Genomic DNA, 51,192 nt, shown 5'->3' on the forward strand with positions numbered 1-51,192 from the left:
CACCGCCGGTTTGCCGTTGACGCTGACCCAGCCGGCCTCGATCCATTCATCGGCTTCGCGGCGCGAGGCCAGGCCGAGCGCGGTCATGCGCTTGGACAGGCGCTCGCCATCCTGCTCGGGTCGGGCAGGGGCGGCGGCCGCAGCAGCTTCCACCATCTGCCGGGCCAGCTGCGGATTGGCCACGCTGCGCAGCGGCCGTGCGGCGGGATCGCGCTGGACGGGCGGGCGGTCCGGGCGCTGCTGCGGGTGGCCGGTGTCCGGATTGCGGCTGGCGCGCTCAAGGATCTGGCGCGCACGCTCGGCATTGCCGACGCTGCGCAGCGGCGAGGCCGGGGCCTCGATGCCCGGGCGGCCCGGGCGTGCAGCGCGCGGATCGCGGCGATCGCCATGGCGTGGATCATCGCGGCGGGGTTCTCGGCGGGCGTCGTGACGTGGATCCTGGCGCGGATCCTGACGTGGATCGCGGCTGGCACGGGCCTGGCGCGGGTCACGCGAATCGCGAGGATCGCGAGCGTCGCGCGGACCGGGTCGGCTTCCTTGACGGCGCTCGTCCTGCCAGCGCGGTGTCTCGGACGGGGCGGGGCGTTGGGCGAACTCCTCGGCCTGGCGGGCGCGCTGCTCCTGGGCCTCGGCCAGCGTCGGGCGCTGGCGCATGCCGCTGCTGCGCAGCGGCCGGTTGCGGGAGGAGGGCGTGTCGGCGCTGGCGCCGGGTTTCTTTTTCAGTGTGAGCGTGACCATGTCGTGTTTTGACAGCCAGACCTGAAGCCGGGCAGAAGGGAGCTGCCACAGGCCTGTGCTATCTTCAATCGCAGTATTGAACAACAGAGAGATGCCCCGTCAATCGGGGCGTTTTCTTGTCCGAGCCTCAGGAAAGGGTTGATTGCGTGGATATCGTGATGTTGTTGAAGGCGGCGGTGATGGGCATCGTCGAGGGCCTGACCGAGTTCCTGCCGATCTCGAGCACCGGCCATCTGATCCTGGCCGGGCAGCTGCTCGGCATGAACGCGCACATGAGCGAGGCCACCGTCAAGGTCTTCGACATCGCCATCCAGACCGGCGCGATCTTCGCGGTCATCCTGGTCTACTGGCAGCGGCTGTCGAGGACCGTGACCCACCTGGGCAGCAGCCGTGACGCGCGCCGCTTCGCGCTGAACGTGCTGATCGGCTTTCTGCCGGCGGTGGTGCTGGGCCTGCTGATCGGCAAGATGGTCAAGGCCCATCTGTTCACGCCCATCATCGTCGCTTCCGCCTTCATCGTCGGCGGTCTGATCATCCTGTGGGCCGAGCGTCGCCCAGCCAGCGCAGTGCGGGTGCACTCGGTCGACGACATGACGGCGCTGGATGCGCTGAAGGTCGGGCTGGTGCAGTGCGTCGCGATGATTCCCGGCACCAGCCGCTCGGGCTCGACCATCATCGGCGGCATGCTGATGGGCCTGTCGCGCCAGACCGCGACCGACTTCAGCTTCTTCCTCGGCATTCCGACGCTGATCGGCGCCGGTGCCTACAGCCTGCTGAAGGAGCGCGAGCACCTGTCGATGGCCGACGCGCCGATGTTCATCGTCGGTCTGGTGTTCTCCTTCCTGTCGGCCTGGCTGTGCGTGCGCTGGCTGCTGAAGTATGTCGCGACGCACGACTTCGTGCCCTTTGCCTGGTACCGGATCGGCTTCGGTCTGCTGATCCTGGTGACCTCCTACACGGGCGTGGTCAACTGGACCGAGTGAAGACCAGATCCCAGACGCCGTGGCCGAGCTTCAGGCCGCGGTTCTCGAACTTGGTCAGCGGCCGGTAGTCCGGCTTGGGCGCATAGCCCTCGGCGGTGTTGGCCAGCTGCGGCTCGGCCGACAGCACCTCCAGCATCTGCTCGGCATAGGGCTGCCAGTCGGTGGCGCAGTGCAGGTAGCCGCCCGGCGCCAGCCGGGTGACCAGGCGGGCGACGAACTCCGGCTGGATCAGCCGGCGCTTGTTGTGCTTCTTCTTGTGCCACGGGTCGGGAAAGAAGATGTGCACGCCGGCGAGCTGGCCCGGCGCGATCATGTGCTCGAGCACCTCGACCGCGTCGTGCTGGACGATGCGCAGGTTGCCCAGCGCGCGCTCGTCGATCAGCTTGAGCAGCGCGCCCACGCCGGGCGTGTGCACCTCGACGCCGAGAAAGTCGGTGTCCGGGCGGTTCGCGGCGATCTCTGCGGTCGCCCCGCCCATGCCGAAGCCGATCTCCAGCACCAGCGGCGCGCTGCGGCCCCAGACGGCCGCCGCGTCGAGCGGCTCGGCGCGGTAGGGCAGGCAGAAGCGCGGGCCGAGCTCCTCGAGCGCGCGGATCTGGCCGGTGCCCATGCGGCCGGCACGCACCACGAAGCTGCGGATCGCACGGCGCGGTGCGCCTTCGGTGGAGGTCTCGTCGGCATCCGTGCCGATGGGGTCGAGGGGGGGCTGGGAGTCGTTCATGGAATGCGAAGCGCCGCATGCGACAGTGCAGCGCGTGAATATTTCAAGATGAAACCCCGGAAACAGGGGCTTTCAACACTGGACAGGAAGAAACCGGCGATATTGACCTGTCGGGGGTCATTCGGGCCGGCTAGGCTCAGAGGATGCGCGATTCTGCACCAAGCCCGGACCGGCCCGGGCACGATGACGCTGCCGCCGGACTTCTCGACCGCCGTCGCTGCCTGGTCCGTCTGGCCGCCCTGGCGCTGGCCGGCGGCGCTGTCCCGGCGCACGCGGCCCGGCGCCGCCCGGGCCGGGACAGCGCCGCCGCCAGCCTGCCGGCACCGGTCGACCAGCTGCCCGCTGCGCTGCGGCAGGCGCTCGAGGCCAGCGGTCTGCCGCTGGAGAGCTTCGGCTTGCATGCACAGCCGCTCGATGGTGGCGAGGCACTGCTGTCCTGGCAGGCTGCGCGGCCCTTCGTGCTGGCCTCGACCTCGAAGCTGCTGACCTCGATGGCGGCGCTTGACCTGCTCGGTCCGGCCTACTGCTGGCGCACCCGCGCCTACCTGAGCGGCCCGCTGACCCAGGGCCGGCTGCTGGGCGATCTGGTGATCCGCGGCGGCGGCGATGCGACGCTGACCAGCGCCGATCTGCTGCAGTGGTTCCGAGAGATCCAGGCCCAGGGTCTGCGCGAGGTCTGGGGCGACATCGTCATCAATCGCGAGGCCTTCCGGCTGCGGCCCGAGGACTTGGCGACGACGCCGGAGCCGACGCCGGAGCGACCGCACCATGTTCGCCCGGATGCGCTGGCGCTCGACGCCGGCGTGGTGCGGGTGGCGCTGCGCAGCGACGCCGGTGGACGGACCGACATCGAGGTCACCCCGCCGCTGCACGACGTGCGGCTGGTCAACAGCCTGGGGCGGGGCGGTGGCTGCGCGGCCAGCGCGGTGCTGCGCGACGACGGCTCGCAGCTGCAGCCCCAGCTGCAGGTCAGCGGCCAGTGGTCGCCACGCTGTGGCGCGCAGCAGATCCGCTTCGCGCCGGTGGGCGTGCGCGATCTGGGTGCTCGTGCCATCGAGGGTCTGTGGCTGCAGGCGGGCGGCGTGCTGCGTGGACGGGTGGTCGAACATGACGGCGGCACCCCGACGCCCTGGCGCGTGACCGAGGCGGGTGGCGGCGCAGCGCCGTTTGCCGAGCATCTGTCGGCACCGCTGTCGGTGCAGCTGCGCGAGATGAACAAGCGCAGCGACAACCTGATCGCGCGTCATCTGATGCTGAGCTTGGCGCCGGACTTCCCCGATCGTTCGGCTACCGCCGAGGCAGCGCGGCTGCGCATGCGTGAATGGCTGCGCCGGCGCGGGGGGCTGCGCGACGAGGCGGTCGTTGGACTGGACACCGGCTCCGGCCTGTCGCGGCTGGAGCGCGCCACGCCACAGGCCTTCGTGCACCTGCTGCAGCGCGCAGCGCGCGGGCCGCACTGGAAGCTGCTGCAGCGCACGCTGCCGGTGGCCGGCGTGGACGGCACGCTGGAGGGCCGACTGCGCGGCAGCGCCGCCCAGGGCCGCGCCTGGCTGAAGACCGGCACCCTGCTCGACACCCGTGGCCTGGCCGGCTGCGTGCAGACCCGGGGTGGGCGCATGATCGCGGTCACGCTGCTTGCCCATCATCCGGACCAGAACCTGATCGCGGGCGCGGTGCCTGCGCTGGATGCCTGTGTCGACTGGATCGCGCATCTGGCATAATCGCCACCCAGCCGATGTGCACCCGGGCGGGTGTAGTTCAATGGTAGAACGGCAGCTTCCCAAGCTTCATACGAGGGTTCGATTCCCTTCACCCGCTCCAGTCCTTGCCGGCATGACCGCCAGCGCCGCCTTTGCAGCCCCTGCAGCCTTCATGGCTTCAGGGGCTGTGTCATTTTGCGAAGCATGAAGACTGTCCTGTCCCCTCCGCGCCGTGTCCTGCTGGGTGCGCTGTTCCTGACGCTGGTCCCGCTGGCCCAGCCGGTCGGGGCCCATGACTTCAAGGCCGGATCGGTTGTCGTCGACCATCCATACGCGGCACCGACGCCCGCGGGCGCGCGCAGCGGCGCGGTCTATTTCCGCATGCTGACGAACGAAGGCCGCCAGCCCGACCGCCTGCTGAGCGCCCGCAGCCCGGTGGCCGAGCGCATCGAGATCCACGAGAGCACGATGGAGGGCGACGTGATGCGCATGCGCGCGCTGCCGGCGCTGGAGCTCGCGCCCGGCGCGGCGGTGCCGCTGCGCCATGGCGGGCGTCATCACCTGATGCTGATGGCGCTGAAGCAGCCGCTGCGCGACGGCGACCGTTTCCCGGTCACGCTGGTGTTCGAGCGCGGCGGCAGCACCGAGGTGATGGTCGACGTGCACCCGGTGCGTGCGGCCCGCACGCCTGCGGGCGGCGCGGCGCATCACTGAACCGGGCGATCCGGCTCACTGGAAGGCGCGGTCGAGCCGGAAGCGGCTGACCGATCCGGTCAACCGGCGAGCTTCATCCTCGAGGCTGGCGGTGGCCTGGCTGGACTGCTCGGCCAGCGTGACATTGGCATCGCCGGCCTTGGCCAGCATCTCCACCGCCTCGCCGAGCTGGGCGATGCCCGAGGTCTGCGCGAAGGTGGTTTCCCAGATGTCCTTGACCAGGCGGTTCATCGTCTCGACCTGGGTGGCCATGTCGACGATGGCGCGCGCGGTGCCGGCGGCCAGATCGGTGCCGCTGCCGACTTGGCGGGTGCTGTCGGCCGCCAGCGTGCGGATCTCGCGTGCGGCCAGCGAGGAGCGCTGCGCCAGCATGCGCACCTCGGTGGCGACCACCGCAAATCCGCGGCCCTGATCCCCGGCCCGCGCGGCCTCCACCGCCGCGTTCAGCGCCAGCAGATTGGTCTGGAAGGCGATCGACTCGATCACGCCGACGATCTCGCTGACCCGTGCCGACGAGGCGGCGATGCCGCTCATCGTCTCGCTCATGCGCCCCATCGCTTCCTGGCCGCGTCGTGCGGCCGTCTCGACGCTCTCGACCAGACCGGCCGCCTGCTCGGCCGCCTGGGCGCTGTGGCTGATCATGCGCGTCACTTCGGCCAGATTGCCGCGCACATGGCCGAGCTCGTCCAGATGGCCGGCGGTGCGGCTCTTCAGGTCGAGGTTGCCGGCATGGATCTGCGCGCAGGCGCTGGCCATGCGCAGGCTGCCCTGGCGCAGTTCGGCCACCATGTCGCCGAGCTGGGTGCGCATGCGCTCGAGCGACTGCAGCAGCCGCGCGGTCTCGTCGCGGCCCTCGACCGCGACCTGGCGGCTCAGGTCACCGCCGGCCACCGCCTCGGCCAGATCGACCGCCTGGTCGAGCGGCCGGGTCACCGAGCGGGCCAGCTGCCAGCTGAGCAGTCCCAGGCCCAGCACCGACAGGCCGAGCAGCAGGAGCTGCAGACTGCGACCCCGCTCCACGGTGGCGTCGAACTCGGCCATCGACTGGCTGCTCAGCGCGTTGCCGCGAACCACGGTCACATCCACCGCGGCCCGGTGCTTCAGATAGAGCGCATGCACCACGCCGAGCTGCTGCCGGGCCGCATCCGGATCACCGGCGTCCAGGCGGGCCAGCATGAGCTGCGCGGCGCCGATGAGCTCGACCGCTGCCTGATGCTGGGTGCCGAGCAGATCCTGCTCGAGCCCGAAAGGCGGATTGGCCTGCCAGTGGCTGACCCGGGCCTGATATTCCTTGTCCAGCCGCGCCAGCTCGCTCTTGGCCTGCGCGGTGTCGAGCCGGCCTTCGAGCGCCTGCGACAGCAGCAGGCGCATCTCGATCAGGTACATCGGCGGGGGCAGGATGTCGGCGACCACGTCCTTGGCGACAAAGGCGCGCTGGCTGGCCTGCGAGAGCCGGGATTCACTCCACAGGCCGGTCAGCGCGCAGGCAGACACGGCGGTGATGCCGATCGCAGCCATCGCGATCTGGCGGGTCCGGACGGACATGCTGTTCAGGAAGGTCATCGGAGATCCGTGGCAAGGGTCTGCCCGGCATCGGCGACAAATCCTGTCAGGATGGATCCGTTTCCACCTTTGTCACGCCCTGTGCGCTGCCGGACGCCGTGCAGTGTCGTCGGACAACTGCAGCCGGAATCGGCAGATAAGAACGGAAATCATCGGGCTCTGACTCAGGCTTCAGCCAGACGGCTCAGCGCAGCGCGCGTCAGCAGCAGCACCTGGTCGTGGCCGGCGCTGGTCTCCAGCCAGATCGCTTCCAGCTGCGGGAAGGCGGCCTCGAAGTGCTCGCGCTCGTTGCCGATCTCCAGCACCAGCACCGCCTCGGGCGACATGCGCGAGGGCGCGTCCTTCAGCAGCTGGCGCACGAAGTCCATGCCGTCGCTGCCGCCGGCCAGCGCGATCTGCGGCTCGGCCAGGTACTCGGGCGGCAGCGCCGCCATCGACTGCGCGTTGACATAGGGCGGGTTGCACAGGATCAGGTCGTAGGGGCCGGCCAGCGCGGGCGCGCTCAGGCCATCGCTCTCGACCAGGCGGATGCGCCCGCCCAGGTCGTGGCGATCGACGTTGATCCGCGCCACCGCCAGCGCGTCGGTGGACAGGTCGGCCGCATCGACCTCGATGTCGGGGAAGGCCATCGCCGACAGCACCGCCAGGCTGCCGTTGCCGGTGCACAGGTCCAGCACGCGGCGGGTGTCGGGCGAGAGCCAGGCGTCGAGCTCGGCGCCCAGTTCGGCATCGGCCAGCAGCTCGGCGATGAAGGAGCGCGGCACGATGACGCGCTCGTCGACATGGAAGGGCACGCCCTGCAGCCAGGCCTCGCCGGTCAGGTAGGCGGCCGGGCGGCGGGTGTCGATGCGGCGCTGCACCAGCGCCTCGACCTGCGCGGCGGCCTCCGGGGCGACGGGCGCCTCGGCCACCTCGTCGAGCGCGTCCAGCGCATGGCCGAGCTGCCACAGCACCAGCCAGGCCGCCTCGTCGAAGGCGTTGGTCGTGCCGTGGCCGAAGCTCACGCCGGCGGCGTCGAGCCGCGCGGCCATCGCCTCGACGAGTTGCAGCGTGGTGGAGGAAGGGGAAACAGTCGAAGTCATGCGAGCAGGCGCTCCAGCGTGCGCCGGTAGATGTCCTTGAGCGGGCCGAGCGCGGAGAGTTCGCAGTTCTCGTCGATCTTGTGGATGGTGGCGTTGACCGGGCCGAACTCGACCACCTGCGGGCAGATGCGCGCGATGAAGCGGCCGTCGGAGGTGCCGCCGCTGGTGGAAAGCTCGGTCTGCAGGCCGGTGATGTCGTGGATCGCGCCGGCCAGCGCGTCGACCAGCGGGCCCGGCCGGGTCAGGAAGGGCCGCCCGCTCAGGCTCCAGTCGAGGTGATAGTCCAGGCCGTGGCGGTCGAGCACCTCGTGCACCCGCGCCTGCAGGCCCTCAGGCGTCGATTCGGTCGAGAAGCGGAAGTTGAAGTCCGCCACCAGCTCGCCCGGAATGACGTTGGTGGCGCCGGTGCCGGCGTTCAGGTTGGAGATCTGCCAGCTCGTCGGCGGGAAGTGGTCGTTGCCGCGGTCCCATTCGAGGCCGGCCAGCTCGGCCAGCGCCGGCATTGCCAGGTGGATCGGGTTCTTCGCCAGATGCGGATAGGCGATGTGGCCCTGCACGCCGCGCACCGTCAGCCGGCCCGACATCGAGCCGCGCCGGCCGTTCTTGACCATGTCGCCCAGGCGCTCGACCGAGGTCGGCTCGCCGACGATGCAGGCGTCGAGCCGCTCGCCGCGGGCCTCCAGCCAGTCGCAGACCTTGACGGTGCCGTCGCGCGCCGGGCCTTCCTCGTCGCTGGTGAGCAGGAAGGCGATGGCGCCGCGGTGGTCGGGGTGGGCGGCGACGAACTCGCGCACCGCCTCGACCATCGCCGCCAGCGAGGTCTTCATGTCGGCGCTGCCCCGGCCCCACAACCGGCCGTCGCGGTGCGTCGGCACGAAGGGGTCGGAGCTCCACAGCGCCACCGGGCCGGTGGGCACCACGTCGGTGTGGCCTGCGAAGACCAGCGTGGGGCCCTCGCCGCCGGTGCCCCGGCGCTTGGCCCAGAGGTTGCTGACGCGGAAGTCGTCCGGGCCGAAGGGCAGGTCGTGGCAGTCGAAGCCGAGCGGGCGCAGCTCGGCGGCGATCAGCGCCTGGCAGCCGGCGTCGTCGGGCGTGACCGAGCGGCGGGCGATGAGCTGCTCCAGCAGCGTGAGGGTGGGCAGGTGCATGGACGGCGGAGAAGCGGGAGAAGGCCGATCAGCGCTCAGCGCTGCTTGGCAGGGAAAGGGCGCGGGGTCAGACCGACGGCCGCACGGCCCGGCGGGGTGATGCCGCTCATCGGCATCGCACCGGTCGCCGTGCCGCGGCGGGGCTCGGGCACCACGTCGAGCTCGATCTCGGTGAAGGAGGGGCCGGCTTCGGCCTCGGGCTCCTCGTCGGCGGGCCGGCGTCCGGGCGCCATGTCGTTCTGCAGCCGCCACAGCAGGTTGGTCGGCGAGTCGGCATGGGCCACGCCCTCGTCCCGGGTGACCAGGCCCTCGGTGATCAGCCGGGCGATGTCCTGCTCGAAGGTCTGCGAGCCCTCGGCCATCAGCCGCTCCATCGCGTCCTTGACGCCTGAGAGGTTGCCTTGGTCGATCATCTCGGAGACCAGCTGGGTGTTGAGCAGCACCTCGACGGCCGGCGTGCGCCCGCCCTGGGTCGAGCGCAGCAGCCGCTGCGAGACGATCGCGCGCAGGCCGGCGGCCAGATCGGACTGCAGCGCCGGCCGCGCCTCGGGCGAGTAGAAGGACAGGATGCGGCCCAGCGCATGGTGGCTGTTGTTGGCGTGCATCGTCGACAGCACCAGGTGGCCGGAGAGCGCGTAGGAGAGTGCCGCGCTCATCGTCTCCCGGTCGCGGATCTCGCCGATGAAGATGCAGTCGGGCGCCTGGCGCATCGCGTTCTTCAGGCCGATCTGCAGCGACTGCACGTCGCGGCCGACCTCGCGCTGGTTCACCACCGACTTGTGGTTGGTGAACAGGAACTCGATCGGATCCTCGATGGTCAGGATGTGGCCGGCGACCTGGCGGTTGCGGTGCTGGATCATCGAGGCCATCGTGGTGCTCTTGCCGGTGCCGGTGGCGCCCACCATCAGCACCAGGCCGCGCTTGGCCAGCGCGAGCGTCGCCAGGATGTCGGGCAGGAAGAGCGTCTCCAGCGCCGGGATCTCGGTCGGCATGAAGCGGAACACGCCCGCGATGGTGCCGCGCTGCTTGAAGGCCGACAGCCGGAAGGTGCCCAGCCCGACGATCGGCACGCCGACATTGAGCTCGCCGGTCTCGTCGAGCTCCTCGAGCTGCGTGGCGCCGAGCAGCTCGGCCAGCAGCTGGCGTGGCTGGTTCGGACCCAGCGGCTCCTGCGTGAGCTGCAGGATCTGGCCGTGGATCTTGATCAGCACCGGCATGTTGGCCGACAGGAACACGTCGGAGGCGCGTTTCTCGGCCATCAGCCGCAGGATGCGCTCCATGTTGCGCGTGCCGTTCATCGTCTTCTTCCCCCTTCGTGTTCCGGTGCGGCGCGGTCGATCGCTCGGTCGATCGCTCGGGCGATCAGTCGCGCAGCAGGTCGTTGATGCTGGTCTTGGAGCGGGTCTGCGCGTCGACGCGCTTGACGATGATCGCGGCGTACATGCTGTAGTCGGCGCCGTTGGCGGCCTTCTTGGGCAGGTTGCCGCTGACCACCACCGAGCCCGAGGGCACGCGGCCGTAGGAGATCTCGCCGGTGGCGCGGTCGAAGATCGGGGTCGACTGGCCGAGGTACACGCCCATGCCCAGCACCGAGTGCTCCTCGACGATCACGCCTTCGACGACTTCGGAGCGCGCGCCGATGAAGCAGTTGTCCTCGATGATGGTCGGGTTGGCCTGCAGCGGCTCCAGCACGCCGCCGATGCCGACGCCGCCCGACAGGTGCACGTTCTTGCCGATCTGCGCGCACGAGCCGACGGTGGCCCAGGTGTCGACCATGGTGCCGGCGTCGACATAGGCGCCGATGTTGACGTAGGACGGCATCAGGATCGCGCCGGGCGCGACGAAGCTGCCGCGGCGGGCGACGGCCGGCGGCACCACGCGCACGCCGGTGGCGCGCAGCTGCTCCTCGGACAGGCCGCCGAACTTGGTCGGCACCTTGTCGAAGAAGGTCAGCGCGCCTTCGCCCATCGGCACGTTGTCGTTCAGGCGGAAGCTCAGCAGCACCGCCTTCTTCAGCCACTGGTGCACGGTCCACTGGCCGACGCCTTCACGGCTGGCCACGCGCAGGCGGCCGGCGTCGAGCTCGGCGATGGCGTGGGCCACGGCTTCGCGGATCTCGGCCGGGGCGGCGGCGACGGACAGGTTCGCGCGGTCTTCCCAGGCGGCTTCGATGACGGATTGCAGTTGGCTCAGGTCGGACATGGGGATCTCTCGGAAGGGAGTCGAAGGAAGGGGAGGGGCGCCGCAGCGCCCGGGTCGGAACGCAGGATCAGGATGCGGTGTTGGCGCGGATGAAGGCGGCGATGCGGTGCGCGGCCTCCAGGCACTCGTCGACGCCGGCCACCAGCGCCATGCGCACCCGGCCGGCGCCGGGGTTGATGCCGTGGGCCTCGCGCGCGAGGTAGCTGCCCGGCAGCACCGCGACATTGTATTGAGCCAGCAGCTCGCGGGTGAACGCGGTGTCGCTGCCGCCGCAGACCGCCTCGGGCACCCGGGCCCACAGGTAGAAGCTGGCGTCGGGCAGCGCCACGTCCATCACCTCGGCCAGCACCGGCGTGACCTGCGCGAACTTGCGCCGGTACATCTCGCGGTTCTCGACCACATGCGTCTCGTCGTCCCAGGCGGGAATGCTGGCCTGCTGCACCGTGGTGCTCATGGCGCTGCCGTGGTAGGTGCGGTAGAGCAGGAAAGCCTTCAGCAGCGCCGGGTCGCCAGCGACGAAGCCCGAGCGCAGGCCCGGCACGTTAGAGCGCTTGGACAGGCTGGTCAGCACCACCAGGCGCTCGAGGCCGCGGCCCAGGCGCTGGGCGGCCTGCAGCGCGCCCAGCGGCGGCTCGTCGCGGAAGTAGATCTCGGAGTAGCACTCGTCGGAGGCGATGACGAAGCCGTGGCGGTCGGAGAGCGCGAAGAGCTGCTCCCATTCCTCCATCGGCACCACCGCGCCGGTCGGGTTGCCGGGCGAGCAGACATAGAGCAGCTGCGTGCGCGACCAGGTCTCGTCATCGATCTGCGACCAGTCGGCGGCGAAGTTGCGCGCCGGATCGCTGTTGGCGAAGACCGGCGTGGCGCCCGACAGGTAGGCCGCGCCTTCGTAGATCTGATAGAACGGGTTCGGGCAGACGACGACCGGGCCGCCGCGCTCGCGGTCGCGGCTGGGGTCGATGACGGTCTGCGCCAGCGAGAACAGCGCCTCGCGCGAGCCGTTGACCGGCAGGATCTCGGTGTCGGCGTCGAGCGTGACGCCGTAGCGGCGCGCGATCCAGCCGGCGCAGGCGCGGCGCAGCGCCGGCAGGCCGGCGGTGGCCGGGTAGGCCGCCAGACCGTCGAGCGAGTGCGTCAGCGCGAGCTTCAGGAACTCCGGCGTCGGATGCTTGGGCTCGCCGATGCCCAGGCTGATCGGCGCGAGATCCGGGTTCGGTCGGACATCCTTGGTCAGCGCGCGCAGGCGCTCGAAGGGGTAGGGCTGAAGACGCGTGAGCAGGGGGTTCATGGGTGCCGGATTATCCGGTATCCGGCCTGTGTCCGGCTCGCGCCCGACCCGGTCAGGGCCCGGTGCTATCATCGCGCCCGCCCCGTGATGGATGGTTGCGGGAAAATCACTTTCAAATCAAAGACTTGCGGCCGATGCGCCTGAACTCGATCAAGCTCGCGGGCTTCAAGTCCTTTGCCGATCCGACCCATTTCCAGCTGCCGGGCCAGCTGGTGGGCGTGGTCGGCCCGAACGGCTGCGGCAAGTCCAACATCATGGACGCGGTGCGCTGGGTGCTGGGCGAGAGCAAGGCCAGCGAGCTGCGCGGCGAGTCGATGCAGGACGTGATCTTCAACGGCTCGGGCCAGCGCAAGCCCGCCGCGCGCGCCAGCGTCGAGCTGATCTTCGACAACGCCTCGGCGCGCGCCGGCGGCCAGTGGAACCAGTACGCCGAGATCGCGGTGCGCCGGGTGCTGACCCGCGACGGCACCAGCCAGTACTACATCAACAGCCAGCCAGTGCGCCGGCGCGACGTGCAGGACGTGTTCCTGGGCACCGGCCTGGGCCCGCGCGCCTACGCCATCATCGGCCAGGGCACGATCAGCCGCATCATCGAGAGCCGCCCCGAGGAGCTGCGCCTGTTCCTGGAGGAGGCTGCGGGCGTCTCCAAGTACAAGGAGCGCCGCCGCGAGACCGAGAGCCGCCTGAAGGATACCCGCGAGAACCTGACCCGGGTCGAGGACATCCTGCGCGAGCTCGATGCCAATCTCGGCAAGCTCGAGGCGCAGGCGCAGGTGGCGCAGCGCTTCCGCGACCTGCAGCAGGCCGGCACGCTCAAGCTGCACCAGCTCTGGTTCCTGAAGCACCGCGACGCCACCGGCGAGCAGCAGCGGGTGCGCGAGGCGGTGCTGGCGGCCACCAACGCGCTGGAGGCGCGGCTGGCCGAGCTGCGCCACACCGAGGCGGCGCTGGAGGCGCTGCGCCAGTCGCACTACGAATCCAACGACGCGCTGCACATCGCCCAGGGCCGTCTGGCCGAGGCGGCGATGCAGGTCAGCCGGCTGGAGGAGCGCATCCGCCATGTCGCCGACGCGCGCCGGCGCAGCCAGCAGCGGCTGATGGAGGCCCAGGCCCAGGCCGCGCAGTGGGTCGAGCGTCAGGCCGAGGCGCAGGCGCAGCTCGAGGACCTGGCCGGTCGCCAGATCGAGGCTGAGGAGCAGGCGGCCGTGCTGGCCGCGCAGCTCGAGGAGCAGGCCGAGGCGCTGCCGGCGGCCGAGGAGCGGCTGCGCCAGGCCGTGCAGCAGGCCGGCGCCCAGCGCGCGCGCGCCACCGGCGTGCAGCAGCAGATCCAGCTGCTGGCGGCGCAGTCGCGCCACCTCGACGAGCGCCGCCGCGAGTTCGAGCTGCGCCGCGAGCGCCTCGGCGCCGAGCGTCGCCAGCTCGCCGCGCCGGACGCCGAGCGGCTGGCGCTGCTGCAGGCGCAGCTCGAGGAGGCGCGCGACCTGCAGGCCCAGGCCGAGGAGCGTCTGGCGGCGCTGACCGAGCAGCTGCCCGAGCTGGAGGAGCAGCGCCGCGCCGCGCAGCAGCTCGCCAGCGCCGAGGCGGCCCGCCGCGCCGAGCTGGCCGCCAGGCTCGACGCCCTGCGCGCGCTGCAGGAGAAGGTGCAGCGCGGCGGGCGGCTGCCGCCGTGGCTGGCGCGTCACGGCCTGGACGGGCTGGCGGCGCTGTGGACGCGGCTGCAGGTCGAGCCGGGCTGGGAAAGCGCGCTGGAGGCGGCATTGCGCGAGCGCCTGCAGGCGCTGGAGATCGGCCGGGTCGAGACGGTGCGCGCCTTCGAGGCCGATCCGCCGCCGGCGCGGCTGGTGTTCTGCAGCCTGGCCGAGGCCGGCCGCACGGAGGCCTTGACCGAGGATGCGCAGCGCCTGCCGCTGCCGACGCTGGCCTCGCGGCTGCGCCTGGGCGATGTCGCGCTCTCCGGGCTGCTGGAAGACTGGCTGGCGGGCTGCCGCACCGCGCCGGATCTGGCGGCCGCGCTGCTGCTGCGCGAGCGGCTGCGCCCGGGCGAGCTGATCCTGACGCCGGCCGGCCACGCGGTCAGCCGCCATGCGGTGGCCTTCCACGCGCCGGACTCCGAGCAGTCGGGCCTGCTGGCGCGCGCGCAGGAGATCGAGCAGCTCGACCGCCAGACCCGCGCGCAGGTGCTGCTGGCCGACGGCGCGCGCGACGCGCAGGTGCGCGCCGAGGCCGCGGCCGCCGAGGCCGCGCGCCAGCTCGCCGGCGCCCGGCGCGAGGCGGGCGAGACGCAGTCGCGCGCGCACCAGCTCCAGGTCGAGGTGCTGCGCCTGGCGCAGCAGGCCGAGCAGGCCACCCGCCGGCGCGAGCAGCTCGACGCCGAGATCGCCGAGATCGACCGGCAGGCCGAGGACATCGAGGAGCGCCGCCAGACCGACCAGGCCCGGCTGGAGGAGCTTGATCTGCAGCTCGGCGATGCGCAGGAGGCGCAGGTCGCCGCCGAGGACCGCGTGCTGGAGGCCGAGCGGCGCCTGGGCGATGCGCGCGAGCAACTGCGCCGGCTCGAGCGCGGCGCGCAGGAGGCGCAGTTCGGCGCCCGCGCGCTGGAGGCGCGCCGCAGCGAGCTGCAGCGCGCCATCGAGACGGCCGCGCAGCAGATCCAGGCCGCCACCCAGACCGAGAGCCAGCTGCGGCTCGAGCTCGATGACTTCGACGAGGCCTCCGCCACCGAGGGCCTGCAGGAGGCGCTGGAAGTGCGCATCGAGCGCGAGCAGGCCTTGTCGGGCGTGCGCTCGCGCCATGAGGAACTCACGCTGCAACTGCGCCAGCACGACGAGCGCCGCGGCGCGCTCGAGCGCGAGCTGCAGCCGCTGCGCGACGACATCACCCGGCTGCAGCTCGAGGAGCAGGCCGCCTCGCTGGGCGGGGCGCAGTTCATGGAGCAGCTGCAGGCCGCCGGCGTCGATCTGATCGTTCTGGCCGAGGGCATCGACCGCGACGGCGTGCGCCTGCACGGCCTGCAGGCCGAGATCGACCGGCTGCAGCGCGAGATGAACGCGCTGGGCGCGGTCAACCTGGCCGCGCTCGAGGAGCTGGGCTCGGCGCGCGAGCGCAAGGGCTTCCTGGACGCGCAGAACGCCGACCTGCAGGAGGCGATGCAGACGCTGGAGGAGGCGATCCGCAAGATCGACGCCGAGACGCGCGACCTGCTGCGCAGCACCTTCGACCGTGTCGATGCGGGCTTCGGGCAGATGTTCCCGTCGCTGTTCGGCGGCGGCACCGCCCGGCTGGTGATGACCGGCGAGGAGATCCTCGACGCCGGCGTGCAGGTCATGGCGCAGCCGCCGGGCAAGAAGAATTCGACCATCCACCTGCTGTCGGGCGGCGAGAAGGCGCTGACTGCCATCGCGCTGGTCTTCGCGATCTTCCAGCTCAATCCGGCGCCGTTCTGCCTGCTCGACGAGGTGGATGCGCCACTGGACGACGCCAATACCGAGCGATATGCCCGCCTCGTGCGCAAGATGTCTGATCAGACGCAGTTCCTGTTCATCTCGCATAACAAAATAGCGATGGAAATGGCAGAACAGCTCATCGGGGTGACAATGCAGGAGCAGGGGGTCTCGCGCATCGTCGCCGTCGACATGGAAGCCGCCGTCTCGATGGCGGACTCATGAGATGAGCCTGTGCCTGGCAGGGCTGCGGCGCTGCGCGAGCAACGACACGACTGAAGACAAGGAAAACAGGGTCCGATGAATTCGCTGCAAATCTGGTTGGCCATCATCGGTGGCCTGGTGCTCGCCGGGGTGATCGGGCATGGCGCCTGGCAGACGCGTCGGGCTGCTGGCCGTGCCCGGCCGACCGCTGCTCCGGCCGGCACCACCTCCGACACCCCGCCGCTGCCGCCGCCCGATGCGTCCGATTCCGGCCCGGGCACCGTGCCGATGGCGCTCGAGCCGAGCTTCGGGCCGGAGCCGGCCTCCACCCGGCCGGCGGTCTTCGATGCGCTGCCGCGCGAGCCGGCGGCTGTCCGGGAACCGGCGATGGAGGCGATCGTGCCCGCCCCGGCCGTCCCGCCGGTGGCGCCGATCGAGCAGCGCCTGAGCGAGGTGCCGGCCGCGCTGGCGCATCCGCCGCGCCGGCACAGCAGCTCGGCGCGCATCGACGCGCTGATCGACGCGATCGTGCCGATCGGGCTGGACGCGCCGCTGTCGGCCGAGCAGGTGCTCGCGCAGGTGCCGCCGACCCGCCGCGCCGGAAGCAAGCCCTTCCTGATCGAGGGTCGCCACGCCGAGACCGGCCAATGGGAGCCCCTGGCCGCCCCGGCCCGCTACAGCGCGCTGCAGGCCGGCGTGCAGCAGGTCAACCGGGGCGGCGCGATCAACGAGATCGAGTATTCCGAGTTCGTGCAGAAGATCCAGGCCTGCGCCGACGCGCTCGGCGGCGAGGCGCTTTTCCCCGACATGCTCGAGGTGGTGGCGCGGGCCAGGGTGCTCGACCATATCGCGGTCAACCATGACGCCCAGCTGGCGATGCGCCTGCAGGCCCGGCGCGGCAGCTGGCCGCTGAGCTGGGTGCAGCAGCATGCCGCCCGCCATGGCTTCGTCGACGGACCGACACCGGGCCGACTGGTGCTGCCCGGCCGCACCGAAGGCGCGCCGCCGGTGCTGGAGCTGTGCCTGGATGCCCAGGCCGCGCTGGCCGACGATCCCGGCCAGGTCTGGGTCGACCAGATGTCGCTGATCTTCGACGTGCCGCAGACGCCGCGCCAGGACCAGCCCTTCAACGCCTGGTGCGCGGCCGGCCAGGCGCTGGCGATCTCGCTCGATGCCGAGGTGACCGACGATTCCGGCCAGCGCCTCCATGCCGAGTCCTTCGCGATGATCCGCGAGGACCTCGACGGCCTGTACGACAAGCTCGAGGAGTTCGGCCTGCCGGCCGGTGCGCCGGTCACGCGCCGCCTGTTCAGCTGAACCGCTGAAGATTCGGCCGAGGGCGTGCCGCGCCTACACTGGCGCGCATGTCCCAGACCGATCTCTTCTCCGATGATCCGGCCGCCCTGCGCGCGGCCGCGCTGCGCCGCCAGCTCCACCACCACGCCCACCGCTACTACGTGCTCGACGCGCCGGAGATCCCGGACGCCGAGTACGACCGCCTGTTCGCCGAGCTGCAGGCGCTGGAGGCCGCCGACCCCGGCCTGCGCCCGCCCGACTCGCCGACGCAGCGTGTGATCGGTGCGGTGCTCGACGGCCTGTCGCCGGTGCGGCATGCCGTGCCGATGCTGTCGATCGAGACCGAGACGGACACCACATCGCAGGGCGCCATCGCCTTCGACGAGAGGGTGCGCTCGGCACTGAAGCTCGCCGAGTCCGACCCGCCGGTGCGTTACGCGGCCGAGCTGAAGTTCGACGGCCTGGCGATCAACCTGCGCTATGAAGCTGGCGTGCTGGTGCAGGCCGCCACGCGCGGTGACGGCGAGACCGGCGAGGACGTCACCCAGAACATCCGCACGATCGGCCAGATCCCCCTTCGACTGACGGGGGTCGACGCACCGGTGATCGAGGTTCGCGGCGAGGTCTACATGCGCCGCGACGACTTCGAGCGGCTCAACGAGGCCCAGCGCCAGAAGGGCGAGAAGACCTTCGTCAACCCGCGCAACACCGCCGCCGGTGCGGTGCGCCAGCTCGATCCGGCGGTGACGGCGCAGCGCCCGCTGAGCTTCTTCGCCTACGGTCTGGGCGACGTGCAGGGCTGGGACCTCCCTGCGACCCATGCCGGGCTGCTGGATGCCTTCGCGGCGATGGGCCTGCCGGTCTGCGCCGACCGGGTCGTGGCCGAGGGGGCCGACGGGCTGGTCGCCTTCCATGCCGCGATCGGCGCGAAGCGCGATGCGCTGCCCTTCGACATCGACGGCGTGGTCTACAAGGTCGATGACCGGGCGCTGCAGCAGCAGCTCGGTTTCAAGACCCGCGAGCCGCGCTGGGCGGTGGCGCACAAGTACCCGGCGCAGGAGCAGCTGACGCGGGTGCTGGCGATCGACATCCAGGTCGGGCGCACCGGCAAGCTCACGCCGGTGGCCAAGCTCGAGCCGGTCTTCGTCGGCGGCACCACCGTCAGCAACGCCACGCTGCACAACGAGGACGAGACGCGCCGCAAGGACGTGCGCGTCGGCGACACGGTGATCGTGCGCCGCGCCGGCGACGTGATTCCCGAGGTGGTCGGCGTGGTGCCGGAGCGCCGCCCGCCGGACGCCGGCGCGCCCTTCGACCTCTACCTGCGCCTGCAGGGCCGCTGCCCGGTCTGCGCCAGCGACATCGTGCGCGAGGAAGGCGAGGCCGACTGGCGCTGCACCGGCGGCCTGTTCTGCCCGGCGCAGCGCAAGCAGGCGCTGCTGCACTTCGCCGGCCGGCGCGCGATGGACATCGAGGGCCTGGGCGACAAGGTGGTCGACCAGCTGGTCGACAGCGGCCTGATCCGCACGCTGCCCGAGCTCTACAAGCTGGGCGTTCTCAAGCTCGCCGCGCTGGAGCGCATGGGCGACAAGAGCGCGCAGAACCTGGTCGATGCGCTGGAGAAGAGCCGCCGCACCACGCTGGCGCGCTTCCTGTTCGGGCTGGGCATCCGCCATGTGGGCGAGTCGACCGCCAAGGCGCTGGCGCGGCATTTCGGCAGCATCGACCGGCTGATGGACGCTCCGCCCGAGCAACTGCTCGAGGTGCCCGACGTCGGCCCGATCGTGGCGGCGAGCCTGCGCACCTTCTTCGACCAGCCGCATAACTGCGAGGTGGTCGAGCAGCTGCGCGCCGCGGGTGTCACCTGGGACGAGCACGAGGGCGCGCCGCCGGTGCAGAGCCTGCCGCTGGCGGGCCTGACCTTCGTGCTGACCGGCACCCTGCCGACGATGGGCCGCGACCAGGCCAAGGACCTGATCGAGGCCGCTGGCGGCAAGGTCAGCAGCTCGGTCTCGAAGAAGACGAGCTATGTCGTGGCGGGTGCGGAGGCTGGATCGAAGCTTGACAAGGCTCAATCCCTGAGCCTGCCGATCCTGGATGAGGAAGGTTTGCTCCAGCTTGTGGCTTCTTTGCGCGTGGCTCAGGGGGGATCGGACGCCCAATAAGTCGCAATATTGGAAAAGCCTCGACATCACCCCCTGAAATGAAGGGTAAAGCTCCTTCTTCACCGGTTCCAGAATGCCTCATCGGTCGGGAGCGAGCTCCGGGCAGGCTCTGCAAATGAGCCTGAACGGGTTCCCGGCCATCGAGTGACCTGCTGGGAAACGATGATCATGAAGAAGTTGTCGATGATGGGGGCGCTGCTGACGCTCGGCCTGCTGGCCGGCTGCGGCGGGGGTGGTGGCGGTGGCAGCGAGGTGACCGCGCCGACGGCAAAGACCACCACTGAGGTGATGGCGGGCGTGTCGGGCTCGACGCTGGCGCTGGATCGTGGCAGTGCTGCTGCCGGCGCCGATGCCAATGCCGACGGCGTGCGCGACGATGTCGCCACCTGGATCGGCAGCCAGGGCTACACCAGCGCGATGAGCGCGGCCGCGACCCAGCTGGCCCGCGCCTATCAGGGCGCGATCACGGTCAGCACGAGCGACGCCGATGCGCTGCGCACGGCGCGCACCGCCGCCAGCGATGCGGTCGAATGCGTGATGCAGAGCGCCGCCTCGATCGACGCCGGCTACAAGGCGGTGGCCGATGTGCGCCGCGTGACCCTCAACACCGACGCCCGCGCCTCGGCCTATCTGGCCTACGCCGCTGCGGTCAACGACACCGTCGTGCGTGCCCCCGAAGGCACCGGCTGCACCAGCAGCAACTGACACCGACCGGGAGCGACACGATGAAGATCATGCTGAAGAGCAAGCACAACTTCCTGCGTCACGCGCTGGCGGGCGCAGCCGGCCTGGCGATGCTGGCGGGCACGGCCACCGCGGCCACGACTTCGATCTGCGATGCGGCAGGCGGCTATGTCGTCGCCTACTACAACGACACGCTGGCGCTGCCGGATGATGCCGATGCGCAGCGCGCCGCGATGCGCATCGCACGGCATGGCCGCAACACCGGCAGCGTCGAGACGATCAACAGCGAGCCGGTCCGCTACGAGACCTTCTACAGCCTGACCCCGACCCAGCTGCAGGCGCTGGCCAGTGCCTACCGCAGCGCGCTCGACGGCGCGCTGAGCGCGCACTGGGAATACTTCTGGGACTTCCTGGGTGGTGACGGCTCGGCCTGGAGCACGCTGGCCGGCCGCACCGGCGACAGCCGCTTCACCGCGCTGACCTCGTCCTTCGCGGAGCAGGTGACGAGCCAGAAGGCGGCCTCCGTGAGCGCGCTGACCACGGTCGGCAACACGCAGAAGGCCTGCATCCAGGCGCTCTACACCGAGCGCCAGAAGGTCACGCTCGCCAGCCTGGGCAGCCAGGGTACGCTGTTCGCCGACCAGAGCTTCACGGCCATCGGTTCGCCGAGCAACAGCTCCGCGCTGCGCCTGTCGCTCACCAGCCGTCCCGTCGAGAGCACCGTCACCGCGCTGACCGAGAAGATGGCGGCGCTTCAGACCCCGAGCGGTCTGCACAACAACCAGGGCTTCTTCACCGCCACGCTGTCGTGGTCGGTGCCGTCCAATGCCTACGGCACCGATGCCAACGGCAACGCGCTGAAGAATGACTTCGACCTGCATGTGATCGAGCCGACGCCGCCGCAGACCAGCAGCAGCTATGTGCAGTGGGTGCACTTCTCGACCACTGGCGACCCGGGCAAGGGCGGCGGCGGTGATGTCTCCAAGCAGGGCTATGCCGGCTATCTGGACAAGGATGGCAAGGGCACATCGCTGTCGGACACCGGTCCGGAGCACTACTACGCTTCCTGCGACGAGAGCAAGTTGCTGCCCGGTACCTACTGGATCGCCGTGACCCGCGTGCATGCCCAGATTCCTTCGCTGACGCCGATCACCCTGCAGATCGCGACGGCGAAGTCCGGCGAGGTCTACTCCAAGACCTTCGCCTACACCGATCTGCCCGAGTTCGTGCAGCAGACCAAGCTGACCTTCCCGGTCAGGGTCGTGCTGACGAAGAACAGCGACGGCAGCTGGGCCAAGCCGGAGGTGAAGGCCTTTGCGCCGTTCGCCAGCTACGAGAGCACCGAGCTGCCGACCTACGCGCTCTGATCGTCGGCATCGCCGGATGTGTCTGCGCATCGGGCGATCCGCAAAACGCAAAAAAGCCGCGGTGGGTGCCGCGGCTTTTTTCTTGACCTGACGGCGGCGTGGCCGGTTCAGAGATCCTGATCCAGCGCCCGCGCCACGCCCAGCAGCGCCGGCGACACGCTGGCGTCGATGACGAAGACTGGCATCTGCGCCAGATAGGCCTGGAAGCGGCCCTTGGCCTCGAAGCGGGCGCGGAAGGGCGAGCGATCGAAGAATTCGCCCAGGCGCGGCACGATGCCGCCGCCGATGTAGACGCCGCCCAGCGCGCCCAGCGTCAGCGCCAGATTGCCCGCGACGCTGCCCAGCAGCGCGCAGAAGCGCGTGGCGGCCTCGACGCTGCGGGCGCACTCGCCCGAGAGCGCGCGACGGCTGACGTCGGCCGGGGTGGAGGCGGTCGCGGCCACGCCGTCGAGCTGGCAGACGGCCTCGTACAGCGCCACCAGACCGGCGCCGCAGATCGCGCGCTCGGCCGAGGCGTGGCCGTAGCGCTGGCGCAGCACCGCGATGATCGCCTCCTCGCGCGCGTCGCCGGCCGCCAGCGTCACATGGCCGCCTTCGCCGGCCAGCGCGACCCACTGGTCGCCCGCCGGCAGCAGGCCCGACACGCCCAGGCCGGTGCCCGGGCCGATCAGCGCGATCGGCGCCTGCGGGCGGGCGCTGCCGCCGCCGACCTGGCGCAGCTCGTGCGGCTGCAGCGAAGGCAGCGCCAGCGCCAGCGCGGTGAAGTCGTTGATCACCACCAGCCGTTGCAGGCCCAGATCGGCCTGCAGCCCGGAGATCGAGAAGCCCCAGTGGTGGTTGGTCATGCGGATCTCGTCGCCGGTGACCGGATTGGCGATGCCCATCGCCATCGAGCCGGGCTGGCCCAGGCCGGTGCCGGCGAGATAGGCGCGCACCGCGTCGGCCAGCGTCGCGTGCTCGGCGCAGGGCAGGGTGCGGATCTGGTCGATCGCGGCGCCGTCATGCGCGATCCAGCCGAAGCGGGCATTGGTGCCGCCGATGTCGGCCACGAGGCGGGGGTAGGGCGAACGGGAGCTCATCTGCGGGGACGTCAGTCGGGGAGGAAGGGCAGGGAAGAACAGGCGCCGGCCGGAAACGGCTGCGGCGCGCCATCCTAGCGCGCCGCAGGTTTCGTGCCCAGAACAAGCCGGGCGGGGCTTCAGCGGCCCAGGCGCTTCTCGGTCTCGCCGTCGAACAGGTGGACCGCGTCGGTCGACCAGCTCAGGTGCACCGTGTCGCCGACCTGCTCGGCCACATGGCCGGCCAGCCGCACCACCACCGCACCAGCGGCGGTCTTCACCGACACATAGGTCTCCGGGCCGGTCGGCTCCAGCATGGTGATCTCGCCGGCCAGGCCGCTGGCGGCGAAGCTGATCTTCTCCGGACGCAGGCCGTAGATCACCTTGCGGCCGGCCGGGGCCGCCGCCTGGTGCTCGGCGTGGGTGGCCAGCAGCGTGCCGCCCACCGACACGCCGCCGGCGGCCGCGGTGCCGCGCAGCATGTTCATCGCCGGCGAGCCGATGAACTCGGCCACGAAGACGGTGGCCGGGCGGCTGTAGATGTCGTCGGGCGTGCCGAACTGCTGCACCACGCCGCCCTGCATCACCGCGATGCGGTCGCCCAGCGTCATCGCCTCGACCTGGTCGTGGGTGACGTAGACGGTGGTGGTCTTGGTGCGCTGGTGCAGCTGCTTGATCTCGGCGCGCATCTCCACGCGCAGCTTGGCGTCGAGGTTGGACAGCGGCTCGTCGAACAGGAACAGCGCCGGATCGCGCGCCAGGGCGCGGCCCATGGCCACGCGCTGGCGCTGGCCGCCGGAGAGCGCGCCGGGCTTGCGCTCGAGCAGGTGCTCGATCTGCAGCATCTTGGCCACGCGGGCCACCGCCTTCTCGCGCTCGGCCTTCGGCACCTTGCGCATCTCCAGGCCGAAGGCGATGTTCTCGGCCACGTTCATGTTCGGGTAGAGCGCGTAGCTCTGGAACACCATGGCGATGTCGCGGTTCTTCGGCAGCTCGTGGGTGACGTCGCGCTCGCCGATGTGGATGGTGCCGCTGGTGGGGCTGTCGAGGCCGGCGATCATCGACAGCAGCGTCGACTTGCCGCAGCCCGACGGGCCCACCAGGATCAGGAACTCGCCCTTCTCGATCTCCAGGTCGATGCCCTTGAGGATGTGGATGTCGCCGCTGTAGGTCTTGCGGACGTTGCGGATGGAAAGTGCGCCCATGATGAGATCCTGAATCCTTCTTAACCCTTGACGGCGCCGGCGGTCAGCCCGCGCACGAAGTACTTGCCTGCGACGACATAGACGAGGAGCGTCGGCAGCGCGGCGATCATCGCGGCGGCCATGTCCACGTTGTATTCCTTGACCGAGCTGGAGGTGTTGGCCAGGTTGTTCAGGCCCACCGTGATCGGCTTGGAATCGGCGCCGGAGAAGACCACCCCGAACAGGAAGTCGTTCCAGATGTTGGTGAACTGCCAGATCAGCGTGACGACCAGGATGGGCGTCGACAGCGGCAGCACGATGCGCACGAAGATGCGGAAGAAGCCGGCGCCGTCGAGCATCGCCGCCTTGATCAGCTCGTCGGGCAGCCCGATGTAGTAGTTGCGGAAGAACAGCGTGGTCGAGGCCAGGCCCATCAGCACGTGCACCGTGATCAGGCCCCAGATTGAGTCCGACAGGCCGACCCAGCCCAGGATCTGCGACATCGGCAGCAGCACCACCTGCAGCGGCATGAACACGCCGAACAGCATGAAGGAGAACAGCAGCTCGCTGCCCTTGAAGCGCCACTTGGTCAGCACATAGCCGTTGAGCGCGCCCAGCGTGGTGGAGATCGCCACGGCCGGGATGATCATCGCCATCGAGTTCCAGAAGAAGGGCTGCAGGCCGTTGCAGTCGGTGCCGGTGCAGGCGCTCGACCAGGCCTTGCCCCAGGCCTCGAAGTTCAGCCCGGCCGGCAGGGCCAGCAGGCTGCCGCCGCGGATCTCGCCCATGTCCTTCAGCGAGGTCACGAGCATCACGTAGAACGGCAGCAGGAAGAACAGCGCGAAGACGCCGAGCAGGCCGAAGATGATGAAGCGGTGGACGTTTTTCATGAGGGGACTCTCCGCCGGCGCCGGGTCAGCGACGCTGCGAGCGCAGCTCGCTGTACAGATAGGGCACGACGATGGCCGCGACGGTGGCCAGCATCACGGTGGCCGAGGCCGCGCCCAGGCCGATCTGGCCGCGGGTGAAGGCGTGGGTGTACATGAAGGTCGCCGGCACGTCGGTGGCGAAGCCGGGGCCGCCGGCGGTCAGCGCCATCACCAGGTCGAAGCTCTTGATCGCGATGTGCGCCAGCACCATCAGCGTCGAGAAGAAGACCGGCCGCATGCTCGGAATGATGATGCGCCAGTAGATCTGCGGCAGCGTCGCGCCGTCGATCTGCGCCGCCTTGATGATCGAGTCGTCGATGCCGCGCAGGCCGGCCAGGAACAGCGCCATCACGAAGCCCGAGCTCTGCCAGACGCCGGCGATCACGACCGTGTAGATCGCCATGTCGGGGTCGACCAGCCAGTCGAAGCGGAAGTTCTCGAAGCCCCACTGCTGCATCAGGTGCTCCAGGCCCAGGCCCGGGTTCAGGATCCACTTCCAGGCGGTGCCGGTGACGATGAAGCTCAGCGCCATCGGGTAGAGGTAGATCGTGCGCAGCAGGCCTTCGGCGCGGATCTTCTGGTCGAGCAGGATCGCCAGCAGCAGGCCCAGCGCCATGCCGATGCCGATGAACAGCACCGAGAAGATGCCCAGGTTCTTCAGCGCCACCATCCAGCGCTCCGACTGGAACAGGATCTCGTACTGCTGCAGGCCGACGAACTCGTAGTTCGGCAGCAGGCGCGAGGCCGAGACGGACAGGTAGCCGTTCCAGGCGATCAGGCCGTAGATGAACAGGAACGACAGGACGAAGCTGGGCGCCAGCACGAGGCGCGGCAGCCAGTGGTCCAGCCGGGCAGCGGCGGAAGGAGTGGACATGGTGGTGACGAGGCAGGGGAGCGGACCCGGGAGCCGGGTCCGGAAAGCATCATGGCCGCCACGGCGGCCATGATCTGGGTGCACGGGCCTGCCGCGACACCGCAGCCGGCCCGGGGATCACGCCGTGATCACTTCGTCATCGCGGCCGAGGCGATCTTGGCCTTGGCATCGGCGACCGACATCTTGTCGCTGTTCCAGAACTGGCTGACCGCGTCCTGGATCGCGCCGGCCGCGGCCGACGGCACGGCCATGCCGTGCGCGACCGAGGGCACCAGCGAGGCCGACTTGGCGGTGTCGACGAAGTCCTTGCTCGAGAGCTTGGCGCAGTCGTCGAACTTGGCCAGGTCCATGTTCAGGCGAACCGGAATCGAGCCCTTGTTCAGGTTGAACACTTCCTGGAAGTCTGTCGACATGATCGCGGCGGCCAGATCCTTCTGCGCCTTGACGTTGGCCTCGTTCTTCAGCTTGAACATCGCGAAGGAGTCGACGTTGAAGGTGAAGGCCTTGGCGGTGCCGGGGGCGGCGGCGCAGGTGAAGTCCTTGCCCGGTACCTTGCCGGCGGCGATGAACTCGCCCTTGGCCCAGTCGCCCATCAGCTGCATGCCGGCCTCGCCCTTGATGACCATCGCGGTCGCCAGGTTCCAGTCGCGGCCCGGAGCGTTCTTGTCGGTGTAGCCCTTGACCTTGCGGAAGGTCTCGAGGACCTTGTCCATGGTCGCGCTCTTCAGCGTGGCCTGATCGAGCTGCACCAGGGCCTTCTTGTAGAAGTCGGTGCCGCCGACGCCCAGCGCCACGCTCTCGAAGGTGGTGAAGTCCTGCCAGGGCTGGCCGCCGTGCGCCACCGGGATGATGCCGGCTTTCTTCAGCGCCTCGGCCGAGACGAAGAACTCGTCCCAGGTGGTCGGCACCTTGGCGCCGGCCTTCTTGAACACTTCCGGGTTGGCCCACAGCCAGTTCACGCGGTGCACGTTGACCGGCGCGGCGATGTAGTTGCCCTTGTACTTCATGACGTTGGCCACGACCGGGGGCAGCACGCTGTCCCACTTCTCGGCCTTGGCCACGTCGTCGATGTTGGCCAGCACGCCCTCGGCGGCCCATTCCTGCAGCGACGGGCCCTTGATCTGGGCCGCGGCCGGGGCGTTGCCCGAGACCACGCGCGACTTCAGCACCGTCATGGCCGAGTCACCACCACCGCCGGCCACCGCGAAATCCTTCCAGCTATGGCCCTTGGCCTGCAGCGTCGCCTTCAGCGCCGACGCGGCCTTGGCCTCGCCGCCGGAGGTCCACCAGTGCAGCACCTCGACCTCGCCGGCCTGCGCCAGGCCCGCCACGGTCAGGCCGGCCGCCACGGCCAGCAGGTTGCGCGCGAAGCGCGTCGTCTTCTCCATCTTCTTCATGTCTGCTCCAGTCCAAGGGGTGGGTGGGTGTCTCGCGCAGGGTACGCACACGTCCCTGCTGACAGGCATGAAGATTAATGATGCTTTAAAGGATTAACATTAGGTGAAATCCCTGATATCTGCCGTTCAGGTGCCGCGTTCCTGCGGCGTCGCCCCGGGCAGCGGCAGGCTGACCGACATGCGCGTGCCGTGCGGATGCAGCCGGGCGACCTGCACCCGGCCGTGATGGCGCTCGACGATCTCGCGCACGATCGCCAGGCCCAGGCCGCAGCCGCGCCCTTCCTGGGTGCCGCGGAAGAAGCGCTCGAAGATCGCGCCGTGCAGCGCCTCCGGAATGCCGGGGCCGGTGTCGTCGACCTCGACGATCGCGCGGCGGCGGGCGCTGTCCTCGCGCACCCGCACGGTGATCTCGGCATGGCGACCGGCGTAGCGGATCGCGTTGTCGATCAGGTTGGCGATCGCCTCGCGGATCAGCAGCGCATTGCCGTCGATGGCCAGCGCGGGCGGCTCCTCGCCTGGGGTGTCGCCCTCGCCCTCGGGCTGGTCCATGCCCAGGTCGGCGCCTTCGGCCAGCGCGCGTGGCACCAGCTCGGCGGTCAGCTCCTGCACCAGCCGGCGCAGGTCGAAGCGGCTGCGTCCGATCTGCGCCACCGATTCCGGCTCGGCGCGTGCCAGCGTCATCAGCTGGTTGATCAGGTGGGCGCTGCGGGTGGCGCTCTCGTGCACCCGCCGCAGCCGCGCCTGCAGGGCCGGATCCGTGGTCTCCTTCAGCGCCAGCTCGGTCTGGGCCTTCAGGCCGGCCAGCGGCGTGCGCAGCTGGTGCGCGGCGTCGCCGATGAAGCGCTGCTGCGCCGCCACCGAGTCGCGCACCGCCGCCAGCAGGGTGTTGACCGCGGCGGCCAGATCGCGCACCTCCTCGGGGGCGGACTCCAGCTCGATCGGCGCCAGATCGTCGGGGCCGCGGCCGCTGACGGCCTCGCGCAGCCGTGCCAGCGGCGCCAGCCCGGTGCGCACGCCGGCCCAGACCAGCGCCGACATCGCCAGCACCAGCAGCGACAGCGGCAGCGGCAGCGCGGTGTCGACCAGCAGGTCGCGCGCCAGCGCCTCGCGGCTGACGCGGCTCTTGGCGACCTGCACCATCATGCGCTGGCCTCGGCCGGGCTCGCCGTAGTTCAGCACGATGGCGGCGACCCGCACCGTGACCTCGCCGTCGGCCGTGTCGATGCGGGCGTCGTAGAACGAGGGTCGCTCGGGCACCAGGGCCTCGATGTCGGCCGGTGGCGTCAGCTTGTGGTTGCCGAGGATGAACTCGCCCGGCGGGCTGCTGACCATGTAGTAGACCCGGTCGTCCGGGTCGGACTCGATGATGTCGCGCGCAGCGCGGGGGAAATCGATCAGCAGGCCGCTGTCGACCGGCTTGACCTGGCGCGCCAGCGCGCGCGAGGACAAATACAGGCCATGGTCGATCGCGCGGTCGGCATAGCGCGCCGCGACATGGTGCGTGATGACCGCCGCGGCCAGCCACAGCACCAGCTGCGGCAGCAGCAGCCAGGCGAGCAGGTGACGGCGCAGCGAGCGGCTGCCGGGCGAGACGACCGGCAGGCGGTTGAGCAGGGACTGCGGCAAGACAGGCATGGCGACCGCGAGTGTCGCCGCACGGGGCAGGGCGTGTCAGTCCTGGGTTTCGAGCAGATAGCCCAGGCCGCGCACGGTGCGGATGCCCACGCCCGAGCCCTCGAGCTTGCGGCGCAGGCGGTGGATGTAGACCTCCAGCGAGCTGGGGCCGCCGCTCTCCGACACCTCGGTCGACCAGGCCTGGGCGATCTGCTCCTTGGTGATCACCTTGCGGCGCTGGCTCAGCAGCAGGTCGAGCAGCAGCCACTCGCGCGGCGACAGCTCGACCGGCTGGCCGGCGATGGTGGCGCGCCGCGCGTCGCGATCGAACTGCAGCTGACCGACGCTGACCGCATCCGTGTCGGCCGGTGCGGCCGGCTGCGCCGCCGCACCCTGGCTGCGGCGCAGCACCGCGCGGATGCGCGCCTCCAGCTCGGGGAAGTCGAAGGGCTTGGTCAGGTAGTCGTCGGCGCCGGCGTTGAGGCCGGCGACGCGGTTGTGCAGCCCGTCGAGCGCGGTCAGGATCAGCAGCGGCAGCCCCGGCTTGACCGCGCGCACCCGCTGCACCACCGTCAGGCCATCCACCAGCGGCAGGCCGATGTCGATGATGCCGACGTCGAAGGCCTGCTTCGTCAGCAGGTATTCGGCCACCGCACCGTTGTCGGCGACCTCGACCTCGAAGCCGGCCGACTTCAGGTTGGTGCCGAGCGCGTCGGCGAGGATGGCGTCGTCTTCGGCCAGCAGGGCGCGCATGCGGGGCTCTCCGGGGTCAGGCCTCAGGCTTCGGGCGTGCTGCCCATCATGACCTGGCTGAAGCCGCCATCGACATAGCTGATCTCGGCCGTCATGCCCGCGGCCAGGTCCGACAGCATGAAGGCGGCCACGTTGCCCACGTCCTCGATGGTGACGGTGCGGCGCAGCGGCGCGTTGCCGGCGAACTGGTTGAGCAGCTTGCCGAAGTCCTTGATGCCGCTGGCGGCCAGCGTCTTGATCGGGCCGGCCGAGATGCCGTTGACGCGGATGCCCTTCGGGCCCAGGTTGGCGGCCAGGTAGCGCACGCTGGCCTCCAGCGAGGCCTTGGCCAGGCCCATGGTGTTGTAGTTCGGCACGAAGCGCACCGCGCCCAGGTAGCTCAGCGTCAGCAGCGAGCTGCCCGGGCGCAGGTGCGGGAAGGCCGCCTTGGCCATCGCCGGGAAGCTGTAGGCCGAGATGTCGTGCGCGATGCGGAAGCTCTCGCGCGACAGGCCGTCGAGGAAGTCGCCGGCGATGGCCTCGCGCGGCGCGAAGCCGATCGAGTGCACGAAGCCGTCGAAGCCTTCCGGCCAGGCCTGCGCCAGGTCGGCGAAGACGCGCTCGATCTGCTCGTCGCTGCTGACGTCGCACTCGAAGACGAGCTTGGAGTCGAACTCGGCGGCGAACTCGGTGATGCGGTCCTTGAAGCGTTCGCCGACATAGCTGAACGCGAGTTCGGCGCCTTCACGGTGGCAGGCCTTGGCGATGCCGTAGGCGATCGAGCGATTCGACAGCAGACCGGTGATCAGAAGGCGCTTGCCTGCGAGGAAACCCATGGATTCTCCGTGTGGTTACGAGCTGAGAGGAACGAGCTGAGGGCGTGGATTGTCTCTCACTTGCCCCAGCTGTCCTTCAGGCCGGTGATGCGGTTGAAGACCGGGCGGCCCGGCGCGTGGTCCTGGCGGTCGGCGACGAAGTAGCCGTGGCGCTCGAACTGGAACTTCTGGTCGGGCGCGGCCTGGGCCAGCGAGGGCTCGACATAGGCGGTGATGACGCGGCAGCTGTCCAGGTTCAGGCTGGCCTTGAAGTCACGGCCGCCGGCGTCCGGATGCGCGTCGGAGAACAGGCGGTCGTACAGGCGCACCTCGGCGGCCACGCCGTCGGCCACGCCGACCCAGGTGATGGCGGCCTTGACCTTGACCGCGTCGGCGCCGGGCGTGCCGCTCTTGGTGTCGGGCACGACGGTGGCCAGCACCGCGGTCACGCGGCCCTCGGCGTCCTTCTCGCAGCCGGTGCACTCGACCACGAAGCCGCCCTTCAGGCGCACCTTGTTGCCGGGGAACAGGCGCTTGTAGCCCTTGGGCGGCACCTCGGCGAAGTCCTCGCGCTCGATCCAGACCTCGCGGCCGATGGTGAACTCGCGCGCCGGCGGCGGCGTCTGGCCCTCGGCGACATGGGGCAGGGCCGGCAGCGCGCAGGGCTCCAGGTGGCCCGCGCCCATCACCTCGTCCCAGTTCGTCAGCACGAGCTTGACCGGGTCGAGCACCGCCATGCCGCGGTGCGCCTTGCTCTCCAGGTCGTCGCGCAGCGCGATCTCCAGCGTCGAGTAGTCGATCCAGCTGTCGGCCTTGGTCACGCCGATGCGCTCGGCGAAGAGCTGGATGCTTTCCGGCGTGTAGCCGCGCCGGCGCAGGCCGACGATGGTGGGCATGCGCGGGTCGTCCCAGCCGCTGACATGGCCGTCGTTGACCAGCTGCGCGAGCTTGCGCTTGCTGGTGATGACGTAGGTCAGGTTCAGGCGCGCGAACTCGTACTGGCGCGGCAGCGGACGCGCCAGCAGCCTCAGCTCGGCGAGCTTGTCGAGCAGCCAGTCGTAGAACGGGCGCTGGTCCTCGAACTCGAGCGTGCAGATCGAGTGGGTGATGTTCTCCAGCGCGTCCTCGATCGGGTGCGCGAAGGTGTACATCGGGTAGATGCACCAGCGGTCGCCGGTGTTGTGGTGCGTGGCGCGGCGGATGCGGTAGATGGCCGGATCGCGCAGGTTGATGTTGGGCGAGGCCATGTCGATCTTCGCGCGCAGCACCATCGCGCCGTCGGCATGCTGGCCGTCGCGCATCTCGCGGAAGCGCGCGAGGTTCTCGGCCGGCGTGCGGCTGCGGAAGGGACTGTCGGTGCCGGGCGTGGTGAAGTCGCCGCGGTTGGCGCGCATCTGCTCGGGCGTCTGCTCGTCGACATAGGCCAGGCCGGCCTGCACCAGCGCCTCGGCGGCGCGGTACATGAAGTCGAAGTAGTCGCTGGCGTAATAGAGATGGCTCTCGGTCTTGCCGCCGAAGGACGAGTCCCAGCCAAAGCCCAGCCACTGCACCGCGTCGAGGATGGAGTCGACGTATTCCTTCTCCTCCTTCTCCGGGTTGGTGTCGTCGAAGCGCATGTGGCAGACACCACCGTAGTCGCGCGCCAGGCCGAAGTTCAGGCAGATGCTCTTGGCGTGACCGACGTGCAGGTAGCCGTTGGGCTCGGGAGGGAAGCGGGTGCGGATCTTCGCCGGGTCGGGATCGCCTGCGGCGTGGTGCGCGCCGTCGCCGGGCGTGCCGGCCCAGCGGCGGCTGGCGTGGCTGCCCTGCTCGAGATCGCGCTCGATGATCGCGCGCAGGAAGTTGCTGGTCTTGTGTTCCGGGCCGGAGCCGTCGGCGGGGGTGTGGTTCGCGTCGCTCATGAAGTGAGGCAGGCAGGACAGCGCAGGGCTGGCAGCAGGATGCAGGGCAGGGCGGCCACCGGGGGCGCCCTTGCGGGATCGATCGATTGTAGCCAGCGGCGCCGGCCCCGATCGGCGCTGCGGCCAGCGCGCCCGATCCGCGCGGGACGGCATCACCGGTGCCGGGGATGGCGAGGTCCTGCGGCGACCCTGTGCTGCCCGATGCGCAGCGAGGATCGAAAAAACTCGCAAATGCCCTGCCGGAATCGGTACTTTTTCAATCCCCGGTTCCGGCGGCTCTCGGTAACACGATGCACAATCGTCACAAGCACACACAGTTACCGGGAGCGGTCATGTTCAGACAGTCCTTCTTTTCGATGGTTTCCTCGCCGTCGATTCCCGGGCAAATGAACCGGATATCCGCAGGATCGCCCGGAAACACCTCTCAGAATTCCGGGAATTCCATGTCTTCAGCCCGCGAACCTGCCCGCACGGGGCCGTCCACGCCCGTCGAGGCGGCCAGCGGCGAGCGCCTGACCGTCTTTGCCACCCGCTGGCTGCAGTCGTTGCCGGTGCCGGTGCGTCCGGTGATCACCGCGCGGCGCCATCCGCACATCATCAATCGCATGGCCCTGACCTGGGGCGACCATCATGCGGTGGCGGATTATTTCGACAGCCTGCTGATCAGTTCCCGCCCGGATCGCCGGGGTTTTGCGGTCGAGGTGCTCGACGAGCTGGTCGATCTGCAGCAGGCGTTCATGGATGGCCGCATCGGCTGATTTCCATATTCCCAGGAAACTGATTTTCTGCGCCGCGCAGGCCGGCAGGTCCGCGCGGCGGCGCCTGTGCGGATCGGCACGCGGGCAGGCTTTTGTCACGAAAGCTTCATCCCGCCTGCCTACAGTCGTCATCATTCGCTGATCCAGGGGCGTGCGCATTTTTCGCGTTCGGCTCCGAACACACGGAAGATGACACCATGGGACGCATTCTTGTCGTCGAGGACGAAGCGGCGATCGCCGAGCTGCTGTCGATGAACCTGCGCTTCGAGGGCCACGAGGTGCGCATCGCGGCCACCTCCGACGAGGCGGTGCAGGCGGTGCGCGATTCGCTGCCCGATCTGGTCGTGCTCGACTGGATGCTGCCGGGTGAGCCCGGCGTGGCGCTGGCGCGGCGCTGGCGGGCCGACGCCCGCACCCGCGACCTGCCGATCATCATGCTGACCGCGCGCAGCGACGAGCGTGACATGGTGCAGGGGCTCGATGCCGGTGCCGACGACTACCTGGCCAAGCCCTTCTCGACCACCGAGCTGATGGCGCGCATCCGCTCGGTGCTGCGCCGCCGGCTGCCCGAGGCGCTGGAGAGCGCGGTCGAGATCGGCGTGCTGCGGCTCGATCCGGTCACCCGCCGGGTGCGCGCCGGCCAGACCGAGGTGGCGCTCGGGCCGACCGAGTTTCGCCTGCTGCGCTTCCTGATGACCTACCCGGAGCGGGTGCATGGCCGCCCGCAGCTGCTCGACCGGGTCTGGGGCGATCATGTGTTCATCGAGGAGCGCACCGTCGACGTGCACATCAAGCGGCTGCGCGCCGCGCTGCAGCCGGTCGGCTGCGCCGACATGATCGAGACGGTGCGCGGCGCCGGCTACCGCCTGACCTCGAGCGTTCCGGGCGCCGCTGGCGGCCTGGCCGCCTGACGCCTCCTGGCCGCTCAGTGGAGATGGTCGCTGAGCATGATGGCCGGATAGGCGTACTCGATGCCGATGCAGGCCCGCGCGTAGAGATAGTTCATCACTGCACGTTCGCTGAGCTTGTCCAGGGGAACCTCGCCGCGCTCGTCGCACGGAAAGCTCAGGCCTCGGCCTTCGTTGTGCAGCGAGCGAAAGCGCAGTTCGTAGTGCTGGGCTTCGCAGGTCTTGGCAGGCATGACGGTACTCCTTGACGATGCTGTGGCGGACCCGGGTTCTGGTGCGCGACGGGATCCGATGAAATCCAGTCTGCGTGCTCCCGATGTCGGCAAAGGTAAGGCCCTGGCGAGGTCCCGTGCAGGACAGGACCGTGCAATAGCGTCGGTCTGTCCGTCGCAGTCGTAACAGCAGGGCGAAGAGCGGTCAGATCACCGCTTCAGCGAGAAGCGCTCGGCGCGTGCGGGGCTGGCAGAGGTGGATGCGTCCACACGGCGTGTCACCGGCTCTCAGCTAGGATGCGTGGAAACCCCTGCTCGCGACAAGGAGAGAACCCGATGGCCGCTGCCAGCCTGCTTGCCCTGCTCGATGACATCGCCACCGTGCTTGACGATGTCGCGGTATTGACCAAGGTCGCCGCGAAGAAGACCGCCGGGGTGCTCGGCGATGATCTGGCGCTCAATGCCCAGCAGGTCACCGGAGTGACTGCCGACCGGGAACTGCCGGTGGTCTGGGCGGTGGCCAAGGGCTCGCTGCTGAACAAGGCGATCCTGGTGCCGGTGGCGCTGCTGATCAGCGTGTTCGCGCCGTGGCTGATCACGCCGCTGCTGATGGTGGGCGGCGCCTTCCTGTGCTTCGAGGGCTTCGAGAAGCTGGCGCACCGCTGGCTGCACAGCGCCGAGGAGGACGAGAGCCACCATGCCGAGCTGACGGCCGCGCTGGTCGATCCGGCGGTCGATCTGGTGGCTTTCGAGCGCGAGCGCATCCGCGGCGCGATCCGCACCGACTTCATCCTGTCGGCCGAGATCATCGCCATCACGCTGGGCGCGGCGGCCGGGGCGCCGCTGATGACGCAGGCGCTGGTGCTCTCCGGCGTGTCGGTGGCGATGACGGTGGGCGTCTACGGCCTGGTCGCCGGCATCGTCAAGATGGATGACGCCGGAGCCTGGATGGTGCGCACCGGCCGGGGCGCGGCCTTCGGCGAGCTGCTGCTGCGGGCCGCACCGCTGCTGATGAAGCTGCTGGCGGTGGTCGGCACCGCGGCGATGTTCCTGGTCGGCGGCGGCATCCTGGTGCATGGCGTGCCGGCGCTGCACCACCTGATCGAGCCGGTGGCCGCTGCAGCCGGTGCGCTGGCGCCGCTGGTGTCGGTGCTGGCCGATGGGCTGGTGGGCATCGTCGCCGGCGCCCTGGTGCTGGCCGGCGTGATGCTGGTCAAGCGGCTGCGCGGCTGATTCCAGCGCGAGCCGGCACGCCGGCCGCACGCAGCCAGCCCAGCCCGGCCGAGGTGGCGCCGGCCACCGCGCCGCGTGCCGGGCGGTATTCGCAGCCGATCCAGCCTTGCCAGCCGCACTGCGTCGCCACCTCGTCGATCACCTCAAAAAGGTAGGGATAGTTCAGTTCGCCCAGGTCGGGCTCGTGGCGCATCGGCACGCCGGCGAGCTGGAAATGGCCGACGCGACCGGTGGGCAGATGCTGGCGGATCTTCATGGCCAGGTCGCCCTCCACGATCTGCGCGTGGTACAGGTCGAACTGCACCTTGAGATTGGGCGCGCCGATGGCCTGGACGATGCGATGCGCCTCGTCCTGATGGTTGAGGAAGTAGCCGGGCATGTCGCGCGGGTTGATCGGCTCGATCAGCACGTCGCGCCCTTCGGCCGCCGCCTGCGCCGCGGCCCAGGCCAGATGGGACTGGTAGACCTCGAGCAGCGCGCCACGCGGCACGCCGGCTGGTGCGATGCCGGCCATCACATGGATGCGCGGGCAGTCCAGCACCTGCGCGTACGCCAGGGCCTGCACGAAGCCGGCGCGGAACTCGGCCTCGCGCCCGGGCAGGCAGGCCAGGCCGCGCTCGCCGGCCTCCCAGTCGCCCGGGGGCGCGTTGAACAGCACCTGCTGCAGGCCGTGGGCCTTCAGTCGCGCTGCGATCTCCTCGGCCGGGAAGGCGTAGGGGAACAGGTATTCGACTCCCTCGAAGCCGTCCGCCGCGGCGGCGGCGAAGCGGTCGAGAAAGGCGTGCTCGTTGTAGAGCAGGCTGAGGTTGGCGGCGAAGCGGGGCATGGCGTGACGCCGGAATCCACGGTGCCGGCGTTCAGCGCCGCGACTGCTGGCGCAGTGCGCGCACCGTCTCGCGCAGCATCGGCTTGAGGGCGTCGAGCGTGGCCACCGGCAGGCCGGTGCGCTGCGTGAGCGATTCGGCCTGGCGCGCGCTCAGGTCGGCGGCGCACAGCAGGTAGTGGGCCGGATCGATGCCCAGGCGGTCGCGTAGGTGCAGCAGCCGGTCGACATGCGGTGCCGGATCGCCCGTCAGGCATTGCAGCGCCAGCGGGCGGCGGCTGTCGAGCAGGAACAGCGCGTCGAGCTTGTGGCCGTCGTCCTTCGGCCAGGACAGACCGATGTCGCGGCCGACCGAGAAGTCCGCGCCGACGTTGAGCAGATGGCGCAGCGCCAGCATGAAGGACCACCACTCCAGCCAGCCGCCGTCGAAGAAGCGCCGGTTCTCCGCCGAGCGGTGCAGCGACAGCCGCACCACCGGATCACCCGGCTGCGACAGGTACTTGGCCAGCAGGCCGCCTTCGGCCAGCGCCTGGCAGAAGTCGCGCAGCGCGCAGGCGTCCTCGGGGGTGCGCCGGCTCAGGTCGAGATTGATGAAGCTGTAGTCCTGCTTCTGGGCGCTGCGCACCCGCTCGATGATCTCGCCGAGCAGGCGCGGCTGCTCGGCGATCTGGCCGGCGATCGCGTCGAAGGGGCCGGAGGTGTCGAGCGCGCGCGGGTCCAGGTCGACGGTGGCCTGGTGCTGGCGCAGCCAGTCCAGCACCGGCGCGACCTGAACCTTGCTGCAGAAATGGTCCGAGCTGGTGGGATCGAAGTCCATCGGCATCGAGTAGACCGAGGGCGGCGCTTCCTGGCTGCCGGCCTGGGCGGCCTCGGCCGCCTGCTGGCGCAGCGTCTCGATCTCGGCACGGGCGGCGGTCAGGTCGCGCCGGGCGGCGAAGTAGCGCGTCAGCATCGACTGCACGAAGCGCACGGTCGGATAGACCGCGTTGTCGGTCCGGCAGGACGGGCAGGGCAGCGACGAGCCGATCAGTTCATCGGCCTGCTCGGACAGGTGCCCGCAGCGGTTGCATCGGTAGAGAGCCATGGAGTTCGGTGCAGAGCGTGAAAGCGGAGCGGGTGCCGGATTATGCGCTGCGGGGTGGGCTCTTTCAGTCCGGGCCGGCCCGGCGGATCGGCGCGGTCGTGCCATCGGTGACACTCTCGGCCATGACCGCTCCCCGACTGTTGCTGGCCCCGATGGAGGGCCTGCTGGATTTTGTTCTCCGTGACATGCTGACCCGTGCCGGCGCGATCGAGCGCTGCGTCAGCGAATTCATCCGCGTGACCGACACGCTGCTGCCCGAACGGGTTTTCCATCGCATCGTGCCGGAGCTGCGCGCGGGCGCCCTCACGCCGGCGGGCGTGCCGGTGCGCGCGCAGCTGCTCGGCTCCGATCCGGCCTGCCTGGCCGACAATGCCGCGCGCCTGGCCGGGCTGGGTCCGGCGGGCATCGACCTGAACTTCGGCTGTCCGGCCAAGGTGGTCAACCGCCACGGCGGCGGTGCCGCGCTGCTCGACCAGCCCGAGCTGATGTGGCGCATCGTCTCGGCGGTGCGCCGGGCGGTGCCGGCCTCGATGCCGGTGTCGGCCAAGATGCGTCTGGGCGTGGACGACGACGCGCAGGCGCTGGACGCGGCGCGTGCTGCCGCCGAGGGGGGGGCCTGCGAGATCGTCGTGCATGCGCGCACCAAGGCGCAGGGCTACAAGCCGCCGGCCTACTGGGACCGCATCGCCGGCCTGCGCCAGGCGCTGCCCGGGCTGTCGATCGTGGCCAATGGCGAGATCTGGACGCTTGACGACGCCCGGCGCTGCCAGCAGGCGTCGGGCTGCGACGCGCTGATGCTCGGGCGCGGCATCGTCGCCGATCCGGGTCTGGCGATCGCGATCGCCAGCGGCGGCGGGCGCCAGCTCGACTGGCCGGCGGTGCTCGACCTGCTGGCCGATTTCTGGCTGCTGGTGGGCCGGCATTTCGAGCCCGGCTACCGCGCCGGGCGGCTCAAGCAGTGGCTGCAGTTCCTGCGCCAGCGCCACCCCGAGGCGGCCGAGGCCTACCTGCGGCTGCGCACCGTCACCGATTCGCGGGGGATCGCCAGCGGTCTGTTCGGGGTGGAGCGGGCGCAGGCGCTGGAGCAGGCGCTGGGTCTTCCGTCCGAGCTCAGGCGCTGACGCTCAGTGCGCTGCTGTTGCTGCTGCTGTCCGCGCTGCTGATCTGCGCGTAGCGTGCCGCGATCATCTTGATGAATTCCTGCGCGTCGGTGCGCGAGCTGCCGCTGGAGGCGCTTGTGGCAGCGCTGGTGGCGGAGGTGCTCGTGCTGTCCGTGGTCGCGCTGTCCTGCGGCGGGCGTGGCGGCGGCGGGCCGTGGGGGCGCTCGCCGCCCTGGGCTTGCATCTGATCGCGGAAGCTGCTGATCTCGTCGGAGGACAGCGCGTCGTCGCCATCGCTGTCGATGGCCGAGAACAGCGCCTGCACCTCATCGCTGGCCTCGTCGAGACCGAACTCGTCGCTGGAGACCGAGCCGTCCTCGTCGCTGTCGAGCGACTGGATCGGGTCCTGGCCGCCTGCGCCGCCCGGGCCCCCCATGCCGCCCGGAGGCGGGCCCGGGGGCGGCCCCCCGGCGCCGCCCATGCCACCCATGCCGGCAAACTGCGTGGTCGACATCGACGACATGTCGAATTCCTGAGGCGGTGCCGGCGGCCGGGCCGCCTCCATCTCGCTCTGGGTGACGCTGCCGTCGCCGTCGCTGTCCATCGCGGCGAAGATCTTCGCCATCTCTTCCTGGCTGGGGCCCTGGCTGCGCTGGGTGCGACTGCTGCCGCACGCGGACGACAGACCGCCGAGGCTGCTGCTGCTGCTGAAATTCACGTTCATGATCGGCATCCTTGATCGGGGGGTGAGGTGATCGGCGCGTCGGCCGGATCACGGGCTCAAGGATGGGCGCCTCAGGTATCGGCGCCTTGTCATGCAGGTTTCGCGGCGCTACATCGATGCGCTCGTCTGGGGGATGATCCGGGTCTTGTTCAGATCCCGCGCATCGCCTCGAGCAGATAGCCCACGCCGCGGATGGTGCGGATGCCACGCGGCTGGCGCGGATCGTCGCGCATCTTCTGGCGCAGGCGCGACACCAGCAGGTCGATGCTGCGCTCGTCGACGTCCAGCTCGGCGCGGCCGGTCCTGTCGCTCTCGCGGCCACGGGTGGCCTCGAGCAGCCGTTCGCGCTCGAGCACCGCGTTGGGATGCTCGAGAAAAGTCATCAGCAGCCGGCCCTCGGCTGGGGACAGCTCGACGCCCGTGCCGTCCTGCGTGCACAGGCGCCTGGCCGCAGTCTCGTAGCGCCAGGCGCCGAAATGCAGGATGCGTCCGGGATCGTTGGCCGGCACCGGCACCGGCGCCGAGGCTGCTGCGCTGCCGCGCCGGCGCAGCACCGCAGCCACCCGTGCCAGCAGCTCGCGCGGCGCGTAGGGGCGCGAGAGGCAGTCGTCGGCGCCGGCGTCGAGCGCCTCGATGCGCGAGCGGGCGTCCGCGCCGTCGACCAGACAGATGCGCGCCGGCCGGCTCGGCAGCCGGCTCATGCTCTCGAGCAGCGCCAGATGCTCGCTGCCGTGCAGCAGCACGTCGATCTCGTCGTCGGCCAGCCGGGCCTGAATCTGGGCCAGGCCATGGACCACGCTGACGCGGTGGCCATAGCCGCGCATCAGCGTCTGCAGTCGGGTGGTGTCGCTGAACGGCAGGCCGGCCAGCAGGAGATGCCAGGAGGCGGTGGCCGCGCCCGCGGTCATGGGGGGCAGCGGCGACAGCGCGAAGTCATGCGTGACGGGTCGTTCCATGGCGATCGAGCCTATCGAGACGTTGACGTGACCATGCCTTGAACAGTGCCGCCCGGACCGCCCGGTTTACCTGCACTTACCTTTGCTTCACCTGCCCGGGACGGTGGGTTACGCTCGCGGCCTTTTCGCCCTTTCCCGTCACCGACCGATACCGGATCCGCAGCCGATGAACAACGCCGCTCCTCCTTCCGTCTCGCCTGATGCCGCCGAGCTGGCCGCGCTGCAGTCCTTCCTGGCCAGCCTGCCGGCGGGGGCGATGACGCTGGAGCGGCTCGACGGCTTCTTCTGCGCGCTGCACTGCGCTGTCAGCCCGCCGGGGCCGTCGGTGTGGCTGGCGCAGGTCTGGGGCGAGTCGGCCGAGTCGCAGGCCTCCTTCGACGACGAGGGCCAGGCCCGCGCGATCGTGGGCACGCTGATGAAGATGCATGAGGCCATCGGCGCGGCGCTGGAGCGCGGCGCGCGCGGTGGCGCCTCGCATCGCCCGCGCCTGGCCCTGAGGCCGGACGGCCTGCCCGGCGGCAACGACTGGGCCGCGGGCTTCGTGCTGGGCATGCAGATCGCGCCCGAGGGCTGGCAGCCGCTGCTGGCCGACGACGAGGCCGGCCAGGCGCTGGTGCCGATCATGATGCTGCACCACGAGCACGACGAGGACGAGGCGATGCGCCCGCCGCCGATCGACGCGGCCATGCGCGCCGAGCTGCCCGAGGTGCTGACGGACGCGCTGCTGCAGCTGCACCAGCAGCTCGCCCCGGCGCGGCGCGAGCTGCAGCGCGGCGAGCGCCAGGCGCTGACCTTCCGCCGCAGCGCGCCGAAGGTCGGCCGCAACGACCCGTGCCCCTGCGGCAGCGGGCGCAAGTTCAAGGCCTGCTGCGCGCTGCAGGCCGGCTGAGTTCGCGCCGCGTGATCAGACCGCGGGTCGCCGCCGCGCGGCCACCAGCGACTCCAGGCAGTGCGTGCGGATGCCGTAGAAGTCCTTGATCGCGGCGATCTGCGCGCGCACCGCCTCGGCGTGGCCGGCGGGCGTGTGGCGGCGGCGCACCGCCAGCAGCATCTTGTTCTTGTTGGTGTGCTCCAGCGAGATGAACTCGAACACCTGGGTGTCGTAGCCCTCGGCGTCGAGCAGCAGCGCGCGCAGGCCGTCGGTCACCATCTCGGCCTCCTGGCCCAGGTGCACGCCGTGCTGCAGCACCGGGCGCAGCAGCGCGGGCATCGTCATCTGCGGGCGCACCTCCTTGTGGCAGCACGGCGAGCACAGGATGACGGACGCCCCGGCGCGCAGGCCGTAGTCGATCGCGTAGTCGGTGGCGATGTCGCAGGCGTGCAGCGCGATCATCACGTCCAGGCCGGCGGGCGTGTAGTCGCGCACGTCGCCGGCGTCGAAGCGCAGGCCGTCGAGCTGGTGGCGCTGGGCGGCGGCGTTGCACAGGTCCACCAGCGGCTGGCGCAGTTCCACGCCGGTGACCTCGGCGCGGCGGCCCTGGCCGGCGAGCCAGTCGTGCACCGCGAAGGTCAGGTAGCCCTTGCCGCAGCCGAAGTCGTGCACCCGCACCGGCTCGGCCGGATCGCGCGCGTCCAGGCCGGCCTGGGCCAGCGCCGAGGAGAACACCTCGACGAAGCGGTTGATCTGGCGCCACTTGCGCGACATCGCCGGGATCAGACGCTGCTGCGCGTCGGTCACGCCCAGGTCGTGCCAGAAGGGGCGCTCCAGCGACAGCAGGCGCTGCTTCTCGCGGTTGTGGCTGTCGGCGGCCTCGTCGTCATCGGCGGCGTCCTCGTCGCCGGCGGGCGTGCTGGTGCGGCCCACGCGCAGCAGGCTGCGGTCGCGTCCGCCCTTGGTCTTGACGGTGAACTGCGCCTCCTGCGTGCGGGTGTGCAGGTGCGCGTTCTCGAAGGCGCCGGTGGCGATCAGGCCGCCCAGCAGCGCCGGCACCTCGGCCAGCGGGTGGTTCTTGGTGATGTCGCGCGTGCGGTAGCGCCAGACCAGCTGCAGATGCGGCTCGCCGCGCAGCAGCACCGGGCGCGCGAGCACCTTCTCGAGGTCGGCCTCGGGGCCACGGTAGCGGCCCAGCGTCAGGCGCACCATCTGGCGCGCCGCCAGCGCGGTGTCGATCAGGCGGAAGAAGCGCTCGCGCGCGGTCGGCTCCGGGGCGGGCTGCGGCGCGGCGCCGGCAATCAGGTCGGTGAACATGGGGGGAATTGTCGGCGATGGCGACCTTGATGCGGCGCAGGCTCCGTGCAAGCCGTGCCGGACAGAATGGTCCGGCAACGACAGGCCACAAGAGGAGACATCGCCCCGTGCCCAGCGCCTTCAACTTCGCCGCCTCGCCCTTCGACTGCCTGGACGCCGACGAGCGCGACCGGGTGCGCCGCAGCGTCGACATCGAGTATTTCCGCGAGGGTGCGGTCATCCTGGCGCCCGGCCAGGAGCCGACCCACCTGTTCGTGCTGATCAAGGGTCACGTCCAGCAGTGGGACGGCGACGAGCAGCAGGGCAGCTACGGCCCCGACGACTGCTTCGACGGCCGCGCGCTGGTGGCCGGCCGCGCCAGCAGCCGCTTTGTCGCCGTCGAGGAGGTGGTGACCTACCGGCTCGCGAAGGAGGCGGTCTCGGCGCTGATCGCCTCGAACGTCACCTTCGGCGCGCTGCTGTTCGCCGATCTCTCCAACAAGCTCGGGGCGCTGGCCGAGCGCAGCAGCCAGCACGAGCTGCAGTCGCTGACGATGGCGCGGGTCGACCAGGCCTTCCTGCGGCCGGCGCATTTTGTCGACGGCCAGGCCTCGATCACCGAGGTCGCGCGGGTCTTCCAGACTCAGCGCACCACCAATGTGCTGGTCGACGACCGCGCGAGCGATCCGCCCCGCCTGGGCATCTTCACCGTCACCAGCCTGCCCAAGGCCATCCTGCACGGCACGCCGCTGGACCGGCTGCCGGTGCGCGAGCTGGCGAACTTCGATCTGGTGACGGTGCGCCCGGACATGCCGCTGTTCGACGCGCTGGCGCTGATGATCCGCCACCGCATCCACCGCCTGGTGGTGGCCGAGGGCGAGGGGTCCGAGCGGCGCATCGTCGGCTTCCTGCAGCAGCTCGACCTGCTGAGCTATCTCTCCAACCACTCCTACCTGATCACGCTGCAGATGCTGCAGGCCGAGAGCCTCGATACGCTGAAGGAGGCAGCCGGCCAGATCACCCGGCTGATCGGGGTGCTGCACCGCAGCGGCACCCGGGTCGGCATGATCGCGCGGCTGGTGCAGGAGCTCAACGCGACGCTGTTCGAGCGCGCCTGGCAGCTGATCGCGCCGCCGGAGCTGATCGCCAACAGCTGCCTGTTCGTCATGGGCAGCGAGGGCCGCGGCGAGCAGCTGCTCAAGACCGACCAGGACAACGGCCTGGTGCTGCGCCAGGGCTGGACGCCACCGCCGGAGCTGGATCTCGCGGCCGTCTGCGCGCGCTTCTCGGCCGCGCTGGCCGACTTCGGCTATCCGCCCTGCGCCGGCGGCATCATGATCAGCAATTCCGAGTGGCGCGACGACGAGCAGGCCTTCGCGCGGCGGGTGCGGCGCTGGCTGCTCGAGCCCACGCCCGACCACCTGATGGCGCTGGCGATCTTTCTCGACGCCCACCCGGTCAGCGGAGATGCGGCGCTGCTGCACGGCCTGCGCGAGCAGGTCTGGGCCTTCGCCAGCGACAACGCCGGCGTGCTGGCGCGCTTTGCCGGCGCGGTCGAGGCCTTCGCGCAGCACGGCAGCGGCTGGTGGAGCCGCATCCTCGGCCTGGGCGAGGGCGCGCGCGAGCAGCTCGACCTGAAGAAGGCCGGCATCTTCCCGCTGGTGCACGGCGTGCGCAGCCTGGCCTTCGAGCACCGCCTGGCCGAGACCGGCACGGTGGCGCGCATCGAGGCGCTGATGGCCGGCGGCCACCTCGAGTCCCGGCTGGGTGCCGAGCTGATCGAGAGCCTTCATTTCTTCATGGACCTGAAGCTCAAGGCCGGACTGCAGGCGATCGAGCAGGGCCGCGCGGCCGGCTCCGGCATCGCGGTCGAGCGGCTCGGCAGCCTGGACCGCGATCTGCTGAAGGACACGCTGGCGGTGGTCAAGCGCTTCCGTGTCCACCTGCATCACCACTACCGCCTGGAGATGCTGTGATGCTGCCCGACCTGATGGGGCGCGGCTGGCGCCAGCTCTCGCGCGAATGGCAGCGCCGTCGCCTGCGCGATCCGGCGCTGGCCTTTCTCTACGAGAGCGCGCCGCCGCAGGAATGGGTCTCGATCGACTGCGAGACCACCGGGCTGGACCGGCGCCGCGACGAGATCATCTCGATCGGCGCGGTGCGCATCGTCGGCGACCGGCTGATGACCAGCGAGGCGCTGTCGCTGCTGGTGCGCCCGAGCCGGGCGATCTCGGCCGACAGCGTGCGGGTGCACCGGCTGCGCGAGCGCGATGTCGCGCAGGGGCTGGCGCCCGAGGAGGCGATGCATCGGCTGCTGCGCTTCATCGGGGCGCGGCCGCTGGTGGGCTACTACCTGGAGTTCGATGTGGCGATGCTCGAGCGCATCCTGCTGCCGATGGCCGGCGTGCCGCTGCCGCAGCAGCGCATCGAGGTCTCGGCGCTCTACCACGACTTCAAGTTCCGCCAGCTGCGCGGCCATGAGCAGGACCGCAACATCGACCTGCGCTTCGACACGCTGATGCGCGACCTGGGCCTGCCGCAGCGCGACGCCCATGACGCGCTCAACGATGCGGTGATGGCCGGGCTGGCCTTCGTCAAGCTGCGCCATCTGGTCGGCGTCAGTCCGGCTTGATCTTCGCGCGGGCGATCACCGGCTTCCAGCGCTTCTGCTCGGCCTCGATGAACTTCGCGTAATCGGCCGAGCTGCTGCCGACGGCGATCGCGGCGTCATGGGCCAGACGCTCCAGCGTCGCGGGCTCGCGCACCGCCTTGGCTGCGGCTGCGGCCAGGCGATCGATGGCCGGCTGCGGCAGGTTGGCTGGCGCGTTCAGGCCGTACCACTGCGTCATCTCGAAGCCGGGGAAGCCCTGCTCGGCCACCGTGGGCACGTCGGGCAGCTGCGCGATGCGCTGGGTGGTGCCGGTGGCGATGCAGCGCAGCTTGCCGGCGCGGATGAACTGCAGCACCGCCGCCGCGCCGATGGACGCCGCGTCGAGCCGCCCGGCGATCAGGTCGGTCAGCATCGGGCCGGTGCCGCGGTAGGGCACATGGGTGATGAAGGTGTTTGAAGTCATCTTCAGGTACTCCATCGCCAGGTGGCCGGCGCTGCCGTTGCCCGCCGAGCCGTAGTTCAGCCGGCCGGGGTTCTTCTTGGCGTGCGCGATGAACTCGGTCATGTTGCGCACCGGCAGGTCCGGGTGCACCAGGTAGAGGCTGGGCACCTTGGCCAGCAGCGAGACCGGGCGGAAGTCGCGCGCCAGGTCGTAGGGCAGCTTGTCGAAGATGTAGGGATTGACCGCCATCGTGCCGATGTGGCCGAGGATGATCGTGTGCTGGTCGTCGGCGCGGGCGACCTCGCCCATGGCCACGTTGCCGGCGCCGCCGGGCCGGTTGTCGACGAAGACCGACTGGCCGAGGATCTTCTGCATCTCCGCGGCGGTGGCGCGGGCGATGATCTCCGAGCTGCCGCCGGGGGCGAAGGGCACGACGAAGCGGATCGCCTTGTTCGGCCAGGCAGACTGCGCGCGCAGCGAGGCGGGCAGGGCCAGCGCGCCGGCGGCGGCCGTGCCCAGGCGCAGCAGCGCGCGGCGGTCGATCGGGGAGGAAGTCATCGGGCAGTCTCCGGTGCGGTGTTCTGAAAGGTTCGGGGGAACGTGGCCGGGGATGCTGCCGCAGCCGACCTCTCAGCCACCTTTCAGCCGCGGGGGGCTGACCCGGATCGGCGCGGCGCGCGGCCCCGCCGATAATCCGGCCGATGCACATCCTGCTGGCCGAAGACGAACACGGGCTGGGCGAGTGGCTCTCGCGGGCGCTGGCGCAGTCGGGCTTTCGCGTCGACTGGGTCGACGACGGGCGGCTGGCCGAGCGCGCCGCGCTGGGCGGCGACCACGACGCGCTGGTGCTCGACCTGGGCCTGCCCGGCCGCGATGGCCACGAGGTGCTGCGCCGGCTGCGCGCGGCCGGAGCCACGCTGCCGGTGCTGGTGCTGACCGCGCGCGACTCGCTGGCCGAGCGGGTCGGCACGCTGCACGAGGGCGCCGACGACTTCCTGCCCAAGCCCTTCGCGCTGGCCGAGCTGGAGGCGCGGCTGGGCGCGCTGATCCGGCGCTCGCGCGGGCGGGCGCAACCGCGCCTGGCCTGCGGGCCGCTGCAGTTCGACACCGCCAGTCGCCAGTTCACCCTCGCCGGCGAGGTGCTGGCGCTGTCGCCGCGCGAGCACGGCCTGCTGCGGGCGCTGATCGTGCGCAGCGGCGAGCCCATGGGCCGCGCGCAGCTGCTCGAGCGCGTCTTCGGCGACGAGGAGGATGTGCAGCCGGCCGCGCTCGACGTGCTGATGCACCGGCTGCGCCGCCGGCTGGAGGGCTCGGGCGTGCACATCCGCACCTACCGCGGCCTGGGCCATGCGCTGGAGCCGGAGCCGCAGGCGGGCGCAGTGCCCGGGGGCGGCGGTGCTGCGCTCTGACGCGACGCTGCGCGCGCGGCTGCTGGGCTGGCTGCTGCCGGGCGTGGCGCTGGTGCTGGCCGCGAGTCTCGCCTTCACCCGCCAGGAGGCCGAGCAGGCCGCCGACGCCGCCTACGACCGCTCGCTGCTGGGCGCGATCAAGGGGCTGGATCTGAATGTCTCGACCGCCTCGGGCGGCCTGGCGGTCGAGCAGCCCTATGCGCTGTTCGAGTTCTTCCAGCTCGCCGGCAACGGGCCGGTGCATTTCCGCGTCGCCACCGACGACGGACAGGTCGAGATCGGCACGCCGGAGCTGCCGCTGCCGCCGCGCCCGCTGCGCGCCGGCGAGCCGCAGTTCTACGACGCCGAGCATTTCGGCGAGCCGGTGCGCGTGGGCGCCTATCTGCGCGCGTTGGACCGGCCGGTGGGCGGCGCGCGCCAGGTGGTGATCCAGGTGGCCGAGGGCGTGCAGGCGCGCGAGCGCTTCACCCGCACCTTCGTGCGCCAGGCGCTGTGGCGCGACGCCTCGCTGCTCGGGCTGCTGGCGCTGGCGGTGGCGGGCGTGTCGGCCTGGGCGCTGCGGCCGGTGCGCCGGCTGGCCGAGGCGGTGCGCGCGCGCTCGCCCGATGACCTGCAGCCGCTGCGCGAGGCCGAGCTGCCCGCCGACCTGCGCCCGCTGGTCGAGGCGATCAACCGCCAGCTCGAACGCAGCGCCGGGCTGCTGGCGCAGCGCCGCCAGTTCGTCGATGACGCCTCGCACCAGCTGCGCACGCCGCTGACGACGCTGCGCGCCCAGCTCGACTACCTGCGCCGCGAGGCCGATCCGGCCCGGCGCGAGGAGGCGCTGCAGGCGCTGTCGCTGGAGCTCGATCTCGCGACGCGGGCCACCGGCCAGCTGCTGGCGCTGGCGCGTGCGGATGCCGGCGAGGTGGGCGGCGCGGCCTTCGATCCGGCCGAGCTGGCGCGCGAGGTGGCGCTGGCGCTGCTGCCGCTGGCGCGCGAGCGCGGCGTCGATCTCGGCGCCGACGCGCCCGAGACGCTGCCGGCCGTGTGCGGCGACCGGCTGCTGCTGCGCGAGGCGCTGATGAACCTGGCGCACAACGCGCTGGTGCATGGGCGCGCGGGCGGCCGCGTCACCGTGGAGGCCGGCCTCGAGCACGGCGCGGGCCCGGCCTGGCTCGGCGTGCGCGATGACGGCCCCGGCCTGGATCCCGAGGTCCGCGCGCGGCTGGGCGAGCGCTTCGTGCGCGGGCGTGGCAGCCGGGGCTCGGGCCTGGGCCTGTCGATCGCCGCGGCGGTGGCCCGGCGCCATCACGGTCGGCTGGAGACCGGGCCGGGCGAGGGTGGGTCGGGCCTGGCGGTCCGGCTGGTCTGGCCGCAGGGGCGGGCATGAGGGCCCTGATCGGTCTGCGGGCGCTGTCGCTGGGGGTCGCGCTGATGCTGCACGGCCCCCTTCGGGCGGCGGCGCCGATCGAGCGCTGCGTCGCGCCGGCGCAGCCCGGCGGCGGCTTCGAGCTGACCTGCCTGCTGCTGCGCGAGGCGCTGGCGCAGCCGGGCGAGCCGCCGCTGCCGCTGCTGCACCAGCCCGGCGGCATCGGCGCGCTGGTCTACGACGAGGTGGTGCGCGGTCGCCGCCCGCCCGGCGCCGAGGCGGTGGCCTTCTCCACCGGCACGCTGCTGAATCTGGCGCAGGGGCGCTTCGGGCGGCACGGACCGGACGAGGTGCGCTGGCTGATGCCGCTGGCGCTCGACCATGGCGTGGTCGTCGTGCACCGCGACGCGCCCTGGCGCGACCTGCCCGCGCTGCTGCGGGCCTGGCGCGAGCAGCCGGCGGCGCTCGCCTTCGGGGCCGGCGGCACGATCGGCAGCCAGGACTGGATGAAGGCGGCGCTGCTGGCCCGGGCGGCCGGGCTGGGACCGCGTGCGCTGCGGCTGGTCGCCTTCGAGGGCGGGGGCGACGCGATGCGGGCGCTGACCGGCCGCCATGTGCAGGTGCTGGCGGGCGATGCGGCCGAGGTGGTGCATCAATTGCGCCAGGGCGCGCCGCTGCGGGTGCTGGCGGTGCTGGCGCCGCAGCGTCTGGACGGCGTGCTGGCGGGCGTGCCGACCGCGCGCGAGCAGGGCGCGGATCTGATCTGGCCGATCCTGCGCGGGGTCTATGTCGCGCGTGATCTGCCGCAGGCCGACGAGCTGGCGCGTCGCCTGGACCTGGCGCGCCGGCAGCCGGGCTGGCTGGCCACGCTGCGCCGGCTGGGCTTGTCGCTGCCGCCGCCTCCCGTGGCGGGCCACGACGACGATCCGCAGCAGCGCGTGCACGCGGAGATCGATCGGCTGCGCCAGGCGCTCGATCAGCTCCGTCGCCCGCCCGAGGCCCGTTGAGGCGCTGATTTCGCCCCAAACGACGACACCCGGCGCGAGCCGGGTGTCGTGGGGAGCCGGACCGGAAATCCGCAGACCTCCGGCCGGTCAGTTCGTGGCGATCAGTGACCCGAGGCGCCAGCGGCACCCAGGCCGGTCTCCGAGCGGACCTGCTGGGCTTCGAAGGCCGCACGTTCCTGCTGGGCCTGCTTGCTGCGGTCGAGCAGCGAGAAGATCCAGATGCCGACGAAGGCGATGGTCATCGAGAACAGCGCAGGCGAGCTGTACTGGAACCAGGCCGAGCCCTTCGGGTTGCCCAGCGTGACTTCCCACACCGAGGGCGACACCACGGTCAGGCCCACCGAGCTGATCAGGCCCAGGAAGCCGCCGATCACGGCGCCCTTGGTGGTGCAGTCCTTCCACAGCACGCTCATGAAGAGCACGGGGAAGTTGGCCGAGGCAGCGATCGCGAAGGCCAGCGAGACCATGAACGCGATGTTCTGCTTCTCGAAGGCGATGCCCAGCACGACGGCCAGCAGACCCAGCGACAGCGTGGTGATGCGCGAGACCTTCAGTTCGGCGGCGCTGTCGGCCTTGCCCTTCTTGATCAGCGTGGCGTAGATGTCATGCGACACCGCCGAGGCGCCCGACAGCGTCAGACCGGCCACCACCGCCAGGATGGTCGCGAAGGCCACCGCCGAGATGAAGCCGTAGAACACGTCGCCGCCGACCGACCTGGCCACCAGCACCGCGGCCATGTTGGCCGTGCCCGCGCCGCCCTTGATGACACCCTTGGCGGTGTCGGCGAACTCGGGGTTGGTCAGCACCAGCGTGATCGCGCCGAAGCCGATGATGAAGATCAGGATGTAGAAGTAGCCGATCCAGGTGGTGGCCCAGAACACCGACTTGCGGGCTTCCTTCGCGTCCGGGACGGTGAAGAAGCGCATCAGGATGTGCGGGAGACCTGCGGTGCCGAACATCAGCGCCATGCCGAAGCTGATCGCCGAGATCGGGTCCTTGACGAAGCCGCCCGGGGCCATCAGCGCCTGGCCGATCTTCGCCGGATCCATCGCCTCGGCCTTCGACGCGGCAGCGGCGGCAGCGGCCACCGCTTCCGGCGTCTGCGCGACCGCGGCGCTGGCCGCAGCGGCGGCCACTGCAGCGGTCTTGGCGTTGGCAGCGATCGTGGCCTTGACCTCGACGCCCTTGGCGAACAGCGCCTCCGGCGAGAAGCCGAACTGCGCCATCACCATGAAGGCCATGAAGGTCACGCCCGACAGCAGCAGCACGGCCTTGATGATCTGCACCCAGGTCGTCGCGGTCATGCCGCCGAACAGCACGTAGACCATCATCAGCGCGCCGACGATGACCACCGCCAGCCAGTAGTCGAGGCCGAACAGCAGCTTGATCAGCTGGCCGGCGCCCACCATCTGCGCGATCAGATAGAACGCGACCACCACCAGCGTGCCCGAGGCCGCGAAGGCACGGATCGGGGTCTGCTGGAAGCGGTAGCCGGCCACGTCGGCGAAGGTGAACTTGCCGAGGTTGCGCAGCCGCTCGGCCATCAGGAAGGTGATGACCGGCCAGCCGACCAGGAAGCCGATCGAGAAGATCAGGCCGTCGTAGCCGCTGGCCATCACCGCGGCGGAAATGCCCAGGAAGGAGGCGGCCGACATGTAGTCGCCGGCGATGGCCAGGCCGTTCTGGAAGCCGGTGATGCCGCCGCCGCCGGTGTAGAAGTCGGCGGCCGACTTGGTCTTGGCCGCCGCCCACTTGGTGATGTAGAGCGTGCCCGCCACGAACAGGGCGAACATCGCGATGGCGGTCCAGTTGGTCGCCTGCTTGGCGGCGGTGCCCATGTCGGCGCCAGCCGCCAGCGCGGCGCCGGCACCCAGGGTGCCCGCCAGCGCGAGGAGAGTCTTCAGCGTGCGGCTCACTTGGAGACCTCCTGCATGATTTCCTTGGTCAGACGATCGAACTCGTCATTGGCCCGGCGCACATAGATGCCGGTGATCACGATGGTGAAGATGATCACGCCCATGCCGATCGGCACGCCCAGCGTGGTCACGCCTTCGCCCATGCGCTGGCCGAGGAACTCCTTGTTGAAGGCGATCAGCGAGATGTAGCCGTAGTACACGACCATCATCAGCAGCGTCAGCCACCAGCCGAAGCTGCTGCGCTTGCTCTTGAGTTCCGCATACTTGGGGTTTGCCCTGATGCGGGCGACCACAGGATCTGACATTTGGTGCTCCGGATTGGAATGGTTGTTGAATATCCGGATTTCAGTCTAGGAAGCGATACCGGAGCATGTCAAGGTAGTTGCCGCGTAAGTCATGCCGCGACTGCGCTTATTTCGGTGGCCGCGGCCACACATTCCCGCTCGGGATTGAGCGTGACTGCCCCGATGGGCGACCAGTCGCGGGTCTTGCCCGACCAGCGTTTCGGGTTCGCCTGACGGGCTTGGCCGTACAGCGCATCGCGCGCCGCCAGGATCTCCCGGTCCTGCCCTGCATGGCGCTGTGCCGGACTCACAAACCGGATGCCGCTGTGACGGTGGTCGTGGTTGTACCAATGCACGAACGCGCTGGCCCACTGCCGCGCGGCCTGCAGATCCTTGAAGCCGCCGCTG

The 51,192-nt window shown here is 70.6% G+C and carries 44 protein-coding genes, 1 tRNA gene and 1 pseudogene (1 of these 46 only partly in view); 19 read left to right on the forward strand and 27 right to left on the reverse strand.

Annotated elements, in window-relative coordinates; all coding sequences use genetic code 11:
- Positions 1-738: the 5' portion of a pseudouridine synthase gene (locus tag BW996_RS04560; protein ID WP_076458664.1), read on the reverse strand. 630 nt of this gene lie to the left of the window's left edge; only the first 738 of its 1,368 coding nucleotides appear in the window; its start codon is at positions 736-738; its stop codon lies off the left edge, out of view.
- 146 nt (positions 739-884) lie between these two features.
- Here BW996_RS04560 and BW996_RS04565 point away from each other — a divergent pair, with 146 nt between their 5' ends.
- Complete coding sequence (locus tag BW996_RS04565) at positions 885-1,721, forward strand: undecaprenyl-diphosphate phosphatase (RefSeq protein WP_037483741.1); 837 nt, start codon at positions 885-887, stop codon at positions 1,719-1,721.
- Here BW996_RS04565 and trmB read toward each other — a convergent pair.
- On the reverse strand, positions 1,705-2,442 hold the full coding sequence (trmB, locus tag BW996_RS04570) for a tRNA (guanosine(46)-N7)-methyltransferase TrmB (RefSeq protein ID WP_081838212.1): 738 nt from the start codon (positions 2,440-2,442) through the stop codon (positions 1,705-1,707). The genes BW996_RS04565 and trmB overlap by 17 nt on opposite strands.
- Positions 2,443-2,585: 143 nt before the next feature.
- Here trmB and dacB point away from each other — a divergent pair, with 143 nt between their 5' ends.
- The 3 genes from dacB to BW996_RS04585 all read left to right on the forward strand — a co-directional run bounded on the left by dacB (position 2,586) and on the right by BW996_RS04585 (position 4,856).
- Positions 2,586-4,163, forward strand: coding sequence for a D-alanyl-D-alanine carboxypeptidase/D-alanyl-D-alanine endopeptidase (gene dacB / locus BW996_RS04575; protein WP_037483745.1), 1,578 nt, complete (start codon positions 2,586-2,588; stop codon positions 4,161-4,163).
- Positions 4,164-4,189: 26 nt separating this feature from the next.
- Positions 4,190-4,263 (forward strand) — tRNA-Gly (locus tag BW996_RS04580).
- Positions 4,264-4,346: 83 nt separating this feature from the next.
- Positions 4,347-4,856: a copper chaperone PCu(A)C gene (locus tag BW996_RS04585; RefSeq protein ID WP_037483747.1), complete on the forward strand. Its 510-nt coding sequence runs from the start codon at positions 4,347-4,349 to the stop codon at positions 4,854-4,856.
- Between the two features lie 15 nt (positions 4,857-4,871).
- On the opposite strand, the gene BW996_RS04590 is transcribed toward BW996_RS04585, so the two are convergent.
- From BW996_RS04590 to dapC, 6 genes are all read right to left on the reverse strand, one after another.
- Positions 4,872-6,401 (reverse strand): methyl-accepting chemotaxis protein, encoded by a 1,530-nt coding sequence (locus BW996_RS04590; RefSeq protein ID WP_162177994.1) that lies wholly within the window; start codon positions 6,399-6,401, stop codon positions 4,872-4,874.
- Positions 6,402-6,583: 182 nt separating this feature from the next.
- Positions 6,584-7,501: a 50S ribosomal protein L3 N(5)-glutamine methyltransferase gene (prmB, locus tag BW996_RS04595; RefSeq protein WP_037483748.1), complete on the reverse strand. Its 918-nt coding sequence runs from the start codon at positions 7,499-7,501 to the stop codon at positions 6,584-6,586.
- The gene (gene dapE, locus BW996_RS04600) at positions 7,498-8,649 is read right to left on the reverse strand and encodes a succinyl-diaminopimelate desuccinylase (RefSeq protein ID WP_037483749.1); all 1,152 of its coding nucleotides are present in this window, start codon (positions 8,647-8,649) and stop codon (positions 7,498-7,500) included. The genes prmB and dapE overlap by 4 nt, the downstream gene beginning before the upstream one ends.
- A gap of 35 nt (positions 8,650-8,684) precedes the next feature.
- A complete protein-coding gene (locus BW996_RS04605) occupies positions 8,685-9,947 on the reverse strand; it encodes a PilT/PilU family type 4a pilus ATPase (RefSeq protein ID WP_081838213.1) in 1,263 nt (420 codons plus the stop codon).
- A gap of 64 nt (positions 9,948-10,011) precedes the next feature.
- Entirely contained in the window at positions 10,012-10,851 is an 840-nt protein-coding gene (dapD, locus tag BW996_RS04610; protein ID WP_037483751.1) for a 2,3,4,5-tetrahydropyridine-2,6-dicarboxylate N-succinyltransferase, read from the reverse strand.
- Between the two features lie 67 nt (positions 10,852-10,918).
- Positions 10,919-12,139, reverse strand: a complete 1,221-nt coding sequence (dapC, locus tag BW996_RS04615; protein WP_037483753.1) for a succinyldiaminopimelate transaminase — start codon at positions 12,137-12,139, stop codon at positions 10,919-10,921.
- A gap of 134 nt (positions 12,140-12,273) precedes the next feature.
- On the opposite strand from dapC, the gene smc reads away from it, so the two are divergent.
- The 5 genes from smc (at position 12,274) to BW996_RS04640 (ending at position 21,295) form a co-directional block, all read left to right on the forward strand.
- Positions 12,274-15,804 carry a chromosome segregation protein SMC gene (smc, locus tag BW996_RS04620; protein ID WP_076458667.1) on the forward strand — a complete coding sequence of 1,177 codons (3,531 nt, stop codon included), beginning with the start codon at positions 12,274-12,276 and terminating at the stop codon, positions 15,802-15,804.
- A gap of 75 nt (positions 15,805-15,879) precedes the next feature.
- Positions 15,880-17,100: a cell division protein ZipA C-terminal FtsZ-binding domain-containing protein gene (locus tag BW996_RS04625; RefSeq protein WP_037484492.1), complete on the forward strand. Its 1,221-nt coding sequence runs from the start codon at positions 15,880-15,882 to the stop codon at positions 17,098-17,100.
- Positions 17,101-17,147: 47 nt separating this feature from the next.
- Positions 17,148-19,244: an NAD-dependent DNA ligase LigA gene (gene ligA / locus BW996_RS04630; protein ID WP_037484493.1), complete on the forward strand. Its 2,097-nt coding sequence runs from the start codon at positions 17,148-17,150 to the stop codon at positions 19,242-19,244.
- Between the two features lie 168 nt (positions 19,245-19,412).
- The gene (locus tag BW996_RS04635) at positions 19,413-19,949 is read left to right on the forward strand and encodes a hypothetical protein (protein ID WP_139330742.1); all 537 of its coding nucleotides are present in this window, start codon (positions 19,413-19,415) and stop codon (positions 19,947-19,949) included.
- A gap of 20 nt (positions 19,950-19,969) precedes the next feature.
- The gene (locus BW996_RS04640) at positions 19,970-21,295 is read left to right on the forward strand and encodes a hypothetical protein (RefSeq protein WP_037484498.1); all 1,326 of its coding nucleotides are present in this window, start codon (positions 19,970-19,972) and stop codon (positions 21,293-21,295) included.
- 107 nt (positions 21,296-21,402) lie between these two features.
- On the opposite strand, the gene BW996_RS04645 is transcribed toward BW996_RS04640, so the two are convergent.
- The 9 genes from BW996_RS04645 to BW996_RS04685 form a co-directional block, all read right to left on the reverse strand.
- On the reverse strand, positions 21,403-22,374 hold the full coding sequence (locus BW996_RS04645) for a glucokinase (RefSeq protein WP_037484500.1): 972 nt from the start codon (positions 22,372-22,374) through the stop codon (positions 21,403-21,405).
- Between the two features lie 119 nt (positions 22,375-22,493).
- On the reverse strand, positions 22,494-23,558 hold the full coding sequence (locus BW996_RS04650; protein WP_037484502.1) for an ABC transporter ATP-binding protein: 1,065 nt from the start codon (positions 23,556-23,558) through the stop codon (positions 22,494-22,496).
- A gap of 20 nt (positions 23,559-23,578) precedes the next feature.
- A complete protein-coding gene (locus BW996_RS04655) occupies positions 23,579-24,427 on the reverse strand; it encodes a carbohydrate ABC transporter permease (protein ID WP_037484503.1) in 849 nt (282 codons plus the stop codon).
- A 25-nt stretch (positions 24,428-24,452) separates the two neighbouring features.
- A complete protein-coding gene (locus tag BW996_RS04660; RefSeq protein WP_037484505.1) occupies positions 24,453-25,340 on the reverse strand; it encodes a carbohydrate ABC transporter permease in 888 nt (295 codons plus the stop codon).
- Between the two features lie 128 nt (positions 25,341-25,468).
- Positions 25,469-26,737: an ABC transporter substrate-binding protein gene (locus BW996_RS04665; RefSeq protein ID WP_375131995.1), complete on the reverse strand. Its 1,269-nt coding sequence runs from the start codon at positions 26,735-26,737 to the stop codon at positions 25,469-25,471.
- 126 nt (positions 26,738-26,863) lie between these two features.
- On the reverse strand, positions 26,864-28,372 hold the full coding sequence (locus BW996_RS04670) for a sensor histidine kinase (protein WP_051632174.1): 1,509 nt from the start codon (positions 28,370-28,372) through the stop codon (positions 26,864-26,866).
- 36 nt (positions 28,373-28,408) lie between these two features.
- Positions 28,409-29,104 (reverse strand): response regulator transcription factor, encoded by a 696-nt coding sequence (locus BW996_RS04675; RefSeq protein ID WP_037484507.1) that lies wholly within the window; start codon positions 29,102-29,104, stop codon positions 28,409-28,411.
- Between the two features lie 23 nt (positions 29,105-29,127).
- The gene (fabI, locus tag BW996_RS04680; protein WP_037484509.1) at positions 29,128-29,919 is read right to left on the reverse strand and encodes an enoyl-ACP reductase FabI; all 792 of its coding nucleotides are present in this window, start codon (positions 29,917-29,919) and stop codon (positions 29,128-29,130) included.
- Positions 29,920-29,975: 56 nt separating this feature from the next.
- Positions 29,976-31,799, reverse strand: a complete 1,824-nt coding sequence (locus BW996_RS04685) for a glutamine--tRNA ligase/YqeY domain fusion protein (protein ID WP_037484511.1) — start codon at positions 31,797-31,799, stop codon at positions 29,976-29,978.
- A gap of 332 nt (positions 31,800-32,131) precedes the next feature.
- On the opposite strand from BW996_RS04685, the gene BW996_RS04690 reads away from it, so the two are divergent.
- Positions 32,132-32,557: a hypothetical protein gene (locus BW996_RS04690; protein ID WP_139330743.1), complete on the forward strand. Its 426-nt coding sequence runs from the start codon at positions 32,132-32,134 to the stop codon at positions 32,555-32,557.
- Positions 32,558-32,754: 197 nt separating this feature from the next.
- A complete protein-coding gene (phoB, locus tag BW996_RS04695; RefSeq protein WP_037484513.1) occupies positions 32,755-33,468 on the forward strand; it encodes a phosphate regulon transcriptional regulator PhoB in 714 nt (237 codons plus the stop codon).
- A 14-nt stretch (positions 33,469-33,482) separates the two neighbouring features.
- On the opposite strand, the gene BW996_RS04700 is transcribed toward phoB, so the two are convergent.
- The gene (locus tag BW996_RS04700; protein WP_037484515.1) at positions 33,483-33,698 is read right to left on the reverse strand and encodes a hypothetical protein; all 216 of its coding nucleotides are present in this window, start codon (positions 33,696-33,698) and stop codon (positions 33,483-33,485) included.
- A gap of 315 nt (positions 33,699-34,013) precedes the next feature.
- Between BW996_RS04700 and BW996_RS04705 the strand changes: the two genes are divergently transcribed.
- A complete protein-coding gene (locus BW996_RS04705) occupies positions 34,014-34,910 on the forward strand; it encodes a DUF808 domain-containing protein (protein WP_037484518.1) in 897 nt (298 codons plus the stop codon).
- On the opposite strand, the gene otnI is transcribed toward BW996_RS04705, so the two are convergent.
- Together otnI and BW996_RS04715 are read right to left on the reverse strand one after the other, a co-directional pair.
- Positions 34,891-35,736, reverse strand: a complete 846-nt coding sequence (gene otnI / locus BW996_RS04710; protein WP_051632176.1) for a 2-oxo-tetronate isomerase — start codon at positions 35,734-35,736, stop codon at positions 34,891-34,893. The two genes, BW996_RS04705 and otnI, sit on opposite strands and share 20 nt — an antisense overlap.
- A 31-nt stretch (positions 35,737-35,767) precedes the next feature.
- Positions 35,768-36,817: a hypothetical protein gene (locus BW996_RS04715; RefSeq protein WP_037484520.1), complete on the reverse strand. Its 1,050-nt coding sequence runs from the start codon at positions 36,815-36,817 to the stop codon at positions 35,768-35,770.
- A gap of 122 nt (positions 36,818-36,939) precedes the next feature.
- Between BW996_RS04715 and BW996_RS04720 the strand changes: the two genes are divergently transcribed.
- Positions 36,940-37,938 carry a tRNA dihydrouridine synthase gene (locus BW996_RS04720; protein WP_051632177.1) on the forward strand — a complete coding sequence of 333 codons (999 nt, stop codon included), beginning with the start codon at positions 36,940-36,942 and terminating at the stop codon, positions 37,936-37,938.
- Here the strand turns inward: BW996_RS04720 and BW996_RS04725 are convergent.
- A complete protein-coding gene (locus BW996_RS04725) occupies positions 37,928-38,641 on the reverse strand; it encodes an EF-hand domain-containing protein (protein ID WP_162177999.1) in 714 nt (237 codons plus the stop codon). The two genes, BW996_RS04720 and BW996_RS04725, sit on opposite strands and share 11 nt — an antisense overlap.
- A 149-nt stretch (positions 38,642-38,790) precedes the next feature.
- A complete protein-coding gene (locus BW996_RS04730; protein WP_051632179.1) occupies positions 38,791-39,597 on the reverse strand; it encodes a winged helix-turn-helix domain-containing protein in 807 nt (268 codons plus the stop codon).
- 166 nt (positions 39,598-39,763) lie between these two features.
- Here BW996_RS04730 and BW996_RS04735 point away from each other — a divergent pair, with 166 nt between their 5' ends.
- Positions 39,764-40,486 carry a UPF0149 family protein gene (locus BW996_RS04735; protein ID WP_037484522.1) on the forward strand — a complete coding sequence of 241 codons (723 nt, stop codon included), beginning with the start codon at positions 39,764-39,766 and terminating at the stop codon, positions 40,484-40,486.
- Between the two features lie 15 nt (positions 40,487-40,501).
- Here the strand turns inward: BW996_RS04735 and BW996_RS04740 are convergent, their stop codons facing one another.
- Positions 40,502-41,785: a class I SAM-dependent methyltransferase gene (locus tag BW996_RS04740; protein WP_051632180.1), complete on the reverse strand. Its 1,284-nt coding sequence runs from the start codon at positions 41,783-41,785 to the stop codon at positions 40,502-40,504.
- A gap of 107 nt (positions 41,786-41,892) precedes the next feature.
- Between BW996_RS04740 and BW996_RS04745 the strand changes: the two genes are divergently transcribed.
- Both BW996_RS04745 and BW996_RS04750 read left to right on the forward strand, forming a co-directional pair.
- A complete protein-coding gene (locus BW996_RS04745; protein ID WP_037484525.1) occupies positions 41,893-43,740 on the forward strand; it encodes a putative nucleotidyltransferase substrate binding domain-containing protein in 1,848 nt (615 codons plus the stop codon).
- Positions 43,740-44,396, forward strand: coding sequence for a 3'-5' exonuclease (locus tag BW996_RS04750; RefSeq protein ID WP_051632181.1), 657 nt, complete (start codon positions 43,740-43,742; stop codon positions 44,394-44,396). Before BW996_RS04745 ends, BW996_RS04750 begins: the two co-directional genes overlap by 1 nt.
- Here BW996_RS04750 and BW996_RS04755 read toward each other — a convergent pair.
- A complete protein-coding gene (locus BW996_RS04755; protein WP_037484527.1) occupies positions 44,383-45,375 on the reverse strand; it encodes a Bug family tripartite tricarboxylate transporter substrate binding protein in 993 nt (330 codons plus the stop codon). The genes BW996_RS04750 and BW996_RS04755 overlap by 14 nt on opposite strands.
- A gap of 143 nt (positions 45,376-45,518) precedes the next feature.
- On the opposite strand from BW996_RS04755, the gene BW996_RS04760 reads away from it, so the two are divergent.
- From BW996_RS04760 to BW996_RS04770, 3 genes are read left to right on the forward strand one after another with little or no spacing between them, the layout of a single operon-like run.
- Positions 45,519-46,226, forward strand: a complete 708-nt coding sequence (locus BW996_RS04760) for a response regulator (RefSeq protein WP_051632182.1) — start codon at positions 45,519-45,521, stop codon at positions 46,224-46,226.
- Complete coding sequence (locus BW996_RS04765; RefSeq protein ID WP_076458669.1) at positions 46,213-47,598, forward strand: sensor histidine kinase; 1,386 nt, start codon at positions 46,213-46,215, stop codon at positions 47,596-47,598. Before BW996_RS04760 ends, BW996_RS04765 begins: the two co-directional genes overlap by 14 nt.
- The gene (locus BW996_RS04770; protein ID WP_051632183.1) at positions 47,595-48,584 is read left to right on the forward strand and encodes a tripartite tricarboxylate transporter substrate-binding protein; all 990 of its coding nucleotides are present in this window, start codon (positions 47,595-47,597) and stop codon (positions 48,582-48,584) included. Before BW996_RS04765 ends, BW996_RS04770 begins: the two co-directional genes overlap by 4 nt.
- A gap of 101 nt (positions 48,585-48,685) precedes the next feature.
- Here BW996_RS04770 and BW996_RS04775 read toward each other — a convergent pair whose 3' ends face one another.
- From BW996_RS04775 to BW996_RS21625, 3 genes and pseudogenes are all read right to left on the reverse strand, one after another.
- A complete protein-coding gene (locus BW996_RS04775; protein ID WP_037484533.1) occupies positions 48,686-50,500 on the reverse strand; it encodes a cation acetate symporter in 1,815 nt (604 codons plus the stop codon).
- A complete protein-coding gene (locus BW996_RS04780; RefSeq protein WP_037484535.1) occupies positions 50,497-50,805 on the reverse strand; it encodes a DUF485 domain-containing protein in 309 nt (102 codons plus the stop codon). The genes BW996_RS04775 and BW996_RS04780 overlap by 4 nt, the downstream gene beginning before the upstream one ends.
- 89 nt (positions 50,806-50,894) lie before the next feature.
- Positions 50,895-51,192: pseudogene (locus BW996_RS21625) on the reverse strand (IS3 family transposase); the annotation flags it as partial.

Origin of the sequence: Sphaerotilus natans, assembly GCF_900156335.1 — a bacterium.
Classification (GTDB): domain Bacteria; phylum Pseudomonadota; class Gammaproteobacteria; order Burkholderiales; family Burkholderiaceae_C; genus Sphaerotilus; species Sphaerotilus natans.

Excerpts from the sequence above, each read along its gene's own strand:
- trmB (WP_081838212.1), bottom strand. The coding sequence starts at position 2,442 with ATGAACGACTCCCAGCCCCCCCTCGACCCCATCGGCACGGATGCCGAC.
- dacB (WP_037483745.1), top strand. The coding sequence starts at position 2,586 with ATGCGCGATTCTGCACCAAGCCCGGACCGGCCCGGGCACGATGACGCT.
- BW996_RS04585 (WP_037483747.1), top strand. The coding sequence starts at position 4,347 with ATGAAGACTGTCCTGTCCCCTCCGCGCCGTGTCCTGCTGGGTGCGCTG.
- BW996_RS04590 (WP_162177994.1), bottom strand. The coding sequence starts at position 6,401 with ATGTCCGTCCGGACCCGCCAGATCGCGATGGCTGCGATCGGCATCACC.
- prmB (WP_037483748.1), bottom strand. The coding sequence starts at position 7,501 with ATGACTTCGACTGTTTCCCCTTCCTCCACCACGCTGCAACTCGTCGAG.
- dapE (WP_037483749.1), bottom strand. The coding sequence starts at position 8,649 with ATGCACCTGCCCACCCTCACGCTGCTGGAGCAGCTCATCGCCCGCCGC.
- BW996_RS04605 (WP_081838213.1), bottom strand. The coding sequence starts at position 9,947 with ATGAACGGCACGCGCAACATGGAGCGCATCCTGCGGCTGATGGCCGAG.
- dapD (WP_037483751.1), bottom strand. The coding sequence starts at position 10,851 with ATGTCCGACCTGAGCCAACTGCAATCCGTCATCGAAGCCGCCTGGGAA.
- dapC (WP_037483753.1), bottom strand. The coding sequence starts at position 12,139 with ATGAACCCCCTGCTCACGCGTCTTCAGCCCTACCCCTTCGAGCGCCTG.
- smc (WP_076458667.1), top strand. The coding sequence starts at position 12,274 with ATGCGCCTGAACTCGATCAAGCTCGCGGGCTTCAAGTCCTTTGCCGAT.
- BW996_RS04625 (WP_037484492.1), top strand. The coding sequence starts at position 15,880 with ATGAATTCGCTGCAAATCTGGTTGGCCATCATCGGTGGCCTGGTGCTC.
- ligA (WP_037484493.1), top strand. The coding sequence starts at position 17,148 with ATGTCCCAGACCGATCTCTTCTCCGATGATCCGGCCGCCCTGCGCGCG.
- BW996_RS04635 (WP_139330742.1), top strand. The coding sequence starts at position 19,413 with ATGAAGAAGTTGTCGATGATGGGGGCGCTGCTGACGCTCGGCCTGCTG.
- BW996_RS04640 (WP_037484498.1), top strand. The coding sequence starts at position 19,970 with ATGAAGATCATGCTGAAGAGCAAGCACAACTTCCTGCGTCACGCGCTG.
- BW996_RS04645 (WP_037484500.1), bottom strand. The coding sequence starts at position 22,374 with ATGAGCTCCCGTTCGCCCTACCCCCGCCTCGTGGCCGACATCGGCGGC.
- BW996_RS04650 (WP_037484502.1), bottom strand. The coding sequence starts at position 23,558 with ATGGGCGCACTTTCCATCCGCAACGTCCGCAAGACCTACAGCGGCGAC.
- BW996_RS04655 (WP_037484503.1), bottom strand. The coding sequence starts at position 24,427 with ATGAAAAACGTCCACCGCTTCATCATCTTCGGCCTGCTCGGCGTCTTC.
- BW996_RS04660 (WP_037484505.1), bottom strand. The coding sequence starts at position 25,340 with ATGTCCACTCCTTCCGCCGCTGCCCGGCTGGACCACTGGCTGCCGCGC.
- BW996_RS04665 (WP_375131995.1), bottom strand. The coding sequence starts at position 26,737 with ATGAAGAAGATGGAGAAGACGACGCGCTTCGCGCGCAACCTGCTGGCC.
- BW996_RS04670 (WP_051632174.1), bottom strand. The coding sequence starts at position 28,372 with ATGCCTGTCTTGCCGCAGTCCCTGCTCAACCGCCTGCCGGTCGTCTCG.
- BW996_RS04675 (WP_037484507.1), bottom strand. The coding sequence starts at position 29,104 with ATGCGCGCCCTGCTGGCCGAAGACGACGCCATCCTCGCCGACGCGCTC.
- fabI (WP_037484509.1), bottom strand. The coding sequence starts at position 29,919 with ATGGGTTTCCTCGCAGGCAAGCGCCTTCTGATCACCGGTCTGCTGTCG.
- BW996_RS04685 (WP_037484511.1), bottom strand. The coding sequence starts at position 31,799 with ATGAGCGACGCGAACCACACCCCCGCCGACGGCTCCGGCCCGGAACAC.
- BW996_RS04690 (WP_139330743.1), top strand. The coding sequence starts at position 32,132 with ATGTTCAGACAGTCCTTCTTTTCGATGGTTTCCTCGCCGTCGATTCCC.
- phoB (WP_037484513.1), top strand. The coding sequence starts at position 32,755 with ATGGGACGCATTCTTGTCGTCGAGGACGAAGCGGCGATCGCCGAGCTG.
- BW996_RS04700 (WP_037484515.1), bottom strand. The coding sequence starts at position 33,698 with ATGCCTGCCAAGACCTGCGAAGCCCAGCACTACGAACTGCGCTTTCGC.
- BW996_RS04705 (WP_037484518.1), top strand. The coding sequence starts at position 34,014 with ATGGCCGCTGCCAGCCTGCTTGCCCTGCTCGATGACATCGCCACCGTG.
- otnI (WP_051632176.1), bottom strand. The coding sequence starts at position 35,736 with ATGCCCCGCTTCGCCGCCAACCTCAGCCTGCTCTACAACGAGCACGCC.
- BW996_RS04715 (WP_037484520.1), bottom strand. The coding sequence starts at position 36,817 with ATGGCTCTCTACCGATGCAACCGCTGCGGGCACCTGTCCGAGCAGGCC.
- BW996_RS04720 (WP_051632177.1), top strand. The coding sequence starts at position 36,940 with ATGACCGCTCCCCGACTGTTGCTGGCCCCGATGGAGGGCCTGCTGGAT.
- BW996_RS04725 (WP_162177999.1), bottom strand. The coding sequence starts at position 38,641 with ATGAACGTGAATTTCAGCAGCAGCAGCAGCCTCGGCGGTCTGTCGTCC.
- BW996_RS04730 (WP_051632179.1), bottom strand. The coding sequence starts at position 39,597 with ATGGAACGACCCGTCACGCATGACTTCGCGCTGTCGCCGCTGCCCCCC.
- BW996_RS04735 (WP_037484522.1), top strand. The coding sequence starts at position 39,764 with ATGAACAACGCCGCTCCTCCTTCCGTCTCGCCTGATGCCGCCGAGCTG.
- BW996_RS04740 (WP_051632180.1), bottom strand. The coding sequence starts at position 41,785 with ATGTTCACCGACCTGATTGCCGGCGCCGCGCCGCAGCCCGCCCCGGAG.
- BW996_RS04750 (WP_051632181.1), top strand. The coding sequence starts at position 43,740 with ATGCTGCCCGACCTGATGGGGCGCGGCTGGCGCCAGCTCTCGCGCGAA.
- BW996_RS04755 (WP_037484527.1), bottom strand. The coding sequence starts at position 45,375 with ATGACTTCCTCCCCGATCGACCGCCGCGCGCTGCTGCGCCTGGGCACG.
- BW996_RS04760 (WP_051632182.1), top strand. The coding sequence starts at position 45,519 with ATGCACATCCTGCTGGCCGAAGACGAACACGGGCTGGGCGAGTGGCTC.
- BW996_RS04770 (WP_051632183.1), top strand. The coding sequence starts at position 47,595 with ATGAGGGCCCTGATCGGTCTGCGGGCGCTGTCGCTGGGGGTCGCGCTG.
- BW996_RS04780 (WP_037484535.1), bottom strand. The coding sequence starts at position 50,805 with ATGTCAGATCCTGTGGTCGCCCGCATCAGGGCAAACCCCAAGTATGCG.